This is a genomic window from Arthrobacter sp. CG_A4 (assembly GCF_035985125.1).
Lineage (GTDB): Bacteria > Actinomycetota > Actinomycetes > Actinomycetales > Micrococcaceae > Arthrobacter.
Genome location: NZ_JAXCID010000015.1, coordinates 1 through 57671, shown reverse-complemented (window position 1 = coordinate 57671; position 57671 = coordinate 1). Strand labels below are relative to the sequence as shown.

The 57671-nt window shown below is 64.2% G+C and carries 46 protein-coding genes and 3 tRNA genes (1 of these 49 running past the window's edge); 22 read left to right on the top strand and 27 right to left on the bottom strand.

Annotated elements, in window-relative coordinates:
• Window positions 1–410 carry the end of an aspartate aminotransferase family protein gene (locus RCH07_RS08510; protein WP_326967031.1) on the top strand. The gene continues 964 nt to the left of window position 1, outside the view, so only the last 410 of its 1374 coding nucleotides appear in the window; the start codon falls outside the window, past its left edge; its stop codon occupies window positions 408–410.
• A gap of 106 nt (window positions 411–516) precedes the next feature.
• Here RCH07_RS08510 and RCH07_RS08505 read toward each other — a convergent pair whose 3' ends face one another.
• The 6 genes from RCH07_RS08505 to RCH07_RS08480 all read right to left on the bottom strand — a co-directional run bounded on the left by RCH07_RS08505 (window position 517) and on the right by RCH07_RS08480 (window position 8753).
• On the bottom strand, window positions 517–2511 hold the full coding sequence (locus tag RCH07_RS08505) for a penicillin-binding transpeptidase domain-containing protein (protein ID WP_326967030.1): 1995 nt from the start codon (window positions 2509–2511) through the stop codon (window positions 517–519).
• Window positions 2512–2774: 263 nt separating this feature from the next.
• Window positions 2775–4214 (bottom strand): phytoene desaturase family protein, encoded by a 1440-nt coding sequence (locus RCH07_RS08500; protein ID WP_326967029.1) that lies wholly within the window; start codon window positions 4212–4214, stop codon window positions 2775–2777.
• Window positions 4207–5676, bottom strand: a complete 1470-nt coding sequence (locus RCH07_RS08495) for a glycosyltransferase family 87 protein (RefSeq protein ID WP_326967028.1) — start codon at window positions 5674–5676, stop codon at window positions 4207–4209. The genes RCH07_RS08500 and RCH07_RS08495 overlap by 8 nt, the downstream gene beginning before the upstream one ends.
• Window positions 5677–5831: 155 nt before the next feature.
• Complete coding sequence (locus tag RCH07_RS08490) at window positions 5832–5972, bottom strand: hypothetical protein (RefSeq protein ID WP_326967027.1); 141 nt, start codon at window positions 5970–5972, stop codon at window positions 5832–5834.
• Window positions 5973–6698: 726 nt separating this feature from the next.
• Complete coding sequence (locus RCH07_RS08485; protein ID WP_326967026.1) at window positions 6699–7283, bottom strand: histidine phosphatase family protein; 585 nt, start codon at window positions 7281–7283, stop codon at window positions 6699–6701.
• Window positions 7284–8753: a CCA tRNA nucleotidyltransferase gene (locus RCH07_RS08480; protein ID WP_326967025.1), complete on the bottom strand. Its 1470-nt coding sequence runs from the start codon at window positions 8751–8753 to the stop codon at window positions 7284–7286.
• Between the two features lie 219 nt (window positions 8754–8972).
• Between RCH07_RS08480 and RCH07_RS08475 the strand changes: the two genes are divergently transcribed.
• From RCH07_RS08475 to trxA, 5 genes are all read left to right on the top strand, one after another.
• Window positions 8973–9473, top strand: coding sequence for an NUDIX hydrolase (locus tag RCH07_RS08475; protein WP_326967059.1), 501 nt, complete (start codon window positions 8973–8975; stop codon window positions 9471–9473).
• A 71-nt stretch (window positions 9474–9544) separates the two neighbouring features.
• Entirely contained in the window at window positions 9545–11590 is a 2046-nt protein-coding gene (murJ, locus tag RCH07_RS08470; RefSeq protein WP_442784795.1) for a murein biosynthesis integral membrane protein MurJ, read from the top strand.
• Between the two features lie 170 nt (window positions 11591–11760).
• Window positions 11761–13362: an ABC transporter substrate-binding protein gene (locus RCH07_RS08465; protein ID WP_326967023.1), complete on the top strand. Its 1602-nt coding sequence runs from the start codon at window positions 11761–11763 to the stop codon at window positions 13360–13362.
• A 108-nt stretch (window positions 13363–13470) separates the two neighbouring features.
• Entirely contained in the window at window positions 13471–14427 is a 957-nt protein-coding gene (trxB, locus tag RCH07_RS08460) for a thioredoxin-disulfide reductase (protein ID WP_326967022.1), read from the top strand.
• Between the two features lie 36 nt (window positions 14428–14463).
• Window positions 14464–14790, top strand: coding sequence for a thioredoxin (trxA, locus tag RCH07_RS08455; protein WP_326967021.1), 327 nt, complete (start codon window positions 14464–14466; stop codon window positions 14788–14790).
• A gap of 5506 nt (window positions 14791–20296) precedes the next feature.
• Here trxA and RCH07_RS08450 read toward each other — a convergent pair.
• The 8 genes from RCH07_RS08450 to rpmH form a co-directional block, all read right to left on the bottom strand.
• Entirely contained in the window at window positions 20297–21532 is a 1236-nt protein-coding gene (locus tag RCH07_RS08450) for a ParB/RepB/Spo0J family partition protein (RefSeq protein ID WP_326967020.1), read from the bottom strand.
• A gap of 69 nt (window positions 21533–21601) precedes the next feature.
• A complete protein-coding gene (locus RCH07_RS08445; protein WP_326967019.1) occupies window positions 21602–22669 on the bottom strand; it encodes a ParA family protein in 1068 nt (355 codons plus the stop codon).
• Between the two features lie 86 nt (window positions 22670–22755).
• Window positions 22756–23406 carry a 16S rRNA (guanine(527)-N(7))-methyltransferase RsmG gene (rsmG, locus tag RCH07_RS08440; protein WP_326967018.1) on the bottom strand — a complete coding sequence of 217 codons (651 nt, stop codon included), beginning with the start codon at window positions 23404–23406 and terminating at the stop codon, window positions 22756–22758.
• An 18-nt stretch (window positions 23407–23424) separates the two neighbouring features.
• Window positions 23425–24021 carry a Jag family protein gene (locus tag RCH07_RS08435; RefSeq protein ID WP_326967017.1) on the bottom strand — a complete coding sequence of 199 codons (597 nt, stop codon included), beginning with the start codon at window positions 24019–24021 and terminating at the stop codon, window positions 23425–23427.
• A complete protein-coding gene (gene yidC / locus RCH07_RS08430) occupies window positions 24021–24992 on the bottom strand; it encodes a membrane protein insertase YidC (protein ID WP_326967016.1) in 972 nt (323 codons plus the stop codon). The genes RCH07_RS08435 and yidC overlap by 1 nt, the downstream gene beginning before the upstream one ends.
• A 16-nt stretch (window positions 24993–25008) precedes the next feature.
• Window positions 25009–25434: a membrane protein insertion efficiency factor YidD gene (gene yidD, locus RCH07_RS08425; protein ID WP_442784794.1), complete on the bottom strand. Its 426-nt coding sequence runs from the start codon at window positions 25432–25434 to the stop codon at window positions 25009–25011.
• A complete protein-coding gene (gene rnpA, locus RCH07_RS08420; protein WP_326967015.1) occupies window positions 25427–25852 on the bottom strand; it encodes a ribonuclease P protein component in 426 nt (141 codons plus the stop codon). The genes yidD and rnpA overlap by 8 nt, the downstream gene beginning before the upstream one ends.
• A gap of 38 nt (window positions 25853–25890) precedes the next feature.
• Complete coding sequence (gene rpmH / locus RCH07_RS08415) at window positions 25891–26028, bottom strand: 50S ribosomal protein L34 (RefSeq protein WP_062008104.1); 138 nt, start codon at window positions 26026–26028, stop codon at window positions 25891–25893.
• Window positions 26029–26489: 461 nt separating this feature from the next.
• Here rpmH and dnaA point away from each other — a divergent pair, with 461 nt between their 5' ends.
• From dnaA to RCH07_RS08355, 12 genes are all read left to right on the top strand, one after another.
• Complete coding sequence (gene dnaA / locus RCH07_RS08410) at window positions 26490–27911, top strand: chromosomal replication initiator protein DnaA (RefSeq protein WP_326967014.1); 1422 nt, start codon at window positions 26490–26492, stop codon at window positions 27909–27911.
• 495 nt (window positions 27912–28406) lie between these two features.
• Complete coding sequence (dnaN, locus tag RCH07_RS08405) at window positions 28407–29531, top strand: DNA polymerase III subunit beta (protein ID WP_326967013.1); 1125 nt, start codon at window positions 28407–28409, stop codon at window positions 29529–29531.
• Window positions 29532–29632: 101 nt separating this feature from the next.
• Complete coding sequence (gnd, locus tag RCH07_RS08400) at window positions 29633–30517, top strand: phosphogluconate dehydrogenase (NAD(+)-dependent, decarboxylating) (protein WP_326967012.1); 885 nt, start codon at window positions 29633–29635, stop codon at window positions 30515–30517.
• Between the two features lie 26 nt (window positions 30518–30543).
• Window positions 30544–31749, top strand: a complete 1206-nt coding sequence (gene recF, locus RCH07_RS08395; protein WP_326967011.1) for a DNA replication/repair protein RecF — start codon at window positions 30544–30546, stop codon at window positions 31747–31749.
• Window positions 31746–32309, top strand: a complete 564-nt coding sequence (locus RCH07_RS08390; protein WP_326967010.1) for a DUF721 domain-containing protein — start codon at window positions 31746–31748, stop codon at window positions 32307–32309. Before recF ends, RCH07_RS08390 begins: the two co-directional genes overlap by 4 nt.
• Window positions 32310–32720: 411 nt before the next feature.
• On the top strand, window positions 32721–34811 hold the full coding sequence (gene gyrB / locus RCH07_RS08385) for a DNA topoisomerase (ATP-hydrolyzing) subunit B (protein WP_326967009.1): 2091 nt from the start codon (window positions 32721–32723) through the stop codon (window positions 34809–34811).
• A gap of 61 nt (window positions 34812–34872) precedes the next feature.
• Window positions 34873–37596 carry a DNA gyrase subunit A gene (gene gyrA, locus RCH07_RS08380; RefSeq protein ID WP_326967008.1) on the top strand — a complete coding sequence of 908 codons (2724 nt, stop codon included), beginning with the start codon at window positions 34873–34875 and terminating at the stop codon, window positions 37594–37596.
• Complete coding sequence (locus RCH07_RS08375; RefSeq protein ID WP_326967007.1) at window positions 37593–38243, top strand: DUF3566 domain-containing protein; 651 nt, start codon at window positions 37593–37595, stop codon at window positions 38241–38243. Before gyrA ends, RCH07_RS08375 begins: the two co-directional genes overlap by 4 nt.
• 98 nt (window positions 38244–38341) lie before the next feature.
• Window positions 38342–38415, top strand: a tRNA-Ile gene (locus RCH07_RS08370).
• A 34-nt stretch (window positions 38416–38449) separates the two neighbouring features.
• On the top strand, window positions 38450–38602 hold the full coding sequence (locus RCH07_RS08365; protein ID WP_442784793.1) for a DLW-39 family protein: 153 nt from the start codon (window positions 38450–38452) through the stop codon (window positions 38600–38602).
• A 72-nt stretch (window positions 38603–38674) separates the two neighbouring features.
• Window positions 38675–38750: transfer RNA gene (locus tag RCH07_RS08360), tRNA-Ala, on the top strand.
• A 122-nt stretch (window positions 38751–38872) separates the two neighbouring features.
• Complete coding sequence (locus RCH07_RS08355) at window positions 38873–39787, top strand: DMT family transporter (RefSeq protein ID WP_326967006.1); 915 nt, start codon at window positions 38873–38875, stop codon at window positions 39785–39787.
• A gap of 2 nt (window positions 39788–39789) precedes the next feature.
• Here RCH07_RS08355 and RCH07_RS08350 read toward each other — a convergent pair whose 3' ends face one another.
• Both RCH07_RS08350 and RCH07_RS08345 read right to left on the bottom strand, forming a co-directional pair.
• Complete coding sequence (locus RCH07_RS08350) at window positions 39790–40665, bottom strand: glycosyltransferase (protein ID WP_326967005.1); 876 nt, start codon at window positions 40663–40665, stop codon at window positions 39790–39792.
• Between the two features lie 226 nt (window positions 40666–40891).
• Window positions 40892–41911: a hypothetical protein gene (locus tag RCH07_RS08345; RefSeq protein WP_326967004.1), complete on the bottom strand. Its 1020-nt coding sequence runs from the start codon at window positions 41909–41911 to the stop codon at window positions 40892–40894.
• A gap of 155 nt (window positions 41912–42066) precedes the next feature.
• Between RCH07_RS08345 and RCH07_RS08340 the strand changes: the two genes are divergently transcribed.
• Entirely contained in the window at window positions 42067–42612 is a 546-nt protein-coding gene (locus tag RCH07_RS08340; RefSeq protein ID WP_326967003.1) for a peptidylprolyl isomerase, read from the top strand.
• A gap of 9 nt (window positions 42613–42621) precedes the next feature.
• The gene (locus RCH07_RS08335; RefSeq protein WP_326967002.1) at window positions 42622–43503 is read left to right on the top strand and encodes a rhomboid family intramembrane serine protease; all 882 of its coding nucleotides are present in this window, start codon (window positions 42622–42624) and stop codon (window positions 43501–43503) included.
• Window positions 43504–44331: 828 nt separating this feature from the next.
• Here RCH07_RS08335 and RCH07_RS08330 read toward each other — a convergent pair.
• The 4 genes from RCH07_RS08330 to RCH07_RS08315 form a co-directional block, all read right to left on the bottom strand.
• A complete protein-coding gene (locus RCH07_RS08330; protein WP_326967001.1) occupies window positions 44332–44580 on the bottom strand; it encodes a hypothetical protein in 249 nt (82 codons plus the stop codon).
• Window positions 44577–44891, bottom strand: coding sequence for a hypothetical protein (locus tag RCH07_RS08325; RefSeq protein WP_326967000.1), 315 nt, complete (start codon window positions 44889–44891; stop codon window positions 44577–44579). Before RCH07_RS08325 ends, RCH07_RS08330 begins: the two co-directional genes overlap by 4 nt.
• Window positions 44892–45243: 352 nt before the next feature.
• Window positions 45244–45849 (bottom strand): DNA-3-methyladenine glycosylase I, encoded by a 606-nt coding sequence (locus tag RCH07_RS08320; protein ID WP_326967056.1) that lies wholly within the window; start codon window positions 45847–45849, stop codon window positions 45244–45246.
• A 98-nt stretch (window positions 45850–45947) separates the two neighbouring features.
• Window positions 45948–46202, bottom strand: a complete 255-nt coding sequence (locus tag RCH07_RS08315; RefSeq protein ID WP_326966999.1) for a cell division protein CrgA — start codon at window positions 46200–46202, stop codon at window positions 45948–45950.
• Between the two features lie 421 nt (window positions 46203–46623).
• Here RCH07_RS08315 and RCH07_RS08310 point away from each other — a divergent pair, with 421 nt between their 5' ends.
• Window positions 46624–47265 carry an aminodeoxychorismate/anthranilate synthase component II gene (locus tag RCH07_RS08310; RefSeq protein WP_326966998.1) on the top strand — a complete coding sequence of 214 codons (642 nt, stop codon included), beginning with the start codon at window positions 46624–46626 and terminating at the stop codon, window positions 47263–47265.
• 16 nt (window positions 47266–47281) lie between these two features.
• Here RCH07_RS08310 and pknB read toward each other — a convergent pair whose 3' ends face one another.
• Genes pknB through RCH07_RS08275 form a run of 7 tightly spaced genes read right to left on the bottom strand, consistent with a single transcriptional unit; the run spans window position 47282 to window position 56936 of the window.
• Window positions 47282–49219 (bottom strand): Stk1 family PASTA domain-containing Ser/Thr kinase, encoded by a 1938-nt coding sequence (pknB, locus tag RCH07_RS08305; protein WP_326966997.1) that lies wholly within the window; start codon window positions 49217–49219, stop codon window positions 47282–47284.
• Between the two features lie 6 nt (window positions 49220–49225).
• The gene (locus RCH07_RS08300) at window positions 49226–51097 is read right to left on the bottom strand and encodes a protein kinase domain-containing protein (RefSeq protein WP_326966996.1); all 1872 of its coding nucleotides are present in this window, start codon (window positions 51095–51097) and stop codon (window positions 49226–49228) included.
• Window positions 51094–52548, bottom strand: a complete 1455-nt coding sequence (locus tag RCH07_RS08295) for a peptidoglycan D,D-transpeptidase FtsI family protein (RefSeq protein WP_326966995.1) — start codon at window positions 52546–52548, stop codon at window positions 51094–51096. The genes RCH07_RS08300 and RCH07_RS08295 overlap by 4 nt, the downstream gene beginning before the upstream one ends.
• Window positions 52545–54014 (bottom strand): FtsW/RodA/SpoVE family cell cycle protein, encoded by a 1470-nt coding sequence (locus RCH07_RS08290; protein WP_326966994.1) that lies wholly within the window; start codon window positions 54012–54014, stop codon window positions 52545–52547. Before RCH07_RS08290 ends, RCH07_RS08295 begins: the two co-directional genes overlap by 4 nt.
• Window positions 54011–55714 carry a PP2C family protein-serine/threonine phosphatase gene (locus RCH07_RS08285; protein WP_326966993.1) on the bottom strand — a complete coding sequence of 568 codons (1704 nt, stop codon included), beginning with the start codon at window positions 55712–55714 and terminating at the stop codon, window positions 54011–54013. Before RCH07_RS08285 ends, RCH07_RS08290 begins: the two co-directional genes overlap by 4 nt.
• A 2-nt stretch (window positions 55715–55716) precedes the next feature.
• Window positions 55717–56199 carry an FHA domain-containing protein FhaB/FipA gene (locus RCH07_RS08280; protein WP_326966992.1) on the bottom strand — a complete coding sequence of 161 codons (483 nt, stop codon included), beginning with the start codon at window positions 56197–56199 and terminating at the stop codon, window positions 55717–55719.
• Complete coding sequence (locus tag RCH07_RS08275; protein WP_326966991.1) at window positions 56196–56936, bottom strand: DUF3662 and FHA domain-containing protein; 741 nt, start codon at window positions 56934–56936, stop codon at window positions 56196–56198. The genes RCH07_RS08280 and RCH07_RS08275 overlap by 4 nt, the downstream gene beginning before the upstream one ends.
• A gap of 409 nt (window positions 56937–57345) precedes the next feature.
• Here RCH07_RS08275 and RCH07_RS08270 point away from each other — a divergent pair.
• Window positions 57346–57428: transfer RNA gene (locus tag RCH07_RS08270), tRNA-Leu, on the top strand.
• The last annotated feature ends 243 nt before the right edge of the window (window positions 57429–57671 follow it).

Below are 57671 nucleotides of genomic sequence, written 5' to 3'. Positions count from 1 at the left end.
ACTCCGGCCATCCGCTCGCGACGGCGGCCGCGGTCGCCACCATCAACGCCATGGCTGACGAGCAGATCGTGGAACACGCAGCGTTCCTCGGCGAGACCGTGATTGGCCCGGCCCTCGCCGGCTTCGCCGAAAACCACCGTTCGGTCGGCGAAGTGCGCGGCACGGGCGTCTTTTGGGCCATCGAGCTGGTCAAGGACCGCACGACGCGCGAGCCGCTGGCCCCCTACGGAAGCTCCAGTCCGGAAATGAACCAGCTCGTGGCGGCCTGCAAGTCACGCGGCCTGTTGCCGTTCGCCAACTTCAACCGCATCCACGTGGTCCCGCCCTGCAACACCAGCGTAGAGGACACCACGTCCGGCCTCGCCATTATCGACGAAGTCCTGGACATCGCAGACGGTTTCGCCGCCTGAGACCCTCACCCACCTCCCGCGATCCCTGAACGGACGCCCCCTCACATCAGGTGCGGGGGCGTCCGTGGTTTCGGCCGCAAAGGCGAGAGAACGTCCAGGGATCGGGTCAGCCGGCAGCGGTCAGGAACTCTTTGAGCAGCGGTCCGGAAGTGGTGGCGCCGAGGCCGCCTTCCGCCACAAACACGGCGACGGCGAGGTCCCCGTGCACGGCCACGATCCAGGCGTGGGTCTTGGGCGGGGTGTCCTTGCCGAATTCGGCCGTGCCGGTCTTGGCACCCACGGGAGCGCCCGGAACGGACGCCAAAAAGCCGGCATGGCCGGAGGTGACCACGGCGCGCATCATGTCCGCCAGGGCGGCGGCCTCCGCTGCCGTGACCGGCGTACCGGAGGTCTTCGCGGGGGCCGGAGCGGCCGACGGCGTCGGACCGGCCGACGCCGTAGGTCCGGCTGTCGGGGAGGCCGAGGCGCTTGCCCCTGCTGCGCCGCCGGCGCCGGGGTTCAGCACGAGCTGCGGCGAGACGGGGGCGCCCTTCGCCACCGAGCCGGCCATGATCGCGGCTGCCAGCGGGGACATAAGCACCTTGCCCTGGCCGATCATCGAGGCGGCATGTTCGGTGCCTTCGGCGTCCCCGGGAACGGCTCCCAGGAACGCGACCGCCCCAAGCGACGGGGCTTCCACGGCGACACCCAGAGAGGTGGCAGCGGCTTCCAGCTGGGCCTGCTTGACAATGCCGCGGGCGTTGATGAACGCGGTGTTGCAGGAGTGGGCGAAGGCATCGCGCAGGCTCACGGAACCCAGTGAGGCGGCGGGGTAGCCTTCAGCGTTTTTGAATGTCCGTCCGTCCACGGTGAGGGTGGCCGGACAGTCAACCTTGGATTCCGGGGTCGCGCCGTTGCGGAGCATGGCCAGCGAGTCCACAATCTTGAAGATCGAGCCGGGGGCGTACTGGCCCAGCATCGCGGTGTCGTAGCCGTTGCTGCCGGGGCCGGAGGCCGCGGCAAGGACGGCGCCTGTGGACGGGCGGAGCGCAACGATCGCCGATGCCGGCCCCACCTTGCCCAGAATGTCCTCGGCGAGTTGTTGCAGGTTCGGATCCAGGGTGGTCTGCAGCGGCGTTCCCGGCTTTCCCTGGACCTGGAACAGGACCCTGCGCGGGTCCGGAACCGCCCTCAGCTCTTCTGCGGTGAGCCCTGCCTTCTGGGCCCGGATCACGGTCGAATCGGTGCCGCGCAGCTGGGCATCATACTGCTGCTGGAGTCCGCCGGTGCCGGTGGTGTCTCCTGGTTTCAGCGCTCCGCTGGATTGTTCGATTTGCTCCGCGCTGGCCTCGGAGGCGGTGCCCAGCAGTGCGCGGGCGAACGTGCGGGTGGGGGCAAGCGGCAGCGAATCCGGGATGGCCCGGGCGCCGGGAATCGCCGCAATCTGGGCGTCGGTGATGGTGCGTCCGTCCGTGCGCAGGGTGATGGCGGCTACGAATGCCTCCGGTCCGGATGCCTTCACCTGCTGCACATAGGCGGCCGGGTCGATGCCCACCAGCTGGGCGAGCTGAGTGGCCGGATCCGCGGCATCGGCCCCCGCAAGCTGCGGCTTGTCGATGCCGACGTTTACCACCGCCCGGTAGGTGACCAAGGGAACGTCCCCGGCGCCGAGGATGGCAGCCCGCTGCGGTGATTCCGCCGACAGGCTGAGGATGTCCCCGTCCGCCAGCCCAGGCACCAGCATGGCTGGATTCCAGACGGTCAGCCACTCGTCGCCGGACTTCTTCAATTGGGCGGAGACCGTGTATTTCCACTCGTCCGGGCCCACAGTCCAGCTGTAGTTCAGCGGCACCGTGGCAGTGTCCGACTCCAGCGTCAGCTCACCCGCCTGCACGGACGGCTTGTCCGGTTCCAGCGCCTTGAAAACGGCCCTGACCTGCTCATTGGCCGCCGCAGCATCCTTGCCCGCAAAGGCAACGGAGCCGACGTCGAGCGCCGCCACGGCAGACGCAAGCTGCTTCGCGGCATCCTGCGCGCCGGCGCGCCCGTCCGAACATCCCACGAGGGAGGCGCCAAGAATGAGCCCGACAAGGACAAGTGACAGTTTTGATGAGTTCCCCATCGCGCCATTATGCCCCGAACTCCGGACAATTCCTTTGTCACGTCCCTTGTCACACAGTGCTTGCACCGACGCTCCCGCCCGGTTACTCGGCGCCGGCCTTCCTGCCTCCCGCGGATTCCGGGCGTTTTCCCGGGACGGCCGGTAGTCCCGGGACTGGTAACTGGGAAGGAGCAGTGGAGACGCCCGGTCCCCCGGGCCGGCGGCGGGCCGCTCCGGCTGCGGGGACCAGGTGCCGGGCCCCGCTGCGCCCGAGCGTTGACGCCTTACAGACCCAGTCCCGGCACGGGCAGGCCGAATATGTCTTTTAGGGCATATCTCGCGGCGTGGAAGCCGGGCATGCCGGTCACCCCGGGTCCCGGAGGCGTGGACGAGGAGGCCAGGTACACGCCGGGCAGCGGCGTTCGCCACGGCACGGGGCTCAGCACAGGCCGCCGCAGCAGTCCGCGGAGGTCCATCAGGCCGGCGCTGAAATCGCCGCCGACGTAGTTTTCGTTGTAGTCGGCCAGGCTGGCCGCCGTCGTCACGTGGCAGCGGACCACCAGGTCCCGGAATCCGGGTGCGAAGCGCTCCAGCTGGGCGATGACGGCCTCGCCCATATCCACCGTGGAACCGGCCGGAACGTGGCAGTAGCTCCATAGGATGTGGCGTCCGGCCGGGGCCCGGCCGGCGTCGAAGCGCGACGGCTGCGAAACCAGGACGTAGGGCCGCTCGGGGTGCCGGCCGGCATCCACGAGGTTCTCCGCTTCGGCCGTCTCCGCCCGCGTCCCGCCCACGTGGATGGTCCCCGCGGCGGCGAGGCCCGGCGCCGCCCACGGAACCGGTCCGGACAGGATGAAATCGACTTTGCAGGCGGCGTTTCCGAAGCGGAAGGATTCCAGCGCCCGGCGGTAGCGCACGGGGAGCCGTCCGTGGGCGAGCCGGAGCAGCCCGGGCGGGGCCACGTCCAGCAGCGTGGCCCGGACCGGCGGCAGTTCGGCCAGCGATCCGATCCGCGCCCCTGTTTCCACTACCCCGCCGTGGGCTTCGATGTCGGTCACCATGGCCCGGGAGATCGCCGCGGATCCTCCCACGGGGATGGGCCAGCCGCCGGCATGTCCCAGCGCGCCCAGCATGAGTCCGGCCCCGGCTGCCGTTAGCGAGGGCAGCCTGGAGACGGCGTGCGCCGCGGCCCCTGCCAGCAAGGCGGGCGCCAGTTCCTCCCGGAACCTCGCCCCCCAGAGCGGGGAGCCTTGTTCCAGGGTCCGGAGCCCGAAGACGGCAGCCGCGCGTGGGTCTTTCGGCAGCCGCAAGAGCTGGTTCAGCGTGAACTCTGCGATGCCGTCCACGCGCTGCACCAGCGGCGCCATCAACCGGTGATAGGCGGCGCCGTCGCGCCCCAGTTCTGCGGCCGTCCGCTCCAGCGACCGGTACGCGACGGCGGCGCTTCCGCCGTCGAGCGGGGAGCCGTAGGACACCTCGGGAACGGCCAGGCGGATCCGCCGGGACAGCTCGAACGCCCGGAAGAAGGGCGAGGCGAGGGCCATCGGATGCACCGCTGAACAAATGTCGTGGAAGTGGCCGGGTTCCATCAGCTCCGAAGTCCGCAGGCCGCCGCCGGGGGTGCCGGCCGCCTCGTAAACGTGCACCTTGAGCCCGGCCCGGGCCATCGTCACCGCGGCCGCGAGCCCGTTCGGACCCGATCCGACGACGGCGACGTCAGGCATCCGCCGCCGCCTTGCGCCAGGGCAGCAGGGAAGCCGAGGGGCGCGCCGGATCCAGCCGCAGCCAGTCAGGTGCGCGGTCGAAGGGCCCGCCATGAGGATCGTCCAGGCCGTGCCGGCGGATCACGTCGTTGCGTGGATCCCAGACGTCCCAGGCCACGCGCGCCATCAGGTACGCGGTGGCCAGCATATGGCAGACGACCGCCAGGACGTAGTAGGGCATGTCGATGTTGTGCTGGGTGGCACCTCCGCTGGTCACCTGTCCGAGGTACATCCAGACGGCGGCCCAGTGCAGCGCCTCGAAGGCCTGCCAGATCAGGAAGTCCCGCCATCCGGGCCGGACGAGGGCCAGCAGGGGAACAAGCCAGATGACGAACTGCGGTGAGTACACCTTGTTGGTGAGGATGAAGGCCGCGACAATCAGGAAAACCAGTTGCGCGAGCCTGGGGCGCCGCGCTGCTGTGAGGGCCAGCACGCCGATCAGGATGCAGGCCAGAACGAAGAGGTTCAGGGCCAGGGTGTTAATCGCTTCGGCCTGCAGCGGCACCCAGCCAAGGCGGCCAGCCACGAGGTTGTAGCCAAACCAGGGCGAGCTGTAGCCGGCGGGGCGTTCCTCGGTGAACTGGTAAAAGTACTTCCACCCGGCCGGGTCGAGGGCCGCGACCGGCAGGTTCACGGCAAGCCAGGTTGCTGCGGCGGCTCCGGCGGTGACCAGGAAGGCACGGAAGCGGCCTGTGCGGAGGGTGAGAAGCAGTACCGCACCGAGGATCAGCAGGGGGTAGAGCTTGGTTGCCGCGCCCAGGCCGATGAAGATCCCGGCCAGCGCAAGCTTGTTCCGGGAGAAGCAGTACATGCCAACGGCCAGCAGCGCGACGGCCCACATGTCCCAGTTGACTGTGCCGGCCAGAACAATGCCGGGGGCGACGGCCACCATGGCGGCGTCCCAGGGGCGGCGGCGGGTCATCCGGGCCGTGGCCAGGACGGTGATGATCCAGACGGCGGCGATCAAGGTGGCGTTGACGTCGAAATACCCGAGGATGCGTGCGTCTGTGACCCCCTCGCCGGGTACCAGCAGCGCCGTGGCGCCGGCGATGAATCCCATCAGCACGGGGTATTCGAAGAAGGTCCCCGCCGTCACGAAGGGGAAGGCGCCGTCGCCGAGTCCCCGGTTCCTGAACAGCTCGGGGAAGTCCGAATAGCAGGTGGCATAGAACTGGCCGGGCGTTTCCCAGCCGTTGCTTCGGCAGTAGGACTTGAGGAGGATCCCGGTCAGCGCTGCCAGGACGGTGAGCAAAATCAGGACCCGTTCCACGGTGAAGAATCCCGGGGAGACGATGCCCGGTGCCGAGCGGTGACCCATGGGTCCGCCGATGAGTTCTGTGAAGTTCCTCAGCAGCGGGTCGCTGCGGCTCGGGATGACCAGGCGGGCCCGTTTGCGGTGCTCCGGCGGCTTTGTCTCCTGCATGCCCTTGAGCTTACCGGGGCGGCGGACGGCCGTGCTTCGCCATGCGCCCGGCAGCCCGACGGCGCCCCGGGAACAGCAACAGAAAAGAGGGAGCCCACGCGCCGCTGCGAGGGCTCCCTGCGGATCAGTTTCGCCGCGGGACATTGTGGACTGCGTCAGCGGAGGAGACCGAACTGGTGCAATGCGACGTATACGTCCTCACGCTTCTGGTCGAGGAGTTGTCCGTTGAAGAGTGTGGTGTGCCGCGGGGCCGGCCTGCGGCCGAAGCGCAGGACCGCCCGGAGTTTCTGCATCATGGTTGTCACCTCCTGCCGGTGGCCTGAAAGTCGGTGGGCTGAGCCACGGTGGGCCGTGGATCGGTGGCTGGGGCCGGGGGGCTGCGTTGGGAAGCCGCGTGCCGGCGTGCTGCTAGCGGTAGTCACGGTGAACCTTTCATGGGCACTGCTGTGGAAATGGGAAAGAAATCAGGCATGACAATTAGAGCCCCATTCGAGGAAGGACTTATTAGCGGATGAAACGCCCGGAATTGGGCGCGGAAATACCCGGCACTGATGAATTGATTTCGCCAGGTGAAAGGCTGGCCCCTGCACGCAGGAGCGCCGCAAACCCCAAACAAGAAGCTGGGTTCCGAACTATGGGGATGCTGCGCAACCGCGTGGTTCCGCCCAGGTCAGTCCACTGTCAAGGACTTCGCCGGAAGTCCCGGTATGGCCCTGGCGTCACTGCCTAGCTCAAATTCGCTAGGCCCGAAGCGGGAGGGTCAGGAGGCGGTCGGTCCGGAATTTGGGCGCGATTCAGCAGCAGAGGCCGGGATTGCGGTGAGGGTGTACATCCATCCGCTAGTCAAAGTAATCATTTTCCCAACCTCCTTTTCTGTTCTGCCGCAGCTCCGGATAACTGACCGGGCGGCGCGCGCCGTGACCCCGGCAAATCGCTCTGGGGCCAGAAATAAAAATACACTATGAATGCAGCGTTTGACTACCACATTCATAAACTTTCTTAAAGTTTTTTCTAAACCGTATTTACAGGCCCCAGCGGACCACTGCCGGCGTCTTCTTGTCCCAGCCCAGCGTGCAGACTTTCGCGGTCCCCAGGACGAAGTGCCGGCCCTCGTGGGCATCAAGCCCGAGCCAGCGGGCGGTCAGGATCCTGGAGAAGTGTCCGTGCGCCACAATCAGCACATTGTCCAGCCCGGATTCCAGCACGCGGGCCACGATCTTGTCCGCCCGCGCAGCCACGTCGTCGAGGGACTCGCCGTTGGGCACGCCGTGGGTCCAGATCAGGTAGTCCGGGTTGTCTTTGCGGATGAGGTCCGAGCTGATCCCCTCATACTCGCCGTAGTCCCACTCCACCGCCAGGGGTTCCGCTTCGGCGTCGGGATACCCGGCGAGTTCCGCCGTCCTCCGCGCCCGCCGCAGGGGCGAGGTCAGCACCAGATCGAAGTCGACGGCGTCGAGCACCGTCCGGGCCTCAACGGACTGCTGCTCGCCCTCCACTGTCAGCGGAAGGTCGGTGAGCCCGGTGTACTGACCGCTCTTTGACCATTCGGTTTCGCCGTGCCGCAGGATCCACAGCTGCGGACGGGGGCCGTTGGACGGTGCAATCACTTAGGACTCCTCGGTGGTGGACGGTTCGAGAGTGGATTCCGGCTGGGCGGCCCACCATTCGCGCAGCTTGGACTCGGCCACGTCGGGATCCAGCGGGCCGTACTCCATACGTTCTTCCAGCAGGAACTTGTAGGCGCGGCCGACAACAGGGCCGGGCTTGAGCCCCAGCAGCGCCATGATCCGGCCGCCGTCCAGATCCGGGCGGACCGCCTCGAGGGATTCCTGCTCGCGCAGTGCCGCGATCCTTGCCTCCAGGTCGTCGTACGCGAAAGAGAGCCGCTCGGCCTTGCGCTGGTTGCGTGTGGTCACATCCGAACGGGTCAGCCGGTGCAGCCGGTCCAGGAGCGGTCCCGCGTCGGTGACATACCGGCGGACTGCGGAATCGCTCCAGCCCGCATCGCCGTAGCCGTAGAAGCGCATGTGCAGCTCCACCAGCTGGGCCACGGCCTTGATCGTCTCGTTGTCGAAGCGCAGTGCCTTCATCCGCTTCGTCGTCAGCTTGGCACCCACCATGTCGTGGTGCCGGAAGCTCACCGCGCCGCCTGGCTCGAAGCGGCGGGTCGCGGGCTTGCCGACGTCGTGCATCAGGGCGGCGAACCGCAGCACGAAGTCCGGGCCGGGCACGGGGCCGTCCGCGTCACTCTCTAGGGCGGCGGCCTGCTCGAGAACCTGGAGCGAGTGCTGGTAGACGTCCTTGTGCCGGTGGTGCTCGTCCGATTCCAGGCGCAACGCGGACACCTCGGGCAGCACGAACTCGGCCAGCCCGGTCTCCACGAGCAAGTCAATCCCCGCGCGGGGATGGGTGGCGCAAATGAGCTTGACCAGTTCCTCGCGCACCCGTTCCGCGGAGATCATGGTGATCCGTTCGGCCATCCGGGTCATGGCCGCACGGACGTCCTGGTTCACCTCCACGCCGAGCTGGGCGGCGAAACGGGCGGCGCGCATCATGCGCAGCGGGTCGTCGGAGAAGGACGCCTCGGGAGCCCCTGGAGTGGCAAGGACGGAGGCGTGCAGGTCACGGACGCCGCCGAACGGGTCCACGAGCTCCAGTGCTGGCAGGCGCAACGCCATGGCGTTGATGGTGAAGTCCCGCCGCTGCAGGTCCTCCGTCAGTGAGTGCCCGAACGCGACCACCGGTTTTCGCGAGTTCGGGTCGTAGGCTTCCGCGCGGTAGGTGGTGATTTCGATCTGAAGACCTGCCTTGCGCATCCCGATGGTGCCGAAAGCGCGCCCGATCTCCCAGTAGTTGTCCGCCCACTTCCTGATCAGCGCGACGGTCTGGTCAGGGGTGGCGTCGGTGGTGAAATCCAGGTCGGGGGATACCCGGCCCAGGAAGAGGTCACGCACCGGCCCGCCCACCAGCGAGAGCTCATGGCCGGCGCCGACGAACCGCCGTCCGAGCTCCAGAACCACCGGGTCCACCTGGAATTCGACAGTGTGCGGGTCAGTCTTGTGATGTGCGTGCGCCATAGTTTCTTAAGCTTGTCAGAAAAGAGCGCCAGCACCACACCGGATCCTTCCCGGCGGCCCGCCGTAGGTGCCGGGCGCGGCGGCGGCGGACACAATCGACTTTCCCTGCCGTCCACTTTCCTGTCATGTTCAGGTCATCAAGTGAGGACAAGTGTCGTTAGAGTGGACATCATGGCCCATCCCGTACCGAGCGCTCCCGGCAGGAGGACAAACGCACCGTTGCCATCGGCAATCGGCGGCAATGTCGCGCCCGTGCAGCACCTGGGCCAGGCCTCCCTTCCCACCGTCGAGGAAGTCTCCGCCGGCGGCGTCGTTGTGGACACGTCCGACGCCGAACTGCGGGTTGCGATTATCGCCCGCCTTAACCGCGGCGGACGACTGGAATGGTGCCTGCCGAAGGGCCATCCGGAAGGCCAGGAAAGCAACGAGGAAGCCGCCGTGCGTGAAATCGCAGAGGAAACCGGCATCGAAGGCAAGATCCTCGCGCCGCTGGGAAGCATTGACTATTGGTTCACCGTCAGCGGCCACCGCGTCCACAAGACCGTCCACCATTACCTGCTGCAGGCCACGGGAGGGGCCCTGACCATTGAAAACGATCCCGATCAGGAAGCCGTGGACGTGGCCTGGGTTCCCATCCAGGAGTTGGCCCGCAAGCTCTCTTTCCCGAACGAACGCCGCATCGCGGATCTCGCCAGGGAAGTGCTCCCCGAAATCCGCTGACGGACGGGAAAGCGGCCGCAATCGGGCGCGGATAGCACCTTGTGCCATGCCCGGGTGAGACGATGAAGAGGATGTCATCTGCCAAACCCACCCCAGCGCACTCCGGCCCCGCCGATTCCACAGCAGTCCAGTCCGGAGAGGCCCGTTCCAGCGCCATCATGGCAGCGGGAACGCTGGTCTCGCGCTTCCTCGGTTTCGGCAAGACCTGGATGCTGGGCGCTGCCCTTGGCCTCGGCTCCACCGTCACTGACACGTTCATCAACGCGAACAACCTGCCGAACCTGATTTTCCTGCTGGTGGCCGGAGGCGTCTTCAATGCCGTCCTGGTGCCCCAGATCATCAAGGCCAGCAAGGCGCCGGACAAGGGAGCGGACTACATCAGCCGGCTGCTGACGCTGGCCGTGCTGGTCCTGCTCGCCCTCACCCTGCTGGTGACGCTGCTGGCACCCTGGGTCATAGAACTGACCACGCAGGGTTACTCCCCGCAGCAGAAATCGCTGGCCGTGTCCTTTGCGTTCTGGTGCCTGCCGCAAATCTTTTTCTACGGTCTCTACGCCCTGTTGACCCAGGTCCTGAACGCCCACGGGGCCTTCGGACCGGCGATGTGGGCCCCGATCCTGAACAACGTCGTCGCGATCGCCGGGCTGGGCATGTTCATCGGCATCATGGGCGCCAACCTGACCAATCCCCACACCCTCGATAACTGGGGTTCCACCCAGACTTTTCTCGTGGCCGGCTTCTCCACCATTGGCGTGATTTCGCAGACCGCCATCCTGCTGATCCCGGTGTTCCGGCTGCGGCTTGGCCTGCGGCCGCGCTTCGGCTGGCGCGGCGTCGGTCTGGGACAGGCTGCCAGGCTGAGCGTGTGGACGCTGGCCACCGCCGCCGTCGGGCAGCTCGCCTTCCTGTACGTCATGCGCATCGCCACGATTCCCGGGGCCGAGCGTCTCCGGCTCGAGCGGGCGGGCGATCCGGCCGCGGACACGCTGCCGGGCAACGCCGTGCTGGAGGTGGCAAGCCAGCTCTATCTGCTGCCGCACTCCATCATTGCGCTGTCGCTGGCCACCGTGCTGTTCAACCGGATGACCCGGGCCTCGCAGGACGGGGACCGGAACGCGCTGCGCGACGCCCTCTCGCACGGACTGCGGACCATGGCGGTGGCCACGGTCTTCGGCGCACTGGCGCTGTTCGCGCTGGCCGGACCGCTGGGCATGTTCTTCTCCGGCGGTGCGCGGCAGGACGGTGCCATGCTCGCCCAGACGCTGACGCTCCTGGCACTCAGTACCCCCTTCATGAGCGCCAACTTCATGATGTCCCGGGTGTTCTACGCCAACGAGGATGCGCGGACGCCGTTCTTCATCCAGCTGGTGCTGGCCCTGGTCAATGTTGTGGCCGCTTTCCTGATCCAGTTCCTGCCGTACGACCAGATCATCTTCGCCATCGCAGCCCTGTACACCGGCGGCAACATCCTGTCCGTGATCGTCAGCGCGTTCTTCCTGCGCCGGCTCCTGGGCCATCTGGACGGTCCGCGGATCGCCATCTCATACATCCGGATGGGCTACGCGGCCCTGGGCTCGGCCCTCGCCGGGGCGGTGGGCCTGTGGTTGCTGGGCAGCTACAGCCCGGAAGGGTTCGCCTGGAGCAGCCGACCGGCCGCGCTGGTAACGATCGTCGTCGTCGGGCCGGTCATGCTGGCCGTCTACCTCGTGCTGCTGAAACTCTTCCGGGTCACTGAACTCCGGGATCTGCTGCAGCCGCTGCTGGGAAGGCTCCGCCGTCCGGCAGCCCCTCCCGGCGCCGGGAACAGTCCGGATGTCACCGTTGCGGCACGTACGACGCCGGAACGCGCCACTGTTTCGGTGGACACCGGCCTGATCCCCAGAATTTCGGGCGAATTCGACGCTGCCTCCTTCCGTGCCGGTCCAGACCTGGCAGATCAGGATGACCGGGCCGGACGGACCGGGCCGGACGGCGGCTACCTGCCCGCTGAGGACGTGCCCAGCACGGCTCAGGGCGGCCTGGGGCGCGGCGACGTTCCATTGCCGGGGCGCCGGACCTATCAGGGCCCGGCGGGGCACAATCCGCATTTCCCGTTCGGCCGGAAGAAGAAAAAATAGCGTACGCCGGTAGTGCAGCCCCGTGCTCCCGCGGCCGGGACACCGCATCGGCTACGATCGAATACTAACAAGGGGAGTTGCAGACCAGCGGTCAACCGGCTTTACCGGGGGACCGTGGGTCAGTGATGAAGTGGTCAGCTCGGCAGCCCCGGACAGTCTAGGAGGAACCCGTGTCCCACCCGATCGATGTCGGATCAGTGCTAGGTGGCCGTTACAAGGTCACTGCCACCGTACTGACCTCGCATGACCAGGATCTGGTGCTGGACGGTGTGGACCAGGTACTGAACCGTGCTGTCAGCATCCTTGTGGCCGGCCCGGGCAACGCCGATCAAGTGGCGCACAGCGCCCGCGAGGTGGCCACGGGCGAGCGTCCCGGGAGCGTGCAAATCCTCGATCTTGGTGTAAGCGATTCCACGACCTACCTGATTACCAACCATGCCTCGGCGGCTGATCTGCTGGACCTTGTGGTCTCCGCCAACCCGCCCTATGTGGAGCCGTTCTTCACGGACACCCTGGGCAGCGAGATCTTCGGGCAGGCGCGTTCCAGGGAACCGGAAACCTACGACGGTATCTACGACGACGAGGAAGTCGACGCCGGGTTCATCAACTACGGACAGAACCCGTCGTCTGCGGCGCCGGAGAAGCCAGCCGCGCCGGTGTCCCCGTCCCGCGTCACCGCTCGTCCGGCTGCGTCCCCGTCCGACGCGGCAGGTGCTGGTCCTGGAGCGCCCGCTGCGGCAGGCGCCACAGGTCTGGCGGCCGGAGCTGCTGCGGCCGGCGGTTCCAGATCTCCGGAGACCGCACCGCAGGAGACTGCCTCGCATGTAACGGCACCCCAGCCGGTCCAGGCCGGTGTCGCTAACGGTGCCGCTGCGGGCCGCGGCTCCAGTTCGACGCCGCCGGCTCCGGCGGAGACGCCCAAGGTGTCCCTCTGGTCCGGCGATGACTACGACTCTGCCGGTTCAGAGGATCCGCGTACTTCTAGCCAAGGGCAGGAGTATCCGGCCGCAGCAGGCCCGGGTGTGGCCTCCCCGGACCGGACTCCGGGATTCTTCCCGGCCTCGGCCCGGAAGAACGAGTCTGCGGCCGGCGACGATTACTACGAACAGGAGGAGGAGCCGCCGCGCGAACCCCGCTCCATGCGCTGGCTCGTGGGCGGCCTGCTGGCCGCCGTCCTGGTGGTGGGGCTGATCCTTGCCGTGACCAATCTGGGCAGCCTCTTCAAGACCAACCCCCAGTCCACAGCAGGCGGCAGCACGTCCACCAGTACTCCCGGCCCGACGTCGGCGGAACCAACCGGAACTGCCAGCTCGGCACCCCCCGCAGGCCCGCCCGCGATCGAAGGCGTCACGCGCCTGGGTAACTTCGACTTCGCGGGGACGTACGACGGCGACCTGGTCAAGACGTTTGACGGAAACGGCGCCAGCTACTGGTCGGACATGGAATTCGCCACCGACAACTGGGGCGGCCTCGCCCCCGAGGTTCCGCTGGTCATTAAGCTCAAGAGCCCCTCAAAGGTCTCCTCGGTCACACTGAGCCAGCTGGGTGCGTCCGGCGGAGGCATCAGCGTGTTCACCAATGACCGTCCCTCCCTCGACGGAGCCAAGCAGGCAGGCAGCAACAGCTTCACGTCCCCGGATCTGACCATGCCCCTGCAGGAACCCGTCACGGCGCAGTACGTGATCGTCTCCATCAAGACCCTCCCCAAGCTGACGGCACCGAAGACGCGCTTCGGGTTTGGCCTTCGGCTGGCGGAGATCAAGATCCAGTAGCACGCCTGGTGCCCGGCTCCAGCGGAATATTCAGCACCAAGTACCAGTTGTGCCATGTGGCCGGCCACCCGCGCGGGCGCATCGACAAAGGAAGAGGTTCACCGTTCAGTGAGCAACGCAGAAAACACCGCGTCCGATGTACGTGATGTCATCATCGTCGGCTCAGGCCCGGCGGGCTACACCGCTGCGGTATACACGGCGCGTGCCAACCTGAAGCCGCTGCTCCTGGCGGGCTCGGTTACCGCCGGCGGCGAGCTGATGAACACCACCGACGTCGAGAACTACCCGGGATTCCCCGATGGCATTATGGGCCCGGATCTGATGGAGAACTTCGAGAAGCAGGCTGCCCGATTCGGCACTGACATCCAGTTCGAGGACGTCACCGAACTGGATCTCGACGGCGACGTCAAGACGGTCACCATCGCGACGGGGGAGGTTTTCAAGGCCAGGTCCATCATTCTTTCCACGGGCTCGGCCTACCGTGAACTTGGTCTCCCCAATGAAAAGCGGCTCTCGGGCCACGGCGTCAGCTGGTGTGCAACCTGCGACGGTTTCTTTTTCAAGGACCAGGACATCGCCGTCATCGGCGGCGGCGACTCCGCGATGGAAGAGGCACTGTTCCTCACCAAATTCGCGAAGTCCGTCACCGTGGTGCACCGCAGGGACACCCTGCGTGCCTCCAAGATCATGGCGGACCGCGCCCAGGCCCACGAGAAGATCACCTTCATCTGGAACACCGGTGTCGAGGACATCATCGGCCAGGACAAGGTCACCGGGCTGCGGTTGACGAACCTCCTGGACGGGACCGGATCCGAGCTGGCCGTCACCGGTGTTTTCGTGGCGATCGGCAACGATCCCCGCACGGATCTCGTCAAGGGCAAGCTGGCGCTGACCCCCGAGGGCACCATCGCCGTCGAGGGCCGCACTTCCAGGACCACCGTCAAGGGTGTCTTTGCCGCCGGCGACGTCATAGACCCGACGTACCGCCAGGCCATCACGGCCTCGGGGTCAGGCTGTGTGGCCGCACTTGACGTCGAGCACTACCTCGCAGACTTCCACGCCTAGACGGCGCGCAGCAACCAACTGAAGAGAGACAAGGTTATGAGCAACGCAAAAGACGTAACAGACGCCAGTTTCAGCAGCGACGTACTGGCATCCGAGAAGCCGGTCATCGTGGACTTCTGGGCCGAATGGTGTGGCCCGTGCCGCAAGCTCGGACCAATCCTCGACGAAATTTCAGTCGAGTACAGCGACAAGGTGAACGTCGTCAAGGTGAACGTGGACGACAACCCGGCCATCGCCGCTGAGTATGGGATCACCTCCATCCCGGCCGTCTATCTGTTCCAGGGTGGCGAGGTGAAGGCGACCGTCATCGGCGCCCGCCCGAAGCAGTATTTCGAGAAGGAATTCGCGGACGTCCTGTCCTAATTCCAACCGGGCTGTGCCCCGCACAGACCACACAAGTGGCCCCACTTCCCGGAAGTGGGGCCACTCTTGTGTGGGATCCCACGTTCCTGGCTCCCGGAAAAATGCCACCAGCGGGCATTGTCCTTGGTTCGTCGGGGGTTCAGGCAGCGCCAGGACGTAGTAGCGCCGGGGACATGGGGGGGACATGCCCATCCTTCGCACCCGGGACTGGGCACAAAGACACTATGCCCACCCGCTGCCCCCGCCGCGGGGCATGTCTCTTGGGGCGGTGTTCAGTCCAGCGAGACATGCCCATTTTTCGCACCGGAAATTGGGCACAATGACACTATGCCCACCTGCCGGCCCCGGCGCGGGGCATGTCCCGTCCAGCGGGGCATGTCCGGTGGGTACGCCGCGTCCGGCGGGTATTTTCGTTGACTTGGCCGGACGCAGGTGCTTGTTGGCGGCGCTCCTTCCAGGTTACCTGCCGCCACACCTCTTATCGGCCCGGAAAAAGCCCGGATTCCCGCAGGTTTGTGGTGCCGGGCGCCGAAGTAACTGGGCAGGAACGTCGCGGCCCGTCGTGTTGGGCAGGTCCGGTCAGGCGTTGGATGGGTCCGGCGGCGTGGAATCTGGACCTTTACGCGCCGCCGGGAACATGCCCATTCTTCGCACCCGGAACTGGGCATAATGACACTATGTCCGTCCGCTGCCCCCGGCGCGGGGCATGTCCCTTTGGGTCGGTGTCCTGTCCAGGGGGTCATGTCCATCCCTCGCGCCCGGGACTGGGCACAACGGATCTGTGTTCATCCGCACACCTCGGCGCGGGGCATGTCCCTGAGCAGTGCCCTCCCAGCCCCCGGGCCAAGACGCCGACGAACCAACGAAAACGCCGACTAACGGTTTCCCGGGTCCGGAGGTTTGCTTCTACTGGCAGTGAGACTTGTTTGGTTTCTGAACCTTTTGGGGGTTGATTGCTCTGCAATTAATTCACTGGCGACCCTCACATATCCCCGGCGGACCGGTGAGTGCCGGCATCTTCGCGAGGTCGTGGTGAGTACGTCCCGTGAGCCGGACGTCGCGTTTCACGAGAGAAGATGTCGTAAGGCCTCGCACCAGTCGTTGCGGCACGCGCCATTTAGAAGTCGCAGCAGACTGCTAGCGATCACCATCTACATGGTGGTGCTTCCGGAAGTGCCTATGTTTCACGTGAAACATCCTGGGACTCGGAGCTGGTGGAACCATCCGAGTCGCTTGGTGATTTTGCGAGGTAATACGTCTTAATCGAATATTCATGCACGACCACCCGGCCATCGTCTGGTCTGCAATTGCCTTCAGTCGCCGAGTCGATACAAAGGCCACGACCTGCCGCAGTCTGGCAGGGCAGCGCAACCCTTGGTCCTAGCGCCACTACGACGCAATCCAACATCGCGGCCTTCTATGGCGCGATGGTGCCCCAACCCATTCCTTCAGAAGTGCGACTGGTCAGACATTGCGGGTCGCTACGCCGTCGCGTGCCTATCAGAAGAGGCCAAGGATCACTCCGCGCATTGGAGGGAATCAACCGATTGGTTTTCCAAGAGCGGCAATCCAAGTCAATCTGTCTGCTCCCACTATTTGGGCGCGTGTGGGGCCCATCTTGCAGCGTCATTTGCAACCATGACTGTTGCCCTTGAGGATCGAAGCCTGAAGACCGCTCATCCGCGATCGGCGATGCAATGGTGTCATTAGATCGGAGGCGAATGTTTCACGTGAAACGTCCGCCCAGTGCTTAAAGCCCATTCGGGCCGGGCTCCGAGTATGTTTCACGTGAAACACGGAGGTCAACGGTAGTTCGCGCCACCTGGATCGGCCGTTCCCTGCACGCCCGCAATCCTCACCGAATTCCGGGCAGGTCGAAAAGTTGCCTGCAAACAACCGAGCGTTCAACGCTTCCGCAGGGCCGGCCAGGCGACTGCCGTCCGATCATCTGAGTCTTGCATCGAAGCCCGTGACGACTAGAGAACCGGGACTCTTCACCTCCGGCCTCGATCCGAGTTTGTGAAGTCACGACCAAGAACCAAACCGCAGGCACGGGAGGGGCATCAGAGCTGTTTTGGTGACCGCGACATCTGGGCGACACCGGCTCTAGCCTGTGTTGCGAGGAGTACTCTGCGGCCGCCCCAGGGAGCGGCATCCAAGCGGAGCCCCTGTACAAGATGCGCCCTCACCGCCTTCCATGCCCCTGGCGCCCCCCCCCCCCCCCCACGTACACGGCGGGGAAGGACGGGACAGGAGGGAGCGAGGAAAAGCAGAGCACGTCGAGGGAACGGCGGGGCAAGGCGAGGCAGCGAGATAGAAACCGGGTTCGCCAATTCGCAAGACTCCAAATTTCCGGCGCCCCGTCGCGCGGGCTACATATTTCACTGCGAAGCTACGACGTGGCGCTCCCCGGAACTAGGGCGCCACAAGTTTGGTCGGAATCACAGAGTGCAGGGCAAGGCAGTCGATTGACAAGCAAAGCGATGGTCTGGAGGCCGGCAAATGTGCATGGCACACCTCCACCCCTGGCCGCTCACGAGACAAACCGAAGTGCCCGGCAGAACCAGCCATACTCACACACCCCACTCCAGGAGGCGGTGGCAGCAGCCATCATGGCGGTCTGACGTCCTGTATGCGCCCCCACAGACTATAGTGGCCGTCTCCCGGAATTTCCGGGTATTCCAAATGTTCCGACTGTTCCGGGTCGGATTTCGATCTGGGGGGGGAGTGCCCCTATCTTCGCAACCCCGTTGATCCGGGAGCTTCGCCAGTAGCAGAGGACGGCGCCAGGTGAATAGGCTGGCCGGGCTGCTCCGCTTGCGTGTCGATGATATCCGGCCTTGACCCCCAATCCACCAGCGGCAGCCGGTCAGGCGACGCGCCAATTGACCCAACACGGCGCCGGGGGAGAATTGCGAGCAGCAGTAGACTGCAGAAGAATGAGGGGGAAGAGCAGACCAGCGCGGCATGGAGAAAAAAGTCAGAACTGCTTGCGCGGGTCCACGTGCCGGCTCCTGGCTGCGGCGCAGAATCATTGGACAGGCAGGAGAACCTGCTTCCCACAGCCTTTTCCACAGAGGTTATTCACACACTTATCCACAGGCGCCAGGTGACCCGCCACAGTCCGTGCATCCGGAGGCTGTCTGATCAAAATCGACCTTCGCCTCGTTCACGGGACCACCAAATCAAAGGCAGGCGTTGGAACGGCTTCAGCTGGAAAGTCCTTTGCGAACACCGCACCCAGGGCTGAGCGTCACCACTTGTTCGAATCAGACGGAAAATTAACCATCAGCGGGGGATTTTGTAAGCACAGGCGGGCGAACGAACATTGCCTGCCTCCTGGCGGCGGTATGTTTCACGTGAAACAGTGAAGAGTCGACCCACTGTGGCATCGGGGGTAGAGTCCCCATACGGACCATAGACCTCCTCCGCCGGCCCCAGGGTTCGGCCGGGGACCGGGGCTCATCCACAAAGTTATCCACAGCGATGTCCACCGGTAAGTCAGCCGAGACGGCCATCGAGCGAGAACATACCGAGGCCATCGGGACAACGCCACGGATGCATTGTCAAAAGCGCGTGTCCGCCAATAGACGAGCAATTCGGGGTCAGCCAAACCAGAAGGTATCCGAGTCCGGGTTTGCCAGGGCAAGGGACTGCCAGAGCCCGCGCGAATGATCCACGGCAGCGCCAATGTCGAGCTCTGGGCGGTGCAAATCGGCTGGGATGTGACAACCCCATTGGCGCAACCATGGGACGACACGGCAGCCTAGAAGCGCAATCAGAGCCTGCCATCAGCTCCACAGCCGAAGCCTCCGGGGCGGTCTCGACGACACCAGCAGAGTCCTGAACGGGAACGACCATCACTGCGGTCGCCATGTTGTGGGCGGGTGGACCGGCATCCGGATTTTGCAGCCGCCACGGCGGATCGGCTACCTGGAAAGTGATCTTGAGTCACTTCGTCGCACCTGCAGCACGCACTGAGTATCTGAGGAGTGAATGTGCTGCCATGCGTGAACTAGTGGGCACAATCCGTTGACCCCAAGCAGAGGTACGACTGCTACTATCGAAATCTGGTATCCGGTGCTTGCTCAACCTGACAATCGGCCCGTGGCTAACGGCCCCGGGCCTCGTCAGCATCCCGAGTTTGGGGGCTCGGAGCGGTAGACAGATAGATGACACCGGCAACGGCGGAGCCCAAAGCACCATCACGGGCTGGAGGCCGTCCTTCACGCCCGTACTCCGTCCCCACAGACCCGGCGCGGGGGACCACAAACCGCAGGCTGACCTAGTTTGAGGGTCCTCGGGTTGAAGCCTCTTCCGGGCAGATTCGAAGACCCCTGAGGCAGGACACCTTTGGAGGCCCTGCGGCCGCGACAGCGGCATACACAGTAGAGGTATTTTCTCTGGGTGGCATTTAGGTCGGGCTGGACCACCAAGCGTTGTCGGGCCACCGTAGGTCGCCTGGCGCTGCATTAGGGCGCTGACCCTCCTGAAGGTCCCGGCCCGGCAATGGAGCCCGTAGCGCGCGGCTGAAGGGGTTCTACAAGCTTCGCGGCTTCATAGCTCCGGAGATCCCTCAGCCGCATCTCAAACCCACAAATCACGGCAGTCTCCCTAAAGCAGCCACATCGAGCGGACCACTGATTGTTTCACGTGAAACGGTCGCGCTTCTCCGCGGCTGTCAGGACCAGTCGCCTTCCATAGGCGAACAAGGCTGATATTGATGGCTGAGACCGTGCTGTGGAGGTCTCGGGGTCTGCAACCAACAGAGCTCCGGTCCCTGGGGAGGGGCAGCGTCGTCCAGGGAAATACTTCCCACCAGTCCCATCGCAACACAACTTCGCGGTCCATCGTCCGCATTGGCCGTCCCCGGCCCGTCTCCACCGAGGCAATGTTGACGTGTCTCAAGACGTCAACCGCAGACAAGGGTCTACTAGGACGTCAGGGTCGCCGCCGGAATTGCTACCGAATTGGCCGAAACTCCCAAGTGGAACTCGCAAACGGGACTCCGAACTATCGATTGCACCCCGCTGATCTCGCCGGAGAAAAAAGCGTCAGTTGGAGAGCGACGCGGGAATTGCCGCCATATTACTAAGAACCGTGATTGGAAGACTACTCATGTTTCACGTGAAACATATTTCCCCGCTCTTTTCACGGCAAGCACCTCGAAAGCACAGCACCAAAGATGCTAAGAATAGGGGCCGGCTTCATAGGTCAAAGCATCCGCACACGCTCCCTCCGCAAGCGTCAAGGCGTCAAAATTTGACCAGCTGACCTGTCTAAGTCAACAATCCAGGTCCTTCCTTCCACCCGCTCCGCCCATACAAGGCCATTTCATCGCGTATGCTAGCCCGGATCCAGGCGCAGAGGCCAAGAAAGGGAGCATGGTTGCCCATGCCACGGCCCCGAGACCACCAATCCTATGAGACTTGCCGGCAGCATCCAGCAAATAACAATGGGGCCTGTTTCACGTGAAACAGACCCCACTGGGAACTACGGAATTCTGCTAGCCCGGAGCACCCGGTGTCAGGACATCCATAATGCGGTTCAGGTCTTCCACGCTGGCAAATTCAATGCTGACGCGTCCCTTTCGCGCACCCAACGATATTTTGACGTTGGTATCGAGACGATCGGAGAGAGACGATGCCAGGTAGTCCAGTCGTTCGTGCCGCGCCCCCGGGCGGGGAATGTTGTTCTTGTTCGGCGACGCAGGGCTCTGGTACAGCGTGACGGCCTCTTCGGTAGCACGCACCGACATACCTTCAGCAACAATCTTCTGCGCCAGGCGTTCCATCGCCGCTGCATCCGGGAGGGCCAGCAGCGCCCGGGCATGGCCGGCCGAGATCACACTTGCGGCCACCCGCCGCTGCACTAGAGGGGGTAGCTTGAGTAACCGAAGCGTGTTCGATACCTGGGGGCGGGAGCGCCCGATCCTGTCAGCCAGCTGCTCGTGCGTCGTTCCGAAGTCTTCGAGCAGCTGCTGGTAAGCGGCGGCTTCTTCGAGCGGATTCAGCTGGCTGCGGTGCAGATTCTCCAGCAGAGCGTCCCGCAGTAGATCATCATCGGTGGTGTCACGAATAATTGCGGGAATCGTCTCAAGGCCTGCGGCCTGCACTGCCCGCCACCGGCGTTCGCCCATAACGAGTTCGTACGGTTCCCCACCTACTTCGGTAGATGTTCGGACCACAATTGGCTGGAGGACGCCAATTTCCCGCACCGAGTGAACAAGCTCCGCCATATCGTCCTCATCGAAGACAGAACGCGGCTGCTTCCGGTTCGGGTGGATATCAGTCACCGGGAGCTCGGCAAAGCGGACGCCCGGCACCTCAACCAACTGAACGCCGTCGTCCGCGGCCCTGGATCCCGCTTTACCGGGGATCGCGGTGGCAGCGGACTCATCCTTGGCATCACTCATGTCAGCCGCAGTCCTGGCCGCGGGAGCCTTGTGGGCCGGGGACTTCTTGACCCCGGCAGTCGAGCCGGCCTTGTTCGCCGTGGTGCCCGCTTCGGGGCCAGCGCCGGACTTGACTCGTGACGGCTGCGCCGTTGCTGTGTCGACATCCGGCGTGCCGGTGACTGAATCGTCAAGTACCGGCATGTCCGCGGCGGCGGTACGCTTCCTCGCCTCGGGAAAGAAAAGGTCAACAGGACGCGACGGCGCTGAGCCGTTTCCCGAAGCAGAGGCGGAACTTGGAATGAGTGCCCCAAGTCCACGGCCGAGGCCACGTCGCTTGTCGCTCATGGATAAATCCCTCCATTGGAAGAGCCGCGGGTCACAGGGCTCTAGCTAGTGCACTTCTTGAAAGAGAGTCTAACGCTCCGCGATTTCCGCTGCGGCTTCCAGATAGGACAGGGCCCCGCTGGAAGAAGGATCATACGTCATCACGGTTTGCTGGTAGCTGGGAGCCTCAGAGATGCGCACGGAACGCGGAACCACCGCACCCAGGACCTGCTCGGGGAAGTGCTCCCGAACCTCCGCTGCCACCTGGGCGGCGAGGTTGGTCCGGCCATCGTACATCGTCAGCAGGATCGTTGAAACAACCAAATCCGCGTTCAAATGCTTCTGGATCATCTCGATATTCTTCAGCAGCTGGCTCAGGCCCTCAAGCGCGTAATACTCGCACTGGATTGGAATGAGCACCTCGTCTGCGGCACAGAACGCATTGACCGTCAGCAGTCCCAGGCTTGGCGGACAGTCGATGAAGATATAGTCCAGCCGCTCGTCGCCGTTTTCGGCCCGGTCCTTGGCATAGACGTCAATCGCGCGACATAGACGCTGTTCGCGGGCTACAAGACTGACAAGCTCAATTTCTGCGCCGGCCAGGTGGATGGTGGCGGGGGCGCAAATCAGATTGTCGATGTCCGGACATGGCGCCACAACGTCCCGCAATGGAAAGTCGTTGATCAGAACGTCGTAGATGCTGTCAACGTCGGCGTGGTGTTCAATTCCCAGCGCCGTAGAGGCATTCCCTTGCGGATCAATATCGATGACCAGCACGTTGAGGCCCGCTGCGGCCAGAGCAGCTGCGATGTTGACGGTGGTGGTCGTCTTGCCCACACCACCCTTTTGATTGGAGACCGTGAAGATTCTGGTCTTCCCGGGCTTCGGAAGTTCACGGCCCAGGAGGCGTTCACGGCGCTTGTTCTCGCGGGTGAGTTCCCGGGCAATCGGACTGGAGTCGTCCAAGGAGTCCAGTGCACCGGCGCCGGTCGCCGAGGTTGTTTCACGTGAAACACTCGCCCTGCCGGTGCTCTTAACAACCGAAACAGTGCGATTTCCGGAATGGTTGAGGGTGGTTGAGGGTGCAACAAAGGCCCGAGCGGATCCCAGGGACAGAAACGGGGGAATCCGCTGTGTGGAGGCTTCGCTGCTGGTCACTGTGACACACTCACTCTCATTCGGCGTTTACTGCCGCTTACTAGCCTAACCTCTTAGCCTTCGGGCCCTAGGGTGCCGGGCTCTCGTTAGGTAATTTTTTGAGGCTTATTCACAACTATTCGGACAACGGTTGTGGGTTCGTCCAGGAGGCCCTCGCCCACCAGCACAACAGAGGTCTCTTTGCCGCCTAGCTTCCGGATCACCTTGGCTGCTTTTTCGATTTCTTCACCGGCGCTGCGGCCTTTGATAGCAATTACCAGACCTTTGCCGGCCAGCAGCGGGATAGTCAGGCCCGCGAGATTGGACAGCGCCGACACGGCCCGCGCCGTAACAACGTCTGCCTCCACCATCCCCACGGCCAGTTCAGCGCGGGTGCGCATGACAATCACATTTTCCAGGCCGAGATCATCCACAACTTCCTGAAGCCAGATGACGCGCCGCTCGAGGGGTTCAATCAGGGTAAGTTCCAGGTCCGGGCGGGCAATCGCGAGGCAGAGGCCCGGCAGTCCGGCACCGCTGCCGACGTCGGCCACATGGCTGCCGGGGGGAATCTGGCTCTCGATGACGGCACAGTTCAGCACATGGCGGCTCCACAGCCTGGGAACTTCACGGGGCCCGATCAGGCCACGCCCGGTGCCGGACGTGGCCAGGTGTTCCACATAGCGTTCGGCGAGGTCCAGCCGGCCGCCGAAGATCCGTTGGGCTGCCTGCAGTTCAGCTGCCGTAATTTCAACCATCAAAGTTATCCGGCGGCGTCAGTCTGCGGAAACGACGATGTGACGGTCGGCGCCTTCGCCCTGGGACTCACTGATGAGTCCCAGATCGGCGACGGCGTCGTGCACTATCTTCCGCTCATAGGCGCTCATCGGGGCAAGGGCAACGGCGTCACCGGCATCTTTAACCGACGCGACGGCGTCTTCCGCTATCTTCTGCAGCTCACCGGCGCGCTCGGAGCGGTAACCGTTGATATCCAGCACGAGCCGGGAGCGGCTTTCCGTCGCGGAGAGCACGGCCAGCCGGGTCAGTTCCTGCAGGGCTTCGATGACTTCGCCGTCCTTGCCCACCAGGTGGTCAAGGCCATCCGATTTTTCCTCGGCAACGATAGAAATGTAGGTGCGCCCGTTGCGGACCTCGATGTCAATGTCGCCGTCGATATCGGCGATGTCCAGCAATTCCTCAAGGTAATCCGCGGCGACATCCCCCTCTTCTTCCAGGCGGCTGGCGGAGACACCCTTGACCGGATTGCCGTCGTCGTCCAGAGCGGATTCCTGGTCGGCAGGCGTGGCTGCGACCGGTGTCCCGTCGTCGATGACCTCGGCGGAAACTGTCTGTTCGGTGCTCTCGGCGGACATTATTTCCTCTTCCTGTTCTTACGTTGTGGCTGGACGCGCTGGCTCTTGGCCACCAGGGCCGCAGCGGCAGCCACCTCGGCGGCGGCGGCGTCCGCCTTCTGCGCACCTGTCAAGGGCAGGGCAGGCAGGCCCTTGGCGGCGCGGCGCTCGGCGAGGGCCTTGGCAGCGGGAGATCCCGGGGTCGGCATCCGGCGGATCACAAAGAACTGCTGCGCCATGGTCCAGAGGTTGGTGGTGGTCCAGTAGATAAGGACACCGATGGGGAAGTTGATACCACCCACACCGAAGACGACCGGCAGGATGTAGAGCATCATTTTCTGCTGCCGCATGAACGGGCTGGCCATGGCCTCTTCAGACATGTTCTTGGCCATGATCTGCTTCTGCGTGATGAATTGCGAGGCCGTCATGGCCAGGATCATCAAGATGGAGAGGACGACAACCGCCACATTGGTTGCTCCGCCATGCAACAGGGCGGCAGACAGCGGGGCACCAAAGATGCTCGACTGATCGAACTGCACCACCTGATCGTGACTCATTGCCCCGATACCCAGGCCCTTGTTGGCAGCCGACGTAATGCCCGACAGCACAGTGAAGAGGGCAAAGAAGAATGGCATCTGGATCAGCATGGGCAGGCAGGCCGAGAACGGGTTGGTGCCGTGCTTCTTGTACATCCCCATCTGTTCCTGCGCCATGGCCTGGCGGGACAGCTGGTCAGTCTTGCCTTTGTACTTGTCCTGCAACTTCTTCAGGTCCGGCTGCAGCAGCTGCATGCCACGCTGGGCCTTGATCTGTTTGACGAACACGGGAATCAGGGCGGCGCGGATCACCAGCACCAGCCCGATGATGGACAGCGTCCAGGTCCAACCATTGTCGGACGGCATGCCGATGGCACTCAGGCCATCGTGGAAGACCACCATGATGGCAGACACAAGCCACTTGAACGGAAACATGATTGTTTCAAAGAAGTCCATACGATATCCCTATTCGTCAGGCCGCATTACGGCCTTCTCCATCAGACCGAGCAGCCAGATACTTGTCCGGGTTGTTCAGCACAACAATTGTGGGGGTGCGGTCCTCGGCCCATTGGCGATCACCGGCGGGGACATGGTCCACTCCACCGGCATTCCAGGGATGGCAGCGCAGCAAGCGCCTGACCGCCAGCCAGCTTCCCTTCACGGCGCCGTGCACCGTGATTGCCTCGAGGGCATAGGCCGAGCAGCTGGGGAAGAAGCGGCAGACCTGCCCGTACAGCGGGGAAATCACCTTGCGGTACGCCATCAGGAGCAGAATGAGGATATGGCGGGGCAGATTCCAGATGGCCCCGCCCAGCCAGGCTGCTGCCGCTTTGAGGGCGGATGGCGGGGCAGCGACAACTTCAGGATCAGGGACGACGGCGGCTGCTGAGTTAAGCACGCGGTGTCCCTTCCTGTGTTGTCTCGTCTGTTGTCTCGTCCGAAACTGAAGAGCCGGCCTGTGCAAGGCGGCTGCCCAGCCGTTTTATCGTGGTTTCCAAGGCGGCATCGTAGTCCCAGAGCAGTTGGTCCCAGCCGGCACCCGCCGCGGCGGGCAAAGCACGAACCACAATCGCGAACCCGCTGCCGTATTTCTGCAACGACAGCGCACCGGCTTCTCTCAGTCTTCTCTTAACGAGATTCCGGACCACGGCGTTCCCAACACTCTTGGAAACAATGAATCCGATCCGGCTTGGTTCATCGGCAGCGAGAGCTGCTGCATATAACACTACGTTCCGGCGTCCATTGCGGACACCGGAACGTACAGTTCTTGAAAAATCAGTTGATGTCCGCAGACGGTTACGGGTGGCTAGCACCATTCAACTCGCACAGGGATGTACACCAACGAGTCAGTTGTTTAGGCCGACAGCTCGATGCGGCCCTTGCCACGACGGGCTGCCAGGATGGCACGGCCGGCACGGGTACGCATACGAAGGCGGAAGCCGTGCTTCTTGGCTCGACGGCGGTTATTCGGCTGAAAAGTCCGCTTGCTCACGTTAGTTACTCCAGTGGGATCAAAGGTGCGCCACCCGATCAAGGGGAAGAACTGGTCGACGCTAAGTTTTGGTTGTGCCGCTTCCCTCGACTCACAAGACGCGGACGTCGGGAGAGATTCAGATGAGGGCGAAAAGCTGACACTAAGGACCTCATAACGTTAGGGCTCTTGGCCCTCCCGAGTCAAACTGGGACACACTCCGCAGCCTTTTCCCAGCTGTGGCTAACTCCCGCCACGGCCTGTGGATGAAGTGGCTCACGTGCCCGATCTGGAACTACAACGGTGTGATTATCCACAGGACAGAACCCAGCTATCTTCTGGTCTTTTGATCCCCTAGAGTGTCCCAGTAGCCGATTATCCACGGACTGTGCATAACCCTGTGGATTAAACCGGGGCCAGCACACTGGTTCAGGACTTGTGGCTGCAGGTAATGCAGGCAAGCAAGTTTGAGGAACTGATTGATGACAGTAGACGAAGCCAACCAAGCCAACACTGTCGGAAGTTCCTGGCGTCGGGTCGTCAGCCTGATGGAGAACGACCACCGCGTAACACCACGGCAGCGCGGCTTCGTCATCCTGGCCCAGGCACAGGGCCTGATCGGATCTACACTCCTGGTGGCAGTCCCGAACGAGCTCACACGCGAGGTCCTGCAGACCCAGGTCAAAGAGGCTCTCGACGACGCCCTCCGGAACGTCTTCTCCGACGAAATCCGCTGCGCCATCGACGTCGACACCGATCTGGTGCCGCTGCACACCGACCCTGAGCCCGCCGTCGAACTTTCCCGCAGCGCCGATCCCACCGTGGAACTGAAGCCGCAGCCGATGCTGCCGAGCACCTCCCACGAATTCGGCCGCCTCAATCCGAAGTATGTCTTCGATACTTTCGTGATCGGTTCCTCCAACCGGTTTGCGCACGCGGCCGCCGTCGCCGTGGCCGAAGCGCCAGCGAAGGCCTATAACCCGCTGTTTATCTACGGTGACTCCGGGCTCGGCAAAACCCACTTGCTGCACGCGATCGGCCACTACGCCCGCCGGCTTTACAGCGGTATCCGTGTCCGCTACGTGAACTCCGAGGAATTCACCAACGACTTCATCAACTCCATCCGTGACGATGAGGGCACCAGTTTCAAGACGACCTACCGCAACGTCGACGTCCTGCTGATCGATGACATCCAGTTCCTGGCCGGCAAGGACCGCACGCTGGAGGAGTTCTTCCACACCTTTAACGCCCTGCACAACAACAACAAACAGGTGGTCATCACCTCCGACCAGCCGCCCAAGCTGCTCGCGGGCTTCGAGGACCGGATGAAGTCCCGCTTCGAGTGGGGCCTGCTGACGGACATCCAGCCGCCCGAACTGGAGACCCGGATCGCGATCCTCCGGAAAAAAGCCCTTAGCGAAGGCCTCTCCGCTCCGGACGATGCGCTGGAATACATCGCGTCGAAGATTTCCAGCAATATCCGCGAACTTGAGGGCGCCCTGATCCGCGTAACTGCCTTCGCCAGCCTGAACCGCCAGCCAGTGGACGTGGCCCTGGCCGAAATGGTACTCAAGGACCTCATCACGGACGACGGCGCCCAGGAGATCACCTCGGCGCAGATCCTTACCCAGACGGCCGACTACTTCAAGCTCAGCATGGAAGAGCTCTGCAGCAAGTCCCGGACCCGGACCCTGGTGACCGCACGTCAGATCGCCATGTACCTGTGCCGCGAGCTCACAGACATGTCGCTTCCCAAGATCGGGCAGGAACTCGGCGGCCGGGACCACACGACGGTCATCCATGCCGACCGCAAGATTCGTGAGCTGATGGCCGAGCGCCGGGTCATCTACAACCAGGTGACCGAGCTGACCAACCGGATCAAGCAGCAGCAACGCAATTCCTGAGCCGTCCGGCCGAGCAGTCCTAGCCTTATTAACAGGGTCCTGTGGACAACCCTGTGGATAGTTAAGGGGACAACCGCGCTTAATGGGCTTAAAACCCTTAAGCCGCCTGTGGATCAAAGTCGGGACAAAAAATGTTATCCCCATCCACACCCTGTTTAAAACCTGCTCCGCCCACACTCCATGAACAGGACTCAACCCCTGATCTGCACCGCGAAACAGGGTTATCCACAGTATCCACAGCAGTTATTAACACTACTAATCCCTAAGAAATGAAATTCCCTCAAATAACAACTTCGCTCCGTCCTCGCAGACCCGGACCGGGGACCCGCCCACACCACTCGGATGTAACCCCGGAGACAGCCGAGGATGGGAGAAACACTTCACTTACGGCTAAGCTGTCTGCAGTGTGTCCGTCCTGGACACCTTTTGTAGTTCCCAACGCCAGTTGGGCCGATTTTTCGTGATAACAGCAGCAATGAAAGGCGGCACCCTTCCGTGAAGTTCAGAGTCGAACGGGATGTCCTGGCAGAAGCCGTGACATGGGCCGCCCGGTCGTTGTCTCCGCGGCCGCCGGTTCCCGTACTTTCAGGTCTGCTGCTCAAGGCTGAAGCGGGCACCGTCAGCCTCTCGAGCTTCGACTACGAGACCTCCGCGAGGCTTGAAATCGCCGCTGATATCACCGCTGAGGGCACTATCCTGGTCTCCGGACGCCTGCTTGCAGACATCTGCCGCAGCCTGCCGTCCGCACCCGTGGAGGTAGAGACCGACGGTAGTAAAGTCACTCTGAGCTGCCGCCGGAGCAGCTTCCACCTCGCCACCATGCCGGAAGCCGAATACCCGCCGCTCCCGGCGCTGCCCCCGATCAGCGGCACAGTGCCGGGCGATTCCTTCGCCCAGGCCGTCGCCCAGGTGATCATCGCCGCCAGCAAGGACGACACTCTTCCCATCCTCACCGGCGTCCGGATGGAAATCGAAGACGATCTCATCACATTGCTGGCAACGGACCGTTACCGTCTCGCCATGCGCGAGTTGCCCTGGAAACCGGTCACTCCCGGAGTTTCCACCAGTGCCCTGGTCAAGGCCAAGACCCTGAACGAAGTCGCTAAAACTCTCGGCAGCAGTGGTGATATCCACCTTGCCCTCGCCGACGACGACAGCCGTCTCATCGGTTTCGAGAGCGGCGGCCGCACCACAACGTCTCTCCTGGTCGACGGCGACTACCCAAAGATCCGCTCGCTGTTTCCGGATGCCACCCCAATCCATGCGGCCGTGCAAACCTCGGAACTCGTCGAAGCTGTCCGCCGTGTCTCGCTTGTGGCCGAACGCAACACCCCCGTCCGTCTTGCATTCACCCAAGGCCAGCTGCACCTCGACGCCGGAACCGGTGAGGATGCGCAGGCGTCGGAGGAACTCGAGGCCCAGCTCACCGGTGATGACATCACCGTCGCATTCAACCCGCACTACCTGATCGAAGGCCTAAGCGTCATCGAAACCAAGTTTGTGCGCTTCTCGTTCACATCCGCTCCCAAACCAGCCATGCTGACAGCCCAGCATGACGCCGACGGAGAAGACCAGGGCGACTACCGCTACCTCGTTATGCCGGTACGGCTGCCCAACTAGCTTGCGTCGGGGGCCGTTCTTGAGCCTCAAATCGGCCCCTGCTTCGAGTCATTTGGGTGGCATTCCATCTGAAACCCCCAGCGCAGAAGAGAGTTCATACCGTGCACATCGGACTGATCGGCCTTGGCAAAATGGGTTTCAACATGCGCGAACGGCTGCGCTTGGGCGGAATCGACGTCACCGGCTTTGACCGCAATCCCGAGGTCACCGATGTGGGGAGCCTCGCGGAACTGATCGCCGTCGTCCCGGCGCCCCGCCTGATCTGGGTCATGGTTCCGTCCGGTGACATCACCGACTCCGTGATCACCGAACTCGGCGAAGCGCTCGACGCCGGCGACCTGGTGATTGACGGCGGCAACTCCCGCTACACCGAGGACCAGAAACACGGCGCGGCCCTGGCCGAAAAGGGTATCAGGTTCGCTGACTGCGGTGTCTCCGGCGGAGTCTGGGGCCTCCGGAACGGCTACGGCCTGATGGCCGGCGGCGACGCGGCGGACATCGAGCAGGCCCTGCCCGTCTTCGATGTGCTCCGGCCCGAAGGTGACCGCGCCGACAGCTTCGTCCATGTCGGCGGCATCGGCGCCGGCCACTACGCCAAGATGGTCCACAACGGGATCGAATACGGCCTGATGCAGGCCTACGCCGAAGGCTATGAGCTCCTGGCCGCAAAGGACATCGTCACCGATCTGCCCGGAACGTTCCGGGCCTGGCAAAAAGGAACCGTTGTTCGGTCCTGGCTGCTGGACCTTATGGTCAAGGCCCTCGACGAGGATCCCGGCCTGGCATCCATCGACGATTACGTCGAGGATTCCGGTGAAGGACGCTGGACGGTGGAGGAAGCGATAGCCAATGCGGTTCCCGCACCGGCCATTACCGCCGCCTTGTTTGCCCGTTTTTCCTCCCGCGAAGACAACTCGCCGGCCATGAAGATGGTCTCCGCGCTGCGCCATCAGTTCGGTGGACATGCCACGCGTCCGGCCAAATAGTCGTGCCCTGAAATCCTGAACCCGGCGTGTATCTAGAACAACTCTCACTCACCGACTTCCGCAGCTATGCCCAGGTGGACCTCAGCCTGGCGCCCGGGGTCACAGTCCTCGTGGGATCCAACGGCATTGGCAAGACCAATCTGATCGAAGCGGTGGGCTACCTCGCGACGCTCAGCTCGCACCGGGTCAGTTCCGATGCCCCGCTGTTGCGTTTCGGCACCGAACGGGCCCTGATCCGGGCCAAACTGGTCCGCGGGGAGCAAGCGACCGTGCTCGAACTCGAAATCAACAGCACGCGCGCCAACCGTGCACGGATCAACCGCAGCAACCCGGTCCGGGCCCGGGACATCCTCGGAATCTGCCAGACGGTGCTGTTTGCGCCGGAAGACCTGGCGCTGGTGAAGGGCGATCCTTCCAGCCGCCGTCGTTTCCTCGATGAACTCCTGGTCAGCCTCATTCCGCGGCATGCCGCGACCCGCGGCGACTATGATCGCGTGCTGAAACAACGCAATGCGTTGCTCAAATCGGCGAGGGCCGGAAAATTTACCGCCGGCCACGAAGCGACGCTTGATGTCTGGGACCAGCACATGGCCCGGGCCGGCGCGGAGCTGCTGAATGCGCGGCTTGAACTGGTCGAAAGGCTCCGGCCGCACCTGAAGAGCGCATATGTGCAGCTAACCGACGGATCCAAAGAGGCCGGTGCCATCTACCGGTCAACGCTGCAGGATGTGCTGGACGACGACGGCGCCGCGGCCGCTTTCGGGACCTCCGCCGGCGAACCGGCCGGGCAGGAGGATCTGGGCCGGCTCTCGGTCGACGAACTCACGGACCGCTACGTCCATGCCTTCGCGGCGTCACGCCGCAAGGAAGTGGAACGGGGAATTTCGCTGGTGGGACCGCACCGCGATGAACTCGAACTGGTGCTGGGGACGGCACCGGCCAAGGGCTATGCCTCACACGGCGAAACCTGGTCCATCTGCCTGTCCCTGCGGCTGGCCTCGTATTACGTGATGTTGGATGATGCGCGCACCGGCGGGTCCGCGCCGATCCTGATCCTGGACGACGTTTTTGCAGAACTCGACGTCCAGCGGCGGCGTAAACTGGCCGCAATAGTATCCGGCGCCGAGCAGGTGCTGGTGACTGCCGCCGTCGAGGACGATATCCCGGCGGAACTGGCCGGGCGGCGGGTAAAGGTCATCCCGGGAGGAATCGATGAGCCGGAATCTCGATGAATAAGGATACCGACGGCGGACTCCAGCCGGGACGGGACCCGGACGACATCGACGCCGCGCAGTCGGCGCTGAATAGAATGCGCGCAGCCGCCGCGTCCCGGGGTGAGATCCGGCGAAAGGCCCCGCCGCGTCCCGGAGCCGGTCCGCTGAAAACCGGCCGGACATCGGCGGGAAACCGGGGATTCGGCCAATTCCACGGCACCGGCCGTGATCCGCTGGGACTCGGGAAAGTCGTGGGCCGTCTCATTGCGGAGCGCGGCTGGACGTCACCGGTGGCAGTCGGATCCGTTATGGCGGAGTGGGCCACCCTGGTCGGCCCGGAGATCTCCGCGCACTGCACCCCGGAGAGTTTCACCGACACCACCCTGCATGTACGTTGCGATTCCACCGCCTGGGCAACCCAACTGCGCCTGCTCAGCATCAGCCTCCTGGAGAAGTTCCGGGTGGAACTCGGCGATGGCGTCGTCACCAAGATCCATGTGCTGGGACCGGCGGCGCCGAGCTGGCGGAAGGGGGCCCGGACGGTCAACGGACGCGGTCCCCGGGACACCTACGGATAACCGGACGGGTACCCGCGGGGCGCGGGATGTGAAGCACTCCTTGCAAAACTCTTGAAAAATCGACAAACGGCGTGTAGGGCGCTTAGACATCGCCGGGCCGTATAGGCACCCTAGGTCAGGACCCCTGGGGCCTTGTAGGCGGAGCCTATGCCCTCCCAGTGGCACTTTCCCCGCCGATTGAGGGCCATGGATGCGGGTTTCGACCAGCTGACACGGTAGAATTGCGGTTGATAACTGGGCGCCGGTGAAACGTTGACTGAGTCCGTTTCCGACGCAATACCCGCGTGCGGTAGACGGTTTCTCGAGCATTACAGCCGGTGCAGCCAGTGACGTGCCTGTTGGCAGAAGCCCTTCCCTGCGGGGAGAGGCAACGGCCGGCCTTCAACGAATACAGAGGAGTCGACAGCGCCTGTGGCTAACGACAATGCAGAAATCCCGGCAACGGAACCCCTAGCGGAAGAAGCGGTGACGGCGGACGCGACGGCGGAGACCGATACACGTCATGGCTACGGTGCGAGCGACATCACGGTTCTTGAGGGCCTTGAAGCTGTCCGCAAACGGCCGGGCATGTACATCGGTTCCACCGGGCCCCGCGGTCTGCACCACCTTGTCTACGAGGTGGTGGACAACTCGGTCGATGAGGCGTTGGCCGGCTACTGCACACACATCGAAATCGTATTGCGGGCCGACGGCGGCGTCACAGTCGTCGACAATGGCCGCGGCATCCCTGTTGATATGCACCCGACCGAGCACAAGCCAACGGTGGAAGTCGTGATGACGATTTTGCACGCGGGCGGGAAGTTTGGCGGCGGCGGCTACGCCGTTTCCGGCGGCCTGCACGGCGTGGGTATTTCCGTGGTTAACGCGCTGTCCAGCCGCGTCGACACCGTGGTCCGGCGCCAGGGCCACGTGTGGGGGATGTCCTTCGCCGACGGCGGCAAGCCCCAGGGCGGACTGGTCAAGGGTGAGGAAACCGAGGAGACCGGAACCACGCAGACTTTTTACCCCGATGACAGCATCTTCGAGAGCACGGAATTTGATTTCGAGACGCTGCGCGCCCGGTTCCAGCAGATGGCGTTCCTGAACAAGGGCCTGCGCATCACGCTGACGGATGAGCGCCGCGCCCCGGAAGAACCGTCCGAGGACGACGACCTGGATCTGGACAGCGTTCCCACCGAAGGCGAAGTCCCCGCCGAGTTCCACACGGTGGTCTACCAGTACGACGACGGTCTGCTGGACTATGTGAAGCACCTGAACTCCGGTAAGAAGGTCGACGTGGTCCACGAGGACGTCATCGCTTTCGAAACCGAGGACACCGAGCGCCACATCGCCCTGGAAATGGCGATGCAGTGGACCAACGCTTACTCCGAGAGCGTCCACACGTACGCCAACACCATCAACACCCACGAGGGCGGTACCCACGAAGAGGGTTTCCGCGCCGCGATGACCTCGCTCATCAACCGCTATGCGCGGGAGAAGAGCATCATCAAGGAAAAAGACGACAACCTCACCGGGGACGACATCCGCGAAGGCCTGACAGCCGTTATCTCGGTCAAGCTGGCCGAGCCGCAGTTCGAAGGCCAGACCAAGACCAAGCTCGGCAACTCCGAGGTCAAGGGTTTCGTGCAGCGCGTCGTCACCGACGGGCTCGGCGACTGGCTGGAACGCAACCCCGGCCCGGCCCGTGATGTGATCCGCAAAGCCATTTCCGCGGCGCAGGCGCGTATGGCTGCCCGCAAGGCACGCGACAATGCGCGCCGCAAGAGCCCGCTGGAATCCTTTGGCATGCCCGGCAAACTCTCGGACTGTTCCTCAAAGGATCCTGCCAGGTGCGAGGTCTACCTCGTGGAGGGCGATTCCGCCGGCGGTTCCGCCAAGCGTGGGCGTAACCCGGAGACCCAGGCCATCCTGCCTCTGCGCGGCAAGATCCTGAACGTGGAGCGTGCCCGGCTGGACAAGGCACTGGGCAACACCGAGGTCCAGTCGATGATCACCGCGTTCGGTACCGGTATCGGTGAGGACTTCGATCTGGCCAAGCTCCGGTATCACAAAATCGTTCTGATGGCCGACGCCGACGTCGACGGCCAGCACATCACAACGCTGCTGATGACGCTGCTGTTCCGCTACATGCGGCCGCTGATTGAGAACGGCTATGTGTACCTCGCCCAGCCGCCGCTCTACCGGATCAAATGGTCAAATGCCCCCCACGACTACGTGTACAGCGACCGCCAACGAGACGCAAAGCTGCTTTCCGGCCAGGCCGCAGGGCGCCGCATTCCCAAGGACAACGGCATCCAGCGCTACAAGGGTCTTGGCGAAATGGACTACACGGAACTCTGGGACACCACCATGGACCCGGATCACCGCACCCTGCTTCAGGTCACCATGGACGACGCCCTGGCGGCGGACCAGACGTTTTCCACGCTCATGGGTGAGGATGTGGAAGCCCGCCGTAATTTCATTCAGCAGAACGCCAAGGACGTTCGGTTCCTCGATATTTAGCCGCCGGCAAGCAGCTTAATATTCCCGAACCGATATATACCTGAAACGGAAAATACAGACTATGAGTGACGAAACACCCGAGGTCCCGGCCAAAGCAGCCGGTCCTGATGCCGTGCTGGAAGGCACTGTTCTTGGCACCGATGTGCTGACCGACCGCGTCGAGCAGGTTGATCTGCAGACGGAAATGCAGCGCTCCTACCTTGACTACGCCATGGCGGTGATCGTGGGGCGCGCCCTGCCGGATGTCCGCGATGGCCTCAAGCCCGTCCACCGCCGGGTGCTGTACGCGATGTTCGACGGCGGCTACCGCCCGGAACGTTCCTTCAACAAATGCGCCCGTGTGGTGGGCGAGGTCATGGGCCAGTACCACCCGCACGGCGACACCGCCATCTACGATGCGCTGGTCCGTCTGATCCAGGACTGGACCATGCGCTACCCGTTGGCGCTGGGACAAGGCAACTTCGGATCACCCGGCAACGACGGCGCAGCAGCACCGCGGTACACCGAAACCAAGATGGCGCCGCTGGCCATGGAAATGGTCCGCGACATCGACGAGGAAACCGTCAATTTCCAGGACAACTACGACGGCAAAAACCAGGAACCCACCATTCTGCCCGCGCGGTTTCCCAACTTGTTGGTCAACGGTTCCTCGGGGATCGCCGTCGGGATGGCCACCAACATCCCGCCGCACAACCTCCGTGAGGTCGCTGACGGCGTGCAGTGGTACCTGGCGAACCCCACAGCCAGCCGCGAGCAGCTGCTCGAAGAGCTGATCGTGCGCATCAAGGGCCCCGATTTCCCGACCGGGGCCACCATCCTGGGCCACAAGGGCATCGAGGATGCCTACCGCACGGGCCGCGGCTCCATTACCATGCGGGCCGTCGTCAATGTGGAGGAACTCCAGGGCCGCACCTGCCTCGTGGTTACCGAGCTGCCCTATCAGGCGAACCCTGACAATCTGGCGATCAAGATCGCCGAGCTCGTCAAAGACGGCAAGATCTCTGGCATCGCGGACCTCCGCGACGAAACGTCCGGCCGGACCGGCCAACGCCTCGTGATTGTGCTCAAGCGCGATGCGGTCGCCAAGGTGGTACTGAACAACCTCTATAAGCACACCCAGCTGCAGGACAACTTCGCCGCCAACATGCTGGCGATCGTGGACGGCGTGCCCCGAACGCTGAGCCTGGATGCGTTCATCCGCCATTGGGTCACCCACCAGATGGATGTCATCGCACGCCGGACGCGCTACCGGCTGCGCAAGGCCGAGGAGGAAGCACACATCCTTCGTGCCCTGCTCAAGGCCCTCGATGCGCTGGATGAGGTCATCGCCCTGATCCGGGCCTCCAACACCACCGAGGCTGCCCGCGACGGACTGATGCAGCTCTTGGCCATCGACGAACTTCAGGCCCGCGCCATCCTGGACATGCAGCTGCGCCGCCTCGCAGCGCTGGAACGACAGAGGATCCAGGACAAGCACGCCGAACTTGAAGCTGCGATCGCGGAATACAACTCGATTCTGGCCTCCCAGGAGCGCCAGCGAGAGATCATCAGTACCGAACTGGCCGAGATCGTGGCCAAGCACGGGGATGACCGCCGCACCCGGGTGCTGCTGGGCTTCGACGGTGACATGTCGATGGAGGACCTGATCCCTGAAGAGGAAATGGTGGTCACCATCACCCGTGGCGGTTACGTCAAGCGCACCCGCAGCGACAATTACCGTTCGCAGCAGCGCGGCGGCAAGGGCATCAAGGGCGCGCAGTTGCGCGGGGACGATGTCGTGGAGCACTTCTTTGTCACCACCACGCACCACTGGCTCCTGTTCTTCACGAATCTGGGTCGCGTCTACCGGGCCAAGGCCTACGAACTCGCCGAAGCGGGACGTGATGCCAAGGGCCAGCACGTGGCCAACCTGCTGGCTTTCCAGCCCGATGAGCACATTGCCCAGGTGCTGGACCTGCGGGACTATCAGCACTCGCCATACCTCGTGCTCGCCACTAAGCGCGGCCTGGTCAAGAAGACCCGGCTGGAGGACTACGACACCAACCGTTCCGCCGGCGTGATAGCAATCAATCTGCGCGACGGCGACGAGCTCGTCTCGGCCCAGCTGGTCTCGGAAACGGACGACTTGATGCTGGTCTCACGGATGGGCCAGTCCATCCGTTTCACCGCCACCGATGAGGCCCTGCGGCCGATGGGCCGCGCGACTTCGGGTGTCACCGGGATGAAGTTCCGCGAGGACGACGAACTGCTGGCGGCCGACGTCGTGAAGGACGGCTCGTTCGTCTTCGTCGTCACCGAGGGGGGCTACGCCAAACGGACTGCCGTGGAGGAGTACCGACTTCAGGGCCGCGGCGGGCTTGGAATCAAGGTGGGCAAGTACCAGGAGGAACGCGGACACCTCGTCGGCGCCCTCATTGTCCAGGAAGAGGACGAGGTCCTGGTGGTCATGGAAGGCGGCAAGGTGGTGCGTTCATCGGTTGCCGGTGTGCCCGCCAAAGGCCGTGACACCATGGGCGTGATCTTCGCCAAACCGGACAAGAATGACCGCATCATTGAGGTGGCGCGCAACATCGAACGCGGCCTCGAGACGGACGAGTCGACCGAAGGTGATGACGCCGACGGCGGTGCCGAAAGTCAGCCCTCGGCGTCGGATGACGTAACGTTGGCTGAAGATAACGGATCGCACGAGGGGTCCGAAGCGGCAGAATCAGCACCGGCCCCGGAGTCAGATGAGTCATCGGGGGATGCCAAGCTGGACGAAGACAACACCGGAGGTAACGAGTGAGTAATTCCGACTCATATCCCAAGCCGAACAGCGGCGTTCCCGGCGGGATGCGGCAGCCCGCATCGGCACCGCGGGTGAGTGCGCCGTCGCGCCCGCAACAGCGCCCCGGCGCATCCGGCGGGCCCGTCGAATCAGGACAGCGGCCGCCGGCCCCCCGGGACCGCCCCGACCAGGGCCGTCCTGCGGTTCCCGGCCAGCGCCCGGCAGGTGCCGGGCAGCGTCCCGGCCAGAGCCGTCCGGGCCAGAGCACGGCAGGACTCATCAAACCGGCCCCCAAGGCCAAGGTGCGCCGCGCGCGCTTACTGGTGAGCAAGGTGGACCCCTGGTCCGTGCTGAAAATGTCATTCCTGCTCTCCGTTGCGCTGGGCATCGTAACCGTCGTCGCCGCGATCGTGCTCTGGACGGTCCTGGACCTGACCGGTATCTTCGACCAGGTGGACAGCCTGCTGGGGACCCTGGCGGGTTCCGAAGGTGGCGGATTCGAACTGAAGAAAGTCGCCTCGCTGGGGCAGGTGGCATCCTTTGCCACCATCATCGCCGTCATCAATGTTGTCCTGCTGACCGCCCTCTCCATGCTCTCAGCCGTGCTGTACAACATTTCCGCCACGCTTGTCGGCGGTATCGGCGTGACCCTCACGGACGACTGAAACCCGCACTTTTCCGTCGAATTCTGCGGTAAATATCCTCGATTTGAGATCGGGCCGGGATGTACTGTAAAGTCGTATCTCGGCCCGATGAGGCATCGGGGCGTATAGCTCAGGCGGTTAGAGCGCTTCGCTGATAACGAAGAGGTCCCAGGTTCAAGTCCTGGTACGCCCACGGAACCTGTACAGGTTCAGGTAGGGAATGAGTGATGGTTCAGGTCAGCCGGAACCGGAACGGGGTGCGTGTGAAGAAGTTGCTGGTTGTTGCAGCCACGATCGCAGGCGTCCTGCTCTACCGGAAAGTGCAGGAATCCGAAGCCCGGAAAGCAGTCTGGAGCCAGTCGACCGATACGGTCGACTAGTCCGGATTACCAGAACAGGGAGCTGGCGAACAGCTCTTCAAATTAGGGTATGATTACCGGGTTGCTTCTTATGGGGGCATGGCGCAATTGGTAGCGCACCTGCTTTGCAAGCAGGGGGTTCGGGGTTCGAGTCCCCGTGCCTCCACCATAGGAAAGCCCCGGACCGCGGAAACGCGGTCCGGGGCTTTTCGCATCCTGCATCGTCACGCCGGGCACCGTCCGGTCCGGAAGCGTCCACAGAGATTCCCGCCGTCCAACTACTGTTGGACCGTGACCTTCTTCCTTGCCGCCGTGGGAGTCCTCGGCGTGGCATCCTCCGGGCCTCTCATTGCCGCTACCCTCGGTGCCACCTCGGTCAGTGCCCTCGCCATCGCGTTCTGGCGCAACGCGATCGGGTCCGCCGTTATGGCCGGTCCGGTGCTGATCCGCAACCCGGGCCAGTTCGGCCGTGTCACCGGCAGGGAATTCCGCTGGTCCCTGACGGCCGCCGTCGCCCTGGCGCTTCACTTCGCCTTTTTTATCACCTCCCTGCAGCTGACGTCCGTGGCCGCAGCCACCGCCCTGGTCTGCCTGCAGTCCGGCTGGATCGCGATCTTCCAGCTGTTCCGGGGCGTCAAACACCGCTGGCCGGTCCTGGCCGGCCTAGGCATCGCCTTCGGCGGCGTCGTGGCGATCACCGGGTTCGACATGGGCACCTCGCCCGGGGCGGTCCTGGGCGACCTCCTCGCCGTCGCCGGGGGTGCCCTGGCAGGCATCTACACGCTGGCAGGGGGAAAGGTCCGGCAGACCATGAGTACAGGTGTGTACACGACGCTCTGCTACGGCATGTGCGCCGCCGTCGTCGCGGTGCTGGCGCTGTTTTCCCGGCAGCCGCTGGCAGGGTTCGACGCCGGCGGCTGGATGGGTATCCTGGCCATCACTGTCTGCGCACAGCTGATCGGTCACACAGCCTTCAACCACCTGCTGGCCACGATGAGTCCGCTGCTGGTCTCCATGATCATCCTGCTTGAGATTCCGGGCGCCGCACTGCTGGCCGCCGCGTTCCTGTCCGAGACGCTGCCGGCCGGAACCTACGCCGGGCTGGGAATGATCATGGCGGGGCTCGCCGTCGTCGTGCTGGGGCAGCGCGGTTCACGGTCTGTGAAGCGCAATGCCGCCCGGCTCGCGGAGCTGGGAACCGACTAGACTTACTGGCCGCCGCGCCGTGCTGGCTGGGCCGTGTTCACGGTGTGGAGGGCGCGCAGAAGCTTCGCGGGGAAGTAGACCGAGAAGAATACGACCATCGGGGCTTTCAACGCCATCTTCTTGACGTTGTGTGCCTTGTACGTGCGATCGAAGCGCGTCACGTAGTAACGGTAATCGCGGGGTGAATCCTCGAGGCGCCTGGCGGACATCCCGGAGACCATCTGGGGCCAGTACTGGATCCGGAGCTCATGGTCCGCGAGGTGCAGGGACAGATCGATGTCTTCATGCATCTCGTCCTTCTCGTCACGGCAGGCCTCGCCGCGGATGATCTCCCAGGCGGAGCGGCGCAGGGCCATATTGGACCCGAAGAGAAAGTGATACTGGTGCTTGGCGAGCTTGAGCATCAACTGACGCATCTTGTCGTCGGCCTTGAGTCCGAAGCGGCGCATTGGCATGTCGTAGTAGACCACCGGGCCGGTTGCGGCGTGGACAGACTCGTCGGCGAAGGCCTTTTGCACTTGTTCCACCCAGTCCGGCTCCAGTACGGAGTCGGCGTCGATCCGTCCGAGAATCTCGCCGGTGGCGTGGTCCAGGCCGAAGTTGCGGGTGGGGATCAGGCCCTGATCAGTGGCCTGGCTGAGCAGGATGATGGGACTCTCCGGGTATTCCAGCTGCATCTGCCGCACGATCGCGGCGGTGTGGTCCGTGGACATGTTGTCCACCACGATGATCTCGTGGGCCGGAACGGACTGATACACGGCCGCGATCAGGCACTGCCGGATGACACTTTCCTCGTTATATGCCGGGACGACAATGGATACAGCCGGTGGCAACACAGCAGGGTGTAAGGCATCCTCGGGGGATCTAACGGGTGACATCCCCATCAATTTAGCACCTGCCCCACAATCCACGGCCGGTGCCCTGCCTTTCTGGCGGGAAAGATCCTCAGGAGGATCATGCAAAGTCGGGAGGATCTCGAAAAGAGGAAGAAGCAGGATAAATCGGAAGGAGCCCACAAAAAAGGAGCCCACAAAAGAGGGAGGGACCGCGCCGGTGGCGCAATCCCTCCCTCTCCGGCGGCCTGAATGCAGCCTAGACGTTCATCTACTTGCCGTTTTTGTCCGCTTCGGTTTTGTCCACCTCGGATTTATCCGCTTCGTGGGTCAGGCTGGCGGCGATGTTCCGGACGGCGGTCTTCGCATCGGTTGCAACCTTGGCGGAGGCGGCCTTGGTATCGGCGGCGTCCGGTGCGGCATGCCTGGCCTTGTCGGCGGCCTTGTCGACAGCATCAGCTGCAGAGTCTGCGGCCTCAGCGGAAACCTTGGCGGCCTTGTCCGCTGCCGCTACAGCCGCGGTGCCCGCCTGGCCGGCGGTCTCCTTGAGGGAATCCTCGACCTCAGTGACGGTGGTGGCCGGGACCGGTGCGGGCGTTACGGGCGCCGGTGTCTTCCACGGGTCTTCGATCGGCTTGGAAGCCTTCCAGGCCGCAACACCCGCGGCAGCCGCTGCGGCGATGACGCCGAAGATCAGCAGTCCGCGGTGCCTTTTCGGCTTCTGCGGCTTGGCGATCTCGCCGCCGACGGCCTTGCCGGCCTTGTCGGCCACGCCCTTGAGCTGCTGTCCGGCGCTCTGCGCCTGCTCCTGGATATTGTGCATGACGCCTGAGTCGACGAGTTTCTGCGCGACGGCATCGACCCGGGCCGGTGTGCCTTCCAGCGTGCGGTGCACTGCTTCTGAAGCCTGGCCGATCTGATCCGAGAGCCTGGGCAGGTAGTCGACGACGACGCGGTCGCGGGCGCTGGCGATTACCGGCGCCGCCTTATCCAGGGCACCGTGAAGCCGCGGGGCCGCAGAGTCGACGACGTCGTTGATCCTCGGCGCCAGCTGGGACAGGCCGTCCTGGATGCGCGGGGTCACCGTGGCTACTCCGCCGGCCAGATTGTGGGCCGCCGATTTGAGTCCCTCCTGGATCCTGGGAGAAGCGCTATCCAGGCCATGCTGCAGACGCGGAACAGCCCAGTTGACTGCTGCCTCAACCCGCGGGGCTGCCCAGTCCTTGGCGTTCTCTACTCCGGTGCTGACTGACTGCTCCAGCTCACGGGCAATACGGTCCGTTTTCTTCACAACTACCTCCCGATTAATGTGACGCTTCTGGAGTTAGCCTACGTGTCCCAGACCTCACCCGCTATTTTTCATCCCTATTCGGGGGCGATTTCACCCAGCGCGGAACTGGCCGTCCGCCCCTGTCTGTATTGGCCCTTCATGGAAGAATAGGGCCTATGACTGCCATCGCAACTGCAAAAGCAACCATCCACACGAGCCTGGGCGACATCGTCGTCAACCTCTTCGGTAACCATGCCCCCAAGACGGTAGAAAACTTCGTCGGACTGGCCACGGGAGAGAAGGCCTGGACGCACCCGGAAACGGGCGAGGACAAGACGGGCACGCCGCTCTACAACGGCACCATCTTCCACCGCATCATCAAGGATTTCATGGTCCAGGCCGGCGATCCCCTGGGCCGCGGCGTTGGCGGACCCGGCTACAAGTTCGACGACGAGATCCACCCGGAGCTCACCTTCAACGCACCCTACAAGCTGGCTATGGCGAATGCCGGCGTTCAGATGGGCCGCGGAACCAACGGTTCCCAGTTCTTCATCACCACCATCCCCACCGGCTGGCTGCAGGGCAAGCACAGCATCTTCGGCGAGGTTATCGATGAGGACTCCAAGAAGGTCGTCGACGCCATCGAGGGCGTCCGCACCGGTATGGGCGACCGTCCGGTCGAGGACGTCACCATCAACAGCATTGACGTAGAAAAGCTCTAAGCCCGGCCCATGAGCTACGGACTTCCGGCGGCAGAGCCGTCCGCGCAGATCCCGGTGTGCCCCCGGCACCCGGACCGGCCCGCCTATGTGCGCTGCCAGCGGTGCGGGCGCCCGGCGTGCCCCGACTGCCAGCGGGCGGCCGCCGTCGGATTCCAGTGCGTTGACTGCGTCAACGAAACAAAACGTACGACGCCGGACGTCAAGACCGTCTACGGCGGGGCCGTGGCCACCGGCAAGCCCGTGGTCACCTTCGCCATCATCGCGGTGTGCGCCGTGCTCTACATGCTGCAGTGGCTGATTCCCAGCGACGGGATCTATGGGAACCTCGCCTTCGCCACCGTGTATGCCACTCCTGAGTACGGGGTGTTCGAGCCGTGGCGCATGGTCACGTCTGCGTTCCTCCATTCCCAGGGCTTCATCCTGCACATCGTCCTGAACATGTACACGCTGTGGATCTTCGGCCAGGCCCTGGAGCCCCTGCTGGGCCGGATCCGGTTCCTGGCCGTGTATATGCTCTCCGCTCTGGGCGGTTCGGTTGGGTTCCTCCTGCTGACGCCCGCCTACAGCCCCGGCCAGCCGTTGACCGGAGTGGTCGGCGCATCGGGCGCCATCTTTGGCCTCTTTGGGGCCATGCTCGTAGTCCAGCGCCATCGCGGCGGGGATACACGGCAGTTGTGGGTCCTGATCGCCATCAACGGCGCGGTCGGTTTTGTGGTACCCCAAATTGCCTGGCAGGCCCATCTTGGTGGCCTGGTTACGGGAGCCCTCTGCGCTGCCGTCATCGCCTACACTCCCCGCGGCAAGCGCCAGGGCCTGCTGCAGGCCGGCGGCCTCGTGCTCGTCCTCGCTCTGCTGGTCGCCGCCACCGCGTTCCGGATGTCCAGCGCCTAGCGGTCATATTCGCCGGTTAGTCGAAGGTCAGGCTGGGCCTTTTCGCGCCGGGGGACATGCCCATTCTTCGCCCCCAGGGAGTGGGCAGAATGGGACTATGTCCACCTGCCGGCCAGGGCGCGGGGCATGTCCTTGAGCCTGGCCACCGCGCCCGGACACCGCGCCCGGACCCCCGACGAACCGACGAAAATGCCTACTAGCGCTGCTCCGGCATGTCCTACGTTTCGCCGCCGCCGTTGCACGCCCTGCCTGGTGCGCCCCGCCCCGCCTCATCGGTCCGCTCCCGCTTCCCACGGAGCATCCCGTGAATGACGGCAAGAAGGTCACGCCCGCGGATGAGCCCGGAGGCGCCGCGAAAGTTGTCCACAGGGGTTATCCACACTGTTGGTAACTTACATCGATGTAGTTCATAGGGGCCCCCCGGATCTGACGGCCACTACTGGCGATTTTCCGCCGATACTGCCGATTTTGTCCACAATTGTGGATAACTTTAATAGGGTGCCCTGTGGTTAAGTGGACAAACCCCGGGTTCGGGGTTCCCTTGGACGGATCAAGGCGAGCCGTGGCGGCAAGAAAGCCGTGACCACAGGCGGTAGCGGACGGCCCCTCTACATTGAGACCCGATGTCAACAGAGTTGTTCACAGTTCTGAGACCTTGATGGTGAAACTATCCCGCCCTGCATCGCTTGTCCTGGGCCCCGGGATGGAACATGAGCGACCGGGGAGCGGAGCGTTTTCCCCAACTGTGGATAACTTGTGGGTACTGCAGTGTTGTTAAGTGGATAACTCTCCGGTGTTCGACCAGAGGTTTCAAATCCCTGACGGACCTTAGTCCTTCGAGTTCTCGCGGGATGTGATCCCAAAGCCCGGGGACTTCAGCTCGTTGAAGATCCAGACGCAGGCGCGCACGGTGCATTGGGGTGTGATCGGCAGGGCCGATACTGTCAGCCCCGAGCTGTCCACCGCCAGCGCTCCGCCAGAGCCATCGGAGACCCGCACGCCCTGCTCGCCGTCGGTCACCGCGGCGAGCATCTGTGAGGGTTTGCCCGATGCGGGACCGGCATAGAGCGGGTTCAACCCGTCGGCGCCGCCCGCCCAACCGGCACCAGGGTGATCCTCAGGGGGCTGGGCGTCACGATTCGCGTCGGAGTGTGCACCTCCACGCCTTTCATCCGCTGGACGGGATAGGCGGCGCTCTTGACGGCGGGGTCCTGCGTCGCGGCCGTCGTCGACGCGGACGCGCTGCGCGAGTACGCCTCGAGTGCTTTATAGTCCGCGGGCGCCACCGACACCGGAGCGAGTACACCTACGACGACGCCGGCCGACTGACGGGCGTGGTGCCGTTCCCGGCCTCTGAGTATTGGAATTTCGACGTAATACGCCATCACGCGGTGGTCCGTGGCCGGCGGCCCGGCGTGATTGCTGATGATGCCGCGGGGTGGCGGTGGCTGTTCGGGTCCGGCCGGGCCCACCGCGCCTCAAGTGCTTTGCATGGAATGCTTTGCATCGAATGCTGTGCATCGGGCGTCGCAGGAAGGATTGGTCGGGAAATTTATCCACAGGCTATCCACAGTGTTAGTAACTCACACGGTTGTAGTTCACCCTGGCCTTCTGTGTGGGATGGGCGCGTGGACGGCAACAGCGCGCCGTGCCGGCGGTCATCCGGGCCGACGGCCCCGCCGGTTTATCAACAAGTGTGGACAACTTGTGCAAAGTTGTACACACCGGCGCGGACGGTGGTCAGCGCGTCCAGACCCGGGAGCTGCCGCGCCGATGGCTGTCGAGCAGATGGGTATCAACGATCCCGATGGCTTCCATCAGGGCGTACATGGTGGTGGGGCCGACGAAGGCGAACCCCCGCTTGCGGAGTGCTTTGGACAGTGCAATGGATTCCGCCGAGGTTGTGGGGATCTGGTCATGGGATGTCGGCTCGGGAGTGGAATCCGGTTGGAACGCCCACACGAAGTCGACCAGACCGCCGTCGTTCCTCAGTGCGATTGTTGCCTGGGCGTTGGTGATGGCCGCCCGGATCTTCAGCCGGTTCCGGACAATCCCGGCGTCCAGCAGCAAGCGTTCGACGTCGGACTCGGTGAAGGCCGCTACCGTCTCGGGATGAAAGTGGTGGAACGCGGTCCGGAACGCCGGCCGCTTTCGAAGAATGGTGGCCCAGGACAGCCCCGCCTGGAAAGCCTCGAGGCTGATGCGTTCATACAGGCCCTGTTCATCGCGGACCGGCAGGCCCCACTCAGTGTCGTAATATTCGCGCAGCATCGGGTCGGCCGACGCCCACACCGGACGGGCCAGGCCGTCCTCGCCGATCACGGTGCCGTTGACGCCCGGAGCCATACTCTTCCTCACCAGCAGTTGGTAGTGGCCGAATCAGTACAGTTCCCACAGCCGGACTATGCCGCGGACGGGAGTCAGTCCTCCGTGCGGCTGTTGGCTCAGGAGCGCCAGCGGGTGGTCATCAGGAAGCCGACGATTGCGATGCCGAACCCGGCCACAATGTTCCCTGCACCCCAGGCCTGCACCGGAAAGACACCCTCGCTGATGTAGAAGGTGATGATCCAGAACAGTCCAATGATCATGAGGCCGAACATTACCGGCTTGAACCAGACCGCGTTTGGCTTGTTGGCCTGCGCGGCCGAAGTCTGCGGCGTCTCGCGGGCAGTCCTCTTACGCGGCTTTGACTCGGGCACGGGTCCTCCTAGGCGGCTGGAACAGGAGCGGCACCGCGGCTTGATATCCTGCAAGAAGGTAAAACGCCGGCGGCCAACACGCTCTTGATCAAGGGTGAATGCTTACTCGCAGCCAATTCTAGCTGTAGTTCGGGCCACGCCCATGCCCGCCGCGACCGTCCAGAGGGAGAAGCCGGATGCTGCAGTTGCAGGAGAGATCCGCCGTCGGGAAACTTCGCCGTGGCCGGCCACCGGCAGACGCACGGCGCCGTCCTGTTCAATTTCGACGCCCTGACGCCTTGCTGCCCGGCGATAGTGTTCGCGTCGTCACCTCGCTGGTGCTGGCCACCGGGATGCTGGTATTGATGGTTCAGTACTTTATCCCTTGGCTGGCACAGTTCACCCGGTTCACATATTCAACGATTGGTTCGGCAAGGCACCCATGAGCGCTACCAAAATTCTGGTCGTCGACAACTACGACAGCTTCGTCTACACCCTGGTGGGATACCTCCAGGAGCTCGGCGCGGAGACCACCGTCGTCCGGAACGACGACGTTACCCTCGCCGAGGCGACCGAACTGGCGGAAGCGCGCGACGGCGTTCTCATCTCGCCGGGCCCGGGAACTCCCGCCGGGGCCGGGATCTGCATCGATCTGATCAAGTGGTGCGGCAGCCACGACACGCCGATGCTCGGCGTATGCCTGGGGCACCAGGCTCTGGCCGAAGCCTACGGCGGAACAGTCACCCATGCCCCGGAGCTTATGCACGGCAAGACCTCGCTCGTGGAACATCGCGGGACCGGCCTTTTCGCCGGCCTCCCTTCCCCCTTCACCGCTACCCGCTATCACTCCCTGTCGGCCGTCCGGGAGAGCATCCCGGAGATCCTGGAGGTCACTGCCGAGACGGCGACCGGCGTCGTGATGGGGCTGCAGCACCGCACCGCACCACTGTGCGGAGTGCAATTCCATCCGGAGTCCGTGCTGACCGAGGGCGGCTACCAGATGCTCGGCAACTGGCTCGAATCTTTGGGAATGGCCGGCGCCGCCCGGCGGGCATCGGAACTTAGCCCGCTGATCAAGCACTGAGGCCAGCGACAAGCCCCTACTTGCTGGGGGTCGGCGAAGGGGTCGGTGTTCGGCTCGGTGTTGGTGTCGGCGGGGGTACCGGGGCCTTGGCCACCGTGACGGTGATGGTCTTTCCCTGCTCGACCTGGGCGCCCGCAGCGTCGCTCTGGCCCGTGACCTTCCCCGGTTCCACCTGCGAATTCTCGACTTCCGTGACCTTGAGGACCAGCCCGAGCTCCTTCAGGGCTGCTTCCGCCTCAGCCTGTGGCCTGCCGATGAGCTGCGGAACGGCTACTTTTCCGGTGGAGACGATGAGCTCCACCGTGCTGCCGACGGCCACATTCTGGCCCGGCGCGGGGTTCGTGGAGATCACCAGCCCGGCCGGCACCGTGGGGCTGTTGGACATGGTGGTCCCCGGCGCACCGGTGAGGCCCTTCTGGCGGAGGACATCGCGCGCAGCTGCCTCCGTCCGGCCGGGCAGGTCCGCGGGGATGGTGACGACGCTTGGACCGTCGGAGATGTTGAGCGTGATGGCCGAATTTGGGTCCAGGGAACTGCCCGCGGACGGCGCCGTGCCGATCGCGCTGCCCTTGCCGATGGTTTCGTCCTGCATCCGGTTGAGCTGGGGTTTGAGCCCAACGTTGTAGAGCTTCTGCAGTGCCTCGGACTCCGTAAGTGACGTCACCGTTGGAACCAGAACTTTGGCTACCGGCGGCGGGGCCTGGTTCATCATGTTGTAGAGCCACAGACCGCCGCCGGTCAAGACCAGGACCGTGAGGATGGCGAGGGTAGTAATCCAGGTCCGACGGCGAGACAACTGACGCGGGGTACGCTCGCGTCCGGCCGGGAGGACCAAGGGCAGGCTGCCCGAGTCCGAGACGCCATAGCTTTGGACCGGAGGGGCATTGTGGTCACCCAGGGCTTCCGGGGAAGGCCGGAGCCTGCCGCCCGGTGACTCGTCAAGGAACTTCGCCCCGGTCATGGTGAAAGCGGCTGTCGGTGTGCCGTCCGACGCCGGAACGTGGTCGTTCGGGTCGGTCGGCGCCTCACTGGCGGCGAGAGGCGCAACGCCGACGCCGCTGCGCGCGGCCCGGAGCGCCCGACGGAAGGCTGCGGCATCCTGAAAACGGTCCGCCCGGTTCTTCTGCAACGCCTTCATCAGGACACTGTCCAGGGCTTCTGAGATGTCCGGGTTCAGGCTGCTGGCAAGCTCCGGGATCTCCCGGACATGCTGGTAGGCCACAGACACCGGGCTGTCCCCGACAAACGGAGGGCGGCCGGTCAGCATCTCGTACAGCAGGCAGCCGGCCGAATAGAGATCGCTGCGGGCATCCACGGTCTCGCCGCGGGCCTGCTCAGGTGACAGGTACTGGGCGGTGCCCACCACCGCCTGGGTCTGCGTCATGGTGGCACCTGAGTCCGCCATAGCCCGGGCGATGCCGAAGTCCATGACTTTGATGCTGTTGGCGTCCGGGCAGAACATCACGTTGGCCGGTTTGATGTCGCGGTGGACGATTCCGGCCTTGTGGCTGTAGTCGAGCGCGGAAAGGACACCCAGGGTGAAGTCGATCGCCTGATCGATCGCGATTTCCTTGGCCCGGATGAGCTCGCGGATGGTCTTCCCGGGCACGAACTCCATCACAATGTAGGGCACCCGGACAGTGTCCTCGTGGTCGCCGGGTACGGCATGGTCTCCGGTGTCGAAGATGGCGACAATGGAGGGGTGGTTGAGCGCGGCGACGGCCTGCGCCTCGCGTTTGAACCTCGCCTGGAACTGCGGGTCCCTGGCCAGGTCCGGGCGCAGCAGCTTCACCGCGACGGTGCGCCCCAGACGTGTGTCCGTACCGCGGAACACGTCCGCCATGCCGCCGCGGCCGATCAGTTCGCCCAGCTCGTAGCGCCCACTGAGGACGCGCTGGGTGTTCACGGGGCGGCGGTCCTCCCGGTGTGACGGTGTGCGGGGTGAATTAGTCATCATGACCTACGGGGTGGCCTTGCAGGTGGGCGGGGTCCCGGGTTTCTCGGTTGCCTTGCAGTCCGGCAGGGGGCCGGCGGCCGGAGCCGGGGCCTTGGCCAGGTGATACGTCACCAAGGATCCGGCCGGGGCTTTGGCCCCGGAAGCAGGCTCTGAGCTGACAAAGGTGCCGGCGGGCTCCTTATTGGACGTGGGATCGACGGGATCCCCCTTTGCCCAGCGGAAGCCGGCGTTCTGGATGGCCTGCTGCACTGCAGTTTCGCTGGCACCGGACTGGATAGGCGGGACCGGGACGGACTCCGGTCCCTTGGAGTACGTCACCGTGATGGTCTGCCCGGGCTGCACCTGTCCCGAAGGGTCAATATTTGTGACAGTTCCAGGAGTCGCGTTGTCGAAGACCTCCGCGCCGGTGACTTGCAGCTTCATTCCGATCAGCTTTCCGCGGACTTCGGTGAAGGGCAGGCCCAGATAGGCCTCCGGAACCAAGACGATCGCCGGCGGGGTGGACTGGGTGGGCGTCGCGGAGCTGCTGGTGGGGCTGGGGCTCTTGGACGTGGGTGGGGCGCTGGTGCTGCTCGACGTAGTGATTGACGAGGCGCTTGACGAGGCACTCGTCGATACGGCGCTGCTGCTGGCCGGCGACTGCGGCGGGAAGAGGATTCCGGCCTGGGTCAGGACCACGCCCACGAGGGAAAAGAGCACCAGCAGGATCAGGGCGATCAGCGGCCACGTCCAGGGACTCCGGCCGCGGCGCTGCGGCTCATCCACCGGCTCGTCGTAGTCGTCGTCCTCTTGCTCCCAGTTGCGTTCCGCCGCGAGGGCGTCGGCACGGGAGAGGGTGTTGCTCGCACCGGTGGCGCCGGCGCCGGCAGCCAGACCTGCGGCAGCACCTGCGCCGGCGGCGCCGACCACAGGAAGTGCGGAGGTGGCCGACGTCGAACGGTCTGCCGCGCCGATCACCCCCGTAGCCGCGGTGGGGATGTCCACCGGCGCCGTGACGGCGCCGGGTGCCGCCTCGTAGAGCAGCATGCCGGGGACGGCGGCGTGGGCCGCAGGGATGTCGCCGTTGCGGATGGCTTCGGCTGCCTCGGAGAGCTTAAGGGCGTCGGCCGGGCGGTTCTTCGGATCCTTCGCCAGCATCGACATCAGCAGGGCACGGACGGGCCTGGGCAGGGTTTCCGGAAGCGGCGGCGGGGCGTCGTTGACCTGTGCCAGCGCGATGGCGATCTGGGATTCGCCGGAGAATGGCCGGTGGCCGGTGAGGCACTCGTAGCCGATCACGCCAAGCGCGTAGATGTCCGAGGCGCCGGTGGCGAGCTGACCGGTGGCCTGCTCCGGGGCCAGATACTGGGCCGTGCCCATGACTTGTCCGGTCTGGGTCAGCGGAACCTGGTCCGCCAGGCGGGCGATGCCGAAGTCGGTGACCTTGACGCGGCCGTCCGGGGTGATGAGCAGGTTGCCCGGTTTGACGTCACGGTGCACCAGACCCTGCTTGTGGGCGACCGAGAGGGCCCGTGCAGTCTGCGCGATCATCGACAGGGTCCGGTCCGGGGAGAGCACCTGTTCGTGTTCGATGATGCTGCTCAGCGGCTGGCCCGGAACCAGTTCCATCACGAGGTAGGCGGAGCCTTCTTCCTCGCCGTAGTCAAAGACGTTGGCGATTCCCACGTGGTTCAGGAGCGCGGTGTGGCGCGCCTCGGCCCGGAAGCGCTGGAGGAAGCCGGGGTCGCCGGTGTACTCCTCCTTGAGCACCTTGATGGCCACGATGCGACCCAGTATCAGGTCCTTGGCCTTCCAGACCTCTCCCATGCCGCCGATCGCAATGCGTGTGGTCAGCTGGAATCTGCCGCCGAGGGTGATTCCCGATGTAGGCCTCACTTGTTCAACACCGCCTCAAAAATCTTCTTCGCGTTCGGACTGGTTAGCTGCGCGCCGGTGGTGATGTCTACGCCTTCCATGACGATGGTGACAGCCACTTGCGGGTCATTCGCCGGGGCGAACCCGGTAAACCATGAGTTGTTCAGACCGTTGCCGAGCTCCGCGGTGCCGGTCTTGCCGGCTACCTTGAGCCCGGGTACGGCAGCCCCGCGGGCGATGCCGTCGGTGACCACACTGACCATCCACTCGTTGATCTGCCGCGCAATCTCCGGCGTCGTGGAGGTCCGCAGGGTCCGGGGTTTCGGCTCGCTGATGGTCCGCAGGTCAGGGGAGCGTACGGCCTTGATCAAGTTAGGCTGCAGCTGGACTCCGCCGTTGGCGATCGCGGACGTCATTTGGTTGATCTGGAGCGGGGTGGCCCGGACATCACGCTGGCCGATCGCCGACTGGGCCAGCGAGGCGTCGTCGAGGTCCGTGGGGAAGGCCTTTGTGGCGGCTTCCAGCTTCAGCTGGTCGCCAATCTCCTGGCCGAAACCGAATTTCTCCGACTGATCGGCGATCGCCTTCTCGCCCAGATCCAGGGCGATGCTGGCGAAGGGAGTGTTGCACGACTGCTGCAGCGCAAACGCGAAGGTGGCCGTATCCCGGGTGTAGCAGTTGCCGCCGGCGTAGTTGGGGAGTTTGTACTGGATGCCGGGGAAGGGCATTTCCGCCGGGTTGGGCAACACACTGTCCTTGTTGTATTTGCCCGAGCTGAGCGCCGCCGCCGTGTCCACGAGCTTGAAGACCGAGCCGGGGGCCAGCAGGGCGCCGGTGGGACCACTGACGTTCTGGTTCAAGTTGATCCCGGGGACCTTGTTGAGTTCATTGATGTTGGCGGCCTCGGCATCCGTATCCTGGGTGGCAATCAGGTTGGGATCGTAGGACGGCTTGGACACCATCGCGAGGATGGCGCCGGTCTTCGGGTTCGTCACCACGATTGAACCTCGCTGTCCGTCGGGGATGAGGTCGTAGGCGAGCTTCTGGATCTTGGGGTCGAGAGTCAGTTCCACCGAGGCGCCCTTGGGCTGGTTACCCAGGAAGAGCTGGCCGATCCGGTCCAGGAAGAGCTGGTCCGAGCTCCCCTCGAGCTCCCGGTTCATTGCCTTCTCCAGCCCCGTCAGGCCGAAGCTCCTGGAGAAGTAGCCGGTGATCCCGGCGTACAACTGCGGCTGGGTGTAGGTGCGCTGGAACTGGCAGCTCTCGGAGGCAGGAACGGACTCGGCCACTGGGGTGCCGCCGACGATGATCGCGCCCCTGTCGTTGCAGTAGTTCTGCAGGAGGGTGCGCTTGTTCCAGGCATTAGCCTTGAGGTCGTCGGCACCGATCACCTGGACGAAGCTGAGCGCCCCGAAGATCAGCGCAAACATGGTGATCGCGGCTATCCATGAACTGCGAATGGCCTGGTTCACAGCTGCTTCACCGCCTCGGTGGGGGCTTCCGGACTGTTCCGGCCGGCCTGGCTGTTCCGGCCGGTGCCGGCGGAAGCGGGCCTCGAAGGCGCCGCAGGGGTGTCCTTGCCGGCATCCGGCACCTGACCGGGCGGCAGCGGTGTGGTGTCCACGGGGCCCCGTGCCGTGTGCGAGATCATCAGGAGTAGACCCACGATGATCCAGTTGGCCAACAGCGAGGACCCGCCGGCCGCGAGGAACGGCGTCGTGAGTCCGGTAAGCGGGATGAGCCGGGTGACGCCGCCGATGACCACGAAGCACTGCAGTGCGATGGCGAAGGAGAGCCCGGTCGCGAGCAGTTTCCCGAAGGCGTCGCGGGTTCCCAGGGCGGCGCGGAAGCCGCGCGTGAAGAGCAGCAGGTACATCAGGACGATGGCGAAGAGCCCGATCAGTCCAAGCTCCTCGCCGAAGGAAGCGATGATCATGTCGCTGTTGGCGAAGGGCACCAGATTGGGACGGCCCTGACCGAAGCCCGTGCCGACCAGTCCGCCGTTGGCCATCCCGAAGAGGCCCTCGACAATCTGCAGGCTGCCGCCGAACTCGCGTCCGTAGACTTCGTCGGTGAAGGCGTTCATCCAGCCGTCGATCCGCAGCGCCACGTGGGAGAACGCCCGCGAGGCCACAAAGCCGCCGGCGGCGATCAGAACGACGCCGATGATCACCCAGCTGATGCGGCTGGTGGCGACGTAGATCATCACGAGGAAGAGTCCGAAGAACAGGATCGAGGAGCCCAGGTCGCGCTGGAAGATCAGCACGCCGATGCTCACAAGCCAGGCCGCGAGCATAGGGCCCATGTCCTTGAACCGGGGGAACTGGACCGGCCCGATTTTCCTGCCGGCCAGCAGGATGAGGTCACGGTTCGAGGAAAGATACCCGGCAAAGAATATAGCGAGGGTGATCTTGGCGATTTCGCCCGGCTGGAAGGTCATGGAGCCGAACCTGATCCATACCCTCGCACCCAGGATTTCACCGGCGGTGATGCCGGGGACCAGCGGCAGAATCAGGAGTACCGCGCTGGCAGCCAGTGAAATGTAGGTGAAACGGCGGAGGACCCTGTGGTCCTTGAGGAACCAGATCACGGCGATGGAGACGGCCATTGCCACCAGCGTCCAGCGCAGCTGGTTGTTGCCGGTGTCTTCGCCCACCCTGTCAAGCCGGTGGATCATGGCGAGGCCGAGGCCGTTGAGTGCCACCACAAGCGGAAGTATTACCGGGTCGGCATATTTAGCCCGGAGGCGCAGCACAACGTGGAAGGCCAGGGCTGCGGCGGCCAGCAGGCTCGACTGGAACCAGAAATCCGTATCGAAGGCTTTCTGCTTGTCCACGCCAACGAGTGCCTGCGCACCGATGCCGACGACGAGTGCGAGCACCAGCAGGACGAGTTCAACGTTCCGACGCGGCTTGGGGGCGGTCTCGATCGTGGTCACTTGTCCCCCTCGCAACCGGGAGCGGCTGTCGTTGGAGCGGCCGTCGGAGCGGGCGTTGGAGCGGCCGACGGTGCGGCCGTCCCGGTGGCCCCGGGACTGGGATTAGCCCCGGTGGCGGTGGCTGCAGGGGAGGGAGTGAGGCATTCATCCGCGGGTGCCGTGGTGCCGGTCCGCTCAAGGTTCTTCACGATCCGCTGCGCGTCGTAGAGGTCCCGCGCGGGGACCGTCTGGCGCACGCGCTGCTGGGAGAATTCGGGGAGGTCTGACATCCGGATTTTGGTCACCGCTTCAAGGGTGGAGAGCTGGATGGGTCCCAGTCGCTGGGAAACCCCGTTGAAGATCGCCACGTGCTGGTCTTGTTCGCCGATGTAGTACCGCGTTTGGGTCCAGGCATAGCCGAGCCACAGGCCAACGGCCAGCAGCGCCACGATGGCCGCCGCAACGGAGACCGTGAGCCAGCGGCGCCGGGCCGGCTTGTACTCCCCGGCTTCCTCCGTGACCTGCTCCGCTTTGTGGGTAAGCACCGTGGCCGCCCGTCGGGCGACGGTGCGTCCGGCAATGGACGGGATGGATCCCGATTCCGCTGCGGCGGCGGCGGCGCCCACGAGTTCGTGCGGGCGGCCGGAGAGCTCCTCCCGGAGGACTTCTGCCGAGAGATGCTCGCCGAGGTGCGGGTCGGTGGTCGTCTCGGGCTCGTTCGTGTCCGTTCCCTTGTCTGCCGCCCGCCCGGCCGGCGTCCCGTCATCGGTCGTCGGGGAATCGGCGGGCTCCGCGGGGGCGCCAAAGGTGCTGCCGGTGTCCGCTGCGCCGGCATCTGTGGACGCTGCGGCGGTCCTGTCTGCCGCGATAACGGCCGTGACGCTCGCCGCTGCAGATGGGGCCGCGACGATTTCGACGGCGGCGGTCCGCACGTCGTCGGGCGTCTGTTCGGCGATGTCCACCAACACAACGGTGACATTGTCCGGGGCGCCGGCTTCGAGGGTGAGTTCGACCAGGCGTTCGGCGCAGTCGCGCAGGCTCTTGGTCTCGCGGACGGTGCGCTCCACGACGTGTCCGGCGACGTAGTTCAGGCCGTCGGAGCAGAGCAGCCAGCGCTCACCTGACTGGACCTCGAGGGTGTCGAGGTCCAGCTCGGGGCTCGCGTCGACGTCGCCCAGAACGCGCATCAGGACGTTCTTGTGCGGGTGCGTTTCCGCCTCTTCGGGGCGCAGCCGGCCCTCGTCGATGAGGCGCTGAACGAACGTGTGGTCCACGCTGACCTGTTCGAAGTCGCCGTTGCGCAGCCGGTAGGCGCGGGAATCTCCGATGTGGGCGAAATGGAGCTTGCCGTCGGCCAGGAGCAGCGCTGTGACCGTGGTGCCCATGCCCGCAAGCTTGGGGTTGATGTGGACCAGTTCGGAAAGCAGCGAGTTGGCGGTCTGGATCTCGTCGGCGAGGACGGTTTCGGCGTCGCCGTCGTAGTTGTCATGGTCCAGATGGATCATGTCCAGCACGGTCGCGGCCGAGGCCACATCGCCCCCGGCGTGGCCGCCCATGCCGTCGGCTACGACAGCGAGGTGCTGGCCCGCGTAGGCCGAGTCGTCATTCTTGGCGCGAACACGGCCGACGTCCGAGCGCGCGGCGTAACGCATGATGAGCGGCCGCGTCGGGGCGGCTCCTTGTCCTGCTGCCTGGTCTGCGGGACGGTCCGGTGCAGCCATGGCTACGGCCTCAATTCGATGACCGTCTTGCCGATTCTCACGGGGACACCCAGCTCTACGGGCAGGGCCCGGCTCAGCTGCTGGTCTGCCAGATATGTGCCGTTGGTGGAGCCGAGATCCTCAACGAACCAGCGGCTGCCCTGCGGAAACAGGCGGGCGTGGCGGCCCGAGGCGTAGTCATCCTCGAGGACGAGCGTGGCTTCCTGGGCGCGGCCGAGGAGGATGGGGCTCGCGGCCAGGGCGATGGTGGTGCCTTTGAGCGGGCCTTCGGTCACCACGAGCTGGCGCGCCTGCTGCTTCACCGGCGCCGCGGCCGGCTCGGCCAGCGTCGGGTTCTTGCGGATCTGGCGTGCCGTGGGGGCCCCGGCGGCCGCCTTGCGTCCAATCATCAGGTCCCGGCGCATGGCTGAGACGATGCTGAAAATCAGCACCCAGAGGAGCAGGAGGAACCCGAAGCGCAGAGCGGTGATAGTCAGTTCACTCACTGGCGGCCCCCTGGATTGGCGGGCAAAAGGCGGAAGATGATCTTGGTCCGTCCCATCGTGATCGTGGAGCCGTCCGTGAGTTCTGAACTCCCCACGATCTTGTGGCCGTTGACGTAGCTGCCGTTCGTGGAACCCAGGTCGATGGCCTGCGCGGCGCCCGGGCCGGAGCGGATTTCCAGGTGGCGGCGCGAAACGCCGGTGTCGTCAATAAGAATGTCCGCTTCGGAGGAACGCCCGAGCACAACGGACGGGGCGTTCAGGGAATAGCGCTGGCCGTCGATGTCCAGCACCGGCTGCATGCGGGACGGCTGGCGCGTCGGGGCGGCCGGCATGGTGCCCTGCGCGCCGGGCTGTGCCGGGGCGGAGGCCTTCTCGGTCCGTGACTTGATTTCGAAATCGCCGGCGCGGCGTTCTTCGTCACGGCGGAAGCTGATCCGGACGGGGCCCTGGAGCGTGTAGCCCTGGCTGCGCACGTGGTTGATGACAACGTCGCACAGTTCCTCCGCGAGCGGTGTGCCCCATTCCTGGGCCCGCTGGAAATCATCATCACTGAGAAGAACGTCGAAGACGTTGGGTGCCAGGGTGCGGCCGGCGGCGATGGTGATGGCCTTGTTGTCGACTTCGCGGCGGAGGTGGCTGGCGATCTCGACCGGCTCAACCTGGGCACGAGAACCGGTAGAGAAGACTCCGCGGACGGCCTTTTCGATGCCGCGCTCGACTTTGTCCAGCAATCCCATGGTCCTTCTCCTTTCCTGACGGCTGCGGGGCAGCATTCGTTCCGGAACTCGGTTTACAACATGTGAAGCAGCCCGCCGTAGACGGGCACTCCCACATCAGATACTACTGGGCGAGGCTGGGAATGGCCTTAATGCGCTCCGCCACTCCGTAGGGAAAAGTCGCTGCGGACCGGTCCTGACATGCGGTGACACCGGCCGGGCCGGCATGCCTGCGGGGCCCGGCGAGAGGTCCGGCAGCGGCCTTGAAGGGGCCAGGCCGGGCCGCTTCGAAGGCTTGCGGAGTGGGGATCGATGGCGGGTACGCGCCGCGATTGGTGTTTTCCTGAGGTTGTCCGTTATGCTGAATCTCGCTGCTTTTACGAGGATGGCGGTTCGGGAACCGGACCTGATTCCAGGTGAAAGAAGTTGCGCGCGAGTGGCGGAACGGCAGACGCGCTGGCTTCAGGTGCCAGTGTCCGAAAGGGCGTGGGGGTTCAAATCCCCCCTCGCGCACGCAGAATACACGAAGAACCCCGGTCTCAGGACCGGGGTTCTTTGGTTTAAGCACTGCTGTCAGGGTTTGGGGTCCAATCCGGGGGTCAGTCCGTCCGGGGCTGCCGCAGCTGGCCGCGCCTGCCGAAGCTTTCCCAAAGTTCCGTCGGCTAAGGACACGCCCATAAATAAGTACGACTAATCGGTTTTTGGGTGGGAACATGATGTATGCCCATTTCCGCTGATGCTGTCGAGTCGCTGCGT

Excerpts from the sequence above, each read along its gene's own strand:
- RCH07_RS08390 (WP_326967010.1), top strand. The coding sequence starts at position 31,746 with ATGAATAAGGATACCGACGGCGGACTCCAGCCGGGACGGGACCCGGAC.
- RCH07_RS08340 (WP_326967003.1), top strand. The coding sequence starts at position 42,067 with ATGACTGCCATCGCAACTGCAAAAGCAACCATCCACACGAGCCTGGGC.
- rsmG (WP_326967018.1), bottom strand. The coding sequence starts at position 23,406 with ATGGTTGAAATTACGGCAGCTGAACTGCAGGCAGCCCAACGGATCTTC.
- RCH07_RS08490 (WP_326967027.1), bottom strand. The coding sequence starts at position 5,972 with ATGATGCAGAAACTCCGGGCGGTCCTGCGCTTCGGCCGCAGGCCGGCC.
- RCH07_RS08480 (WP_326967025.1), bottom strand. The coding sequence starts at position 8,753 with ATGGCGCACGCACATCACAAGACTGACCCGCACACTGTCGAATTCCAG.
- trxA (WP_326967021.1), top strand. The coding sequence starts at position 14,464 with ATGAGCAACGCAAAAGACGTAACAGACGCCAGTTTCAGCAGCGACGTA.
- rnpA (WP_326967015.1), bottom strand. The coding sequence starts at position 25,852 with ATGGTGCTAGCCACCCGTAACCGTCTGCGGACATCAACTGATTTTTCA.
- RCH07_RS08310 (WP_326966998.1), top strand. The coding sequence starts at position 46,624 with ATGAGCGCTACCAAAATTCTGGTCGTCGACAACTACGACAGCTTCGTC.
- RCH07_RS08500 (WP_326967029.1), bottom strand. The coding sequence starts at position 4,214 with ATGCCTGACGTCGCCGTCGTCGGATCGGGTCCGAACGGGCTCGCGGCC.
- RCH07_RS08350 (WP_326967005.1), bottom strand. The coding sequence starts at position 40,665 with ATGTCACCCGTTAGATCCCCCGAGGATGCCTTACACCCTGCTGTGTTG.
- gyrA (WP_326967008.1), top strand. The coding sequence starts at position 34,873 with ATGAGTGACGAAACACCCGAGGTCCCGGCCAAAGCAGCCGGTCCTGAT.
- RCH07_RS08365 (WP_442784793.1), top strand. The coding sequence starts at position 38,450 with ATGGTTCAGGTCAGCCGGAACCGGAACGGGGTGCGTGTGAAGAAGTTG.
- dnaA (WP_326967014.1), top strand. The coding sequence starts at position 26,490 with ATGACAGTAGACGAAGCCAACCAAGCCAACACTGTCGGAAGTTCCTGG.
- RCH07_RS08285 (WP_326966993.1), bottom strand. The coding sequence starts at position 55,714 with ATGGCTGCACCGGACCGTCCCGCAGACCAGGCAGCAGGACAAGGAGCC.
- RCH07_RS08435 (WP_326967017.1), bottom strand. The coding sequence starts at position 24,021 with ATGTCCGCCGAGAGCACCGAACAGACAGTTTCCGCCGAGGTCATCGAC.
- RCH07_RS08275 (WP_326966991.1), bottom strand. The coding sequence starts at position 56,936 with ATGGGATTGCTGGACAAAGTCGAGCGCGGCATCGAAAAGGCCGTCCGC.
- RCH07_RS08450 (WP_326967020.1), bottom strand. The coding sequence starts at position 21,532 with ATGAGCGACAAGCGACGTGGCCTCGGCCGTGGACTTGGGGCACTCATT.
- RCH07_RS08335 (WP_326967002.1), top strand. The coding sequence starts at position 42,622 with ATGAGCTACGGACTTCCGGCGGCAGAGCCGTCCGCGCAGATCCCGGTG.
- murJ (WP_442784795.1), top strand. The coding sequence starts at position 9,545 with ATGTCATCTGCCAAACCCACCCCAGCGCACTCCGGCCCCGCCGATTCC.
- pknB (WP_326966997.1), bottom strand. The coding sequence starts at position 49,219 with ATGACTAATTCACCCCGCACACCGTCACACCGGGAGGACCGCCGCCCC.
- yidC (WP_326967016.1), bottom strand. The coding sequence starts at position 24,992 with ATGGACTTCTTTGAAACAATCATGTTTCCGTTCAAGTGGCTTGTGTCT.
- RCH07_RS08320 (WP_326967056.1), bottom strand. The coding sequence starts at position 45,849 with ATGGCTCCGGGCGTCAACGGCACCGTGATCGGCGAGGACGGCCTGGCC.
- RCH07_RS08495 (WP_326967028.1), bottom strand. The coding sequence starts at position 5,676 with ATGCAGGAGACAAAGCCGCCGGAGCACCGCAAACGGGCCCGCCTGGTC.
- RCH07_RS08505 (WP_326967030.1), bottom strand. The coding sequence starts at position 2,511 with ATGGGGAACTCATCAAAACTGTCACTTGTCCTTGTCGGGCTCATTCTT.